Annotated in this window: 48 protein-coding genes and 1 pseudogene (1 of these 49 running past the window's edge); 33 read left to right on the top strand and 16 right to left on the bottom strand. The window is 64.0% G+C overall.

The genetic code is table 11. From position 1 onward, the window contains the following. The 8 genes from FFS45_RS31550 to lpdA all read left to right on the top strand — a co-directional run. Positions 1–2,309, top strand: partial view of an autotransporter domain-containing protein gene (locus FFS45_RS31550; protein ID WP_249363012.1) — the 3' portion only. Its footprint begins 34 nt before the window's first position; the window shows 2,309 of its 2,343 coding nt (coding positions 35–2,343); its start codon lies off the left edge, out of view; it ends in the stop codon at positions 2,307–2,309. A gap of 133 nt (positions 2,310–2,442) precedes the next feature. After that, positions 2,443–4,545: a tetratricopeptide repeat-containing sulfotransferase family protein gene (locus FFS45_RS31545; protein ID WP_249363011.1), complete on the top strand. Its 2,103-nt coding sequence runs from the start codon at positions 2,443–2,445 to the stop codon at positions 4,543–4,545. Then, positions 4,542–5,705 (top strand): glycosyltransferase family 9 protein, encoded by a 1,164-nt coding sequence (locus FFS45_RS31540; RefSeq protein ID WP_137958560.1) that lies wholly within the window; start codon positions 4,542–4,544, stop codon positions 5,703–5,705. Before FFS45_RS31545 ends, FFS45_RS31540 begins: the two co-directional genes overlap by 4 nt. Before the next feature lie 12 nt (positions 5,706–5,717). Further along, the gene (locus FFS45_RS31535; protein WP_137958559.1) at positions 5,718–6,584 is read left to right on the top strand and encodes an alpha/beta hydrolase; all 867 of its coding nucleotides are present in this window, start codon (positions 5,718–5,720) and stop codon (positions 6,582–6,584) included. A gap of 278 nt (positions 6,585–6,862) precedes the next feature. Further along, on the top strand, positions 6,863–8,095 hold the full coding sequence (locus FFS45_RS31530; RefSeq protein ID WP_137958558.1) for a 3-methyl-2-oxobutanoate dehydrogenase (2-methylpropanoyl-transferring) subunit alpha: 1,233 nt from the start codon (positions 6,863–6,865) through the stop codon (positions 8,093–8,095). A gap of 2 nt (positions 8,096–8,097) precedes the next feature. Beyond that, positions 8,098–9,150, top strand: coding sequence for an alpha-ketoacid dehydrogenase subunit beta (locus tag FFS45_RS31525; RefSeq protein ID WP_137958557.1), 1,053 nt, complete (start codon positions 8,098–8,100; stop codon positions 9,148–9,150). A gap of 1 nt (position 9,151) precedes the next feature. Next, positions 9,152–10,618, top strand: coding sequence for a dihydrolipoamide acetyltransferase family protein (locus FFS45_RS31520; protein ID WP_137958556.1), 1,467 nt, complete (start codon positions 9,152–9,154; stop codon positions 10,616–10,618). A gap of 2 nt (positions 10,619–10,620) precedes the next feature. Continuing rightward, entirely contained in the window at positions 10,621–12,036 is a 1,416-nt protein-coding gene (lpdA, locus tag FFS45_RS31515) for a dihydrolipoyl dehydrogenase (protein WP_137958555.1), read from the top strand. Positions 12,037–12,155: 119 nt separating this feature from the next. Here lpdA and FFS45_RS31510 read toward each other — a convergent pair whose 3' ends face one another. Then, on the bottom strand, positions 12,156–13,220 hold the full coding sequence (locus tag FFS45_RS31510) for an HAD family hydrolase (RefSeq protein ID WP_137958554.1): 1,065 nt from the start codon (positions 13,218–13,220) through the stop codon (positions 12,156–12,158). Positions 13,221–13,410: 190 nt separating this feature from the next. Here FFS45_RS31510 and FFS45_RS31505 point away from each other — a divergent pair, with 190 nt between their 5' ends. Beyond that, a complete protein-coding gene (locus FFS45_RS31505) occupies positions 13,411–14,082 on the top strand; it encodes an acetyltransferase (protein WP_137958553.1) in 672 nt (223 codons plus the stop codon). Positions 14,083–14,101: 19 nt separating this feature from the next. Here FFS45_RS31505 and FFS45_RS31500 read toward each other — a convergent pair. Next, a pseudogene (locus FFS45_RS31500) lies at positions 14,102–15,217 on the bottom strand (DegT/DnrJ/EryC1/StrS family aminotransferase). Between the two features lie 224 nt (positions 15,218–15,441). Here FFS45_RS31500 and FFS45_RS31495 point away from each other — a divergent pair. Both FFS45_RS31495 and FFS45_RS31490 read left to right on the top strand, forming a co-directional pair. Beyond that, complete coding sequence (locus FFS45_RS31495) at positions 15,442–17,109, top strand: hypothetical protein (RefSeq protein WP_137958552.1); 1,668 nt, start codon at positions 15,442–15,444, stop codon at positions 17,107–17,109. Positions 17,110–17,174: 65 nt separating this feature from the next. Beyond that, a complete protein-coding gene (locus FFS45_RS31490; RefSeq protein WP_137958551.1) occupies positions 17,175–17,735 on the top strand; it encodes a dTDP-4-dehydrorhamnose 3,5-epimerase family protein in 561 nt (186 codons plus the stop codon). A gap of 139 nt (positions 17,736–17,874) precedes the next feature. On the opposite strand, the gene FFS45_RS31485 is transcribed toward FFS45_RS31490, so the two are convergent. The 9 genes from FFS45_RS31485 to FFS45_RS31445 all read right to left on the bottom strand — a co-directional run bounded on the left by FFS45_RS31485 (position 17,875) and on the right by FFS45_RS31445 (position 29,883). Beyond that, positions 17,875–19,098, bottom strand: a complete 1,224-nt coding sequence (locus tag FFS45_RS31485) for a class I SAM-dependent methyltransferase (RefSeq protein ID WP_171029808.1) — start codon at positions 19,096–19,098, stop codon at positions 17,875–17,877. Between the two features lie 17 nt (positions 19,099–19,115). Beyond that, positions 19,116–20,255 carry a CDP-glucose 4,6-dehydratase gene (gene rfbG / locus FFS45_RS31480; RefSeq protein WP_349292335.1) on the bottom strand — a complete coding sequence of 380 codons (1,140 nt, stop codon included), beginning with the start codon at positions 20,253–20,255 and terminating at the stop codon, positions 19,116–19,118. Beyond that, positions 20,240–21,016, bottom strand: coding sequence for a glucose-1-phosphate cytidylyltransferase (gene rfbF, locus FFS45_RS31475; RefSeq protein ID WP_137958549.1), 777 nt, complete (start codon positions 21,014–21,016; stop codon positions 20,240–20,242). The genes rfbG and rfbF overlap by 16 nt, the downstream gene beginning before the upstream one ends. Positions 21,017–21,114: 98 nt before the next feature. After that, positions 21,115–21,885: a cephalosporin hydroxylase family protein gene (locus FFS45_RS31470; RefSeq protein ID WP_137958548.1), complete on the bottom strand. Its 771-nt coding sequence runs from the start codon at positions 21,883–21,885 to the stop codon at positions 21,115–21,117. Positions 21,886–22,121: 236 nt separating this feature from the next. Then, positions 22,122–22,808, bottom strand: coding sequence for a glycosyltransferase (locus tag FFS45_RS31465; protein ID WP_137958547.1), 687 nt, complete (start codon positions 22,806–22,808; stop codon positions 22,122–22,124). 30 nt (positions 22,809–22,838) lie between these two features. After that, positions 22,839–25,928: a tetratricopeptide repeat protein gene (locus tag FFS45_RS31460; protein WP_171029807.1), complete on the bottom strand. Its 3,090-nt coding sequence runs from the start codon at positions 25,926–25,928 to the stop codon at positions 22,839–22,841. 445 nt (positions 25,929–26,373) lie between these two features. Continuing rightward, positions 26,374–26,694, bottom strand: a complete 321-nt coding sequence (locus FFS45_RS31455) for a flagellar protein FliT (RefSeq protein ID WP_137958545.1) — start codon at positions 26,692–26,694, stop codon at positions 26,374–26,376. Between the two features lie 14 nt (positions 26,695–26,708). Further along, entirely contained in the window at positions 26,709–28,271 is a 1,563-nt protein-coding gene (gene fliD, locus FFS45_RS31450; protein WP_137958544.1) for a flagellar filament capping protein FliD, read from the bottom strand. Between the two features lie 160 nt (positions 28,272–28,431). Further along, the gene (locus tag FFS45_RS31445; protein ID WP_137958543.1) at positions 28,432–29,883 is read right to left on the bottom strand and encodes a flagellin; all 1,452 of its coding nucleotides are present in this window, start codon (positions 29,881–29,883) and stop codon (positions 28,432–28,434) included. A 280-nt stretch (positions 29,884–30,163) separates the two neighbouring features. Between FFS45_RS31445 and FFS45_RS31440 the strand changes: the two genes are divergently transcribed. Together FFS45_RS31440 and rpsU are read left to right on the top strand one after the other, a co-directional pair. Further along, positions 30,164–31,117 (top strand): aldo/keto reductase, encoded by a 954-nt coding sequence (locus tag FFS45_RS31440; protein ID WP_137958542.1) that lies wholly within the window; start codon positions 30,164–30,166, stop codon positions 31,115–31,117. A 312-nt stretch (positions 31,118–31,429) separates the two neighbouring features. Further along, complete coding sequence (gene rpsU, locus FFS45_RS31435; protein WP_074262890.1) at positions 31,430–31,642, top strand: 30S ribosomal protein S21; 213 nt, start codon at positions 31,430–31,432, stop codon at positions 31,640–31,642. Between the two features lie 190 nt (positions 31,643–31,832). Here rpsU and FFS45_RS31430 read toward each other — a convergent pair whose 3' ends face one another. Next, positions 31,833–32,258 (bottom strand): hypothetical protein, encoded by a 426-nt coding sequence (locus FFS45_RS31430; RefSeq protein ID WP_137958541.1) that lies wholly within the window; start codon positions 32,256–32,258, stop codon positions 31,833–31,835. A 368-nt stretch (positions 32,259–32,626) separates the two neighbouring features. After that, positions 32,627–33,223 carry a DNA-3-methyladenine glycosylase I gene (locus FFS45_RS31425; RefSeq protein WP_137958540.1) on the bottom strand — a complete coding sequence of 199 codons (597 nt, stop codon included), beginning with the start codon at positions 33,221–33,223 and terminating at the stop codon, positions 32,627–32,629. A 174-nt stretch (positions 33,224–33,397) separates the two neighbouring features. Between FFS45_RS31425 and FFS45_RS31420 the strand changes: the two genes are divergently transcribed. Both FFS45_RS31420 and FFS45_RS31415 read left to right on the top strand, forming a co-directional pair. Further along, positions 33,398–34,288: a BadF/BadG/BcrA/BcrD ATPase family protein gene (locus FFS45_RS31420; protein ID WP_137958539.1), complete on the top strand. Its 891-nt coding sequence runs from the start codon at positions 33,398–33,400 to the stop codon at positions 34,286–34,288. A 170-nt stretch (positions 34,289–34,458) separates the two neighbouring features. Further along, a complete protein-coding gene (locus FFS45_RS31415) occupies positions 34,459–35,280 on the top strand; it encodes a Cof-type HAD-IIB family hydrolase (RefSeq protein WP_137958538.1) in 822 nt (273 codons plus the stop codon). A gap of 79 nt (positions 35,281–35,359) precedes the next feature. Here FFS45_RS31415 and FFS45_RS31410 read toward each other — a convergent pair whose 3' ends face one another. Both FFS45_RS31410 and aqpZ read right to left on the bottom strand, forming a co-directional pair. Continuing rightward, positions 35,360–36,034: a histidine phosphatase family protein gene (locus tag FFS45_RS31410; protein ID WP_137958537.1), complete on the bottom strand. Its 675-nt coding sequence runs from the start codon at positions 36,032–36,034 to the stop codon at positions 35,360–35,362. Positions 36,035–36,238: 204 nt separating this feature from the next. Then, the gene (aqpZ, locus tag FFS45_RS31405; RefSeq protein ID WP_137958536.1) at positions 36,239–36,982 is read right to left on the bottom strand and encodes an aquaporin Z; all 744 of its coding nucleotides are present in this window, start codon (positions 36,980–36,982) and stop codon (positions 36,239–36,241) included. Between the two features lie 297 nt (positions 36,983–37,279). Between aqpZ and FFS45_RS31400 the strand changes: the two genes are divergently transcribed. Next, positions 37,280–37,582, top strand: a complete 303-nt coding sequence (locus FFS45_RS31400) for an H-NS histone family protein (RefSeq protein WP_137958535.1) — start codon at positions 37,280–37,282, stop codon at positions 37,580–37,582. 228 nt (positions 37,583–37,810) lie between these two features. Here FFS45_RS31400 and FFS45_RS31395 read toward each other — a convergent pair whose 3' ends face one another. After that, a complete protein-coding gene (locus tag FFS45_RS31395) occupies positions 37,811–38,875 on the bottom strand; it encodes a glycosyltransferase family 4 protein (protein ID WP_137958534.1) in 1,065 nt (354 codons plus the stop codon). Positions 38,876–39,527: 652 nt separating this feature from the next. On the opposite strand from FFS45_RS31395, the gene flhD reads away from it, so the two are divergent. The 17 genes from flhD to flhA all read left to right on the top strand — a co-directional run. Next, positions 39,528–39,848, top strand: a complete 321-nt coding sequence (gene flhD / locus FFS45_RS31390) for a flagellar transcriptional regulator FlhD (RefSeq protein WP_090681330.1) — start codon at positions 39,528–39,530, stop codon at positions 39,846–39,848. A gap of 66 nt (positions 39,849–39,914) precedes the next feature. Continuing rightward, on the top strand, positions 39,915–40,478 hold the full coding sequence (gene flhC, locus FFS45_RS31385) for a flagellar transcriptional regulator FlhC (RefSeq protein ID WP_137958533.1): 564 nt from the start codon (positions 39,915–39,917) through the stop codon (positions 40,476–40,478). 181 nt (positions 40,479–40,659) lie between these two features. Next, positions 40,660–41,520, top strand: coding sequence for a flagellar motor stator protein MotA (gene motA, locus FFS45_RS31380; RefSeq protein WP_137958532.1), 861 nt, complete (start codon positions 40,660–40,662; stop codon positions 41,518–41,520). 24 nt (positions 41,521–41,544) lie between these two features. After that, entirely contained in the window at positions 41,545–42,552 is a 1,008-nt protein-coding gene (motB, locus tag FFS45_RS31375; protein ID WP_137958531.1) for a flagellar motor protein MotB, read from the top strand. A gap of 82 nt (positions 42,553–42,634) precedes the next feature. Then, entirely contained in the window at positions 42,635–43,009 is a 375-nt protein-coding gene (locus tag FFS45_RS31370; RefSeq protein WP_137958530.1) for a response regulator, read from the top strand. 83 nt (positions 43,010–43,092) lie between these two features. Continuing rightward, complete coding sequence (gene cheA / locus FFS45_RS31365; RefSeq protein ID WP_137958529.1) at positions 43,093–45,396, top strand: chemotaxis protein CheA; 2,304 nt, start codon at positions 43,093–43,095, stop codon at positions 45,394–45,396. 46 nt (positions 45,397–45,442) lie between these two features. Continuing rightward, positions 45,443–45,976 carry a chemotaxis protein CheW gene (gene cheW / locus FFS45_RS31360; protein WP_137958528.1) on the top strand — a complete coding sequence of 178 codons (534 nt, stop codon included), beginning with the start codon at positions 45,443–45,445 and terminating at the stop codon, positions 45,974–45,976. Between the two features lie 43 nt (positions 45,977–46,019). After that, the gene (locus FFS45_RS31355; protein ID WP_137958527.1) at positions 46,020–47,879 is read left to right on the top strand and encodes a methyl-accepting chemotaxis protein; all 1,860 of its coding nucleotides are present in this window, start codon (positions 46,020–46,022) and stop codon (positions 47,877–47,879) included. 177 nt (positions 47,880–48,056) lie between these two features. Continuing rightward, positions 48,057–49,007, top strand: coding sequence for a CheR family methyltransferase (locus FFS45_RS31350; RefSeq protein ID WP_137958526.1), 951 nt, complete (start codon positions 48,057–48,059; stop codon positions 49,005–49,007). Next, positions 49,004–49,795, top strand: coding sequence for a chemoreceptor glutamine deamidase CheD (gene cheD, locus FFS45_RS31345; protein ID WP_137958525.1), 792 nt, complete (start codon positions 49,004–49,006; stop codon positions 49,793–49,795). The genes FFS45_RS31350 and cheD overlap by 4 nt, the downstream gene beginning before the upstream one ends. 5 nt (positions 49,796–49,800) lie before the next feature. Beyond that, positions 49,801–50,895 carry a chemotaxis response regulator protein-glutamate methylesterase gene (locus tag FFS45_RS31340; RefSeq protein WP_171029809.1) on the top strand — a complete coding sequence of 365 codons (1,095 nt, stop codon included), beginning with the start codon at positions 49,801–49,803 and terminating at the stop codon, positions 50,893–50,895. 130 nt (positions 50,896–51,025) lie between these two features. Continuing rightward, positions 51,026–51,421 carry a chemotaxis response regulator CheY gene (gene cheY / locus FFS45_RS31335; RefSeq protein WP_090681358.1) on the top strand — a complete coding sequence of 132 codons (396 nt, stop codon included), beginning with the start codon at positions 51,026–51,028 and terminating at the stop codon, positions 51,419–51,421. Between the two features lies 1 nt (position 51,422). Then, positions 51,423–52,133: a protein phosphatase CheZ gene (cheZ, locus tag FFS45_RS31330; RefSeq protein WP_137958523.1), complete on the top strand. Its 711-nt coding sequence runs from the start codon at positions 51,423–51,425 to the stop codon at positions 52,131–52,133. Positions 52,134–52,277: 144 nt separating this feature from the next. After that, a complete protein-coding gene (locus FFS45_RS31325; RefSeq protein WP_137958522.1) occupies positions 52,278–52,796 on the top strand; it encodes a DUF2844 domain-containing protein in 519 nt (172 codons plus the stop codon). A gap of 23 nt (positions 52,797–52,819) precedes the next feature. After that, positions 52,820–54,088: a DUF3443 domain-containing protein gene (locus tag FFS45_RS31320; protein WP_137958521.1), complete on the top strand. Its 1,269-nt coding sequence runs from the start codon at positions 52,820–52,822 to the stop codon at positions 54,086–54,088. Positions 54,089–54,387: 299 nt separating this feature from the next. Continuing rightward, positions 54,388–55,593 carry a flagellar biosynthesis protein FlhB gene (flhB, locus tag FFS45_RS31315; protein WP_137958520.1) on the top strand — a complete coding sequence of 402 codons (1,206 nt, stop codon included), beginning with the start codon at positions 54,388–54,390 and terminating at the stop codon, positions 55,591–55,593. Next, on the top strand, positions 55,590–57,671 hold a 2,082-nt coding region (flhA, locus tag FFS45_RS31310), incomplete at its 3' end, for a flagellar biosynthesis protein FlhA (protein ID WP_137958519.1). The genes flhB and flhA, both read left to right, overlap by 4 nt.

The following is a 57,671-nucleotide window of genomic DNA, read 5'->3' as shown; positions in this document are numbered from 1 at the left end:
GCACGCCCTACAACGAGACCTACTCTTGGAATACGGGCAATCTGACCGTCACCTCGACCATTTCTGGGCAGTCCGACGGTATAGTCAGCTCTAGCACTGTCGGTACGCTAACGAACAGCGGCACCATCGTCTCCAGCAACAACAACGGGATCAACAACCTGGGCAGCATCGGCGCCCTGATCAACAACGGGGGGGACATCAGGGGCCCCAGCGCCGGTCTTCTCAACGGCGGATTAATCACCACGCTTTCGAATAATAGTGGCGGCACGATCACAGGCAATCGTGGCATCTGGAATACCGCGAACGGCGGTGAACTCGGCACGATAGGTACGCTCACCAACAGCGGCGTCATCAGCGGCACGCAGACAGGCATTTATAATCCCGCCGGCGGCACGATAGGCACGCTAAACAACAGTGGCATCATCAGCGGCCAGGATTACGCGCTTTATAACGCCTCCTCCGCTTCGCTTGGAACGATCACAAACTCCGGCACCATCGAAGGCAATATCAAGAACCTGTCGAGCCAGGACCTGAACCTCGACGGCGGTACGGGTACGATATTCGGCACCCTGACCGGTTACGGCAATACGATCGGCTCAATCACCAACACGCTCTCGAACGTCGCGTTCGGTACTGGCAACGTGCTGCTCAACGACAATATCAACGTCGGCAGCAACGCGGTGAACAACATGGGCAGCGCGGTGCTGCAGGTCAACCGGCCGATTACGATAAGCGGCAATTACAACCAGGGGGCGAACGCGACGCTGCAGATCGGCGTTTCCAGCGGCGCCGTCACGCAAGGCTCGATCGGGTCGGACAGCGGCTATGGCCGGCTTGTTGTAACGGGCAACTCGACGATTGCATCGGGCTCATCGGTGAGCCTGACGTCGAACGGCTATGGATTCGCTGCGGGACAGCGTTATGTGATCGTCGATACCGCGGGTGCGGCGACCTACAATCCCAACGGCTTACACTATTCGATTGCCGGTTATAACTCAACCGTAACCGGCTCGGTCGTGGCGAACGGCAGCAACAGCGATCTGGTGCTGGACGTGGTGAGCGCAACCATCGTATCGACGCCGACACCCACACCGACGCCGACACCAACACCCACACCCACACCCACACCGACGCCCACGCCAACACCGACGCCAACACCCACACCGGCATTCTCGATTCCGGCGACCGAGCCGAACGCCTATTCGGCATTGCTGGGTTTGTCCCGCTACACGGGGATCAGCAATGCCGGGCTGCTGAATTTATACGATGCGTCGCTGTCTCTCGATGAAGGCGGCAGTGGCCCGGCCAATCGCGGCGGTAATACACTGAACCCGATCTCGGGTGAAATCAGCCAAGCCGCGGTCGCGCCAACCTTCGATGCGCTGAACGTGGTGTCCTCGCACGTCGACTCTCTGCGCCTCGCACAGGCAAGCGGCGAAACCGGTGTGGCAACCGGCGAAGTGGCGCCCCAGTGGAACGTGTGGGGCCAGGCGTACGGCGGCCATGCGAGCCAGGACGAGCGCGATGAGGTGGATGGCTACAGCGCGAACTACGGCGGCCTGCTGCTCGGCGTGGACCGGGCGATCAACGACCGCTGGCGTGCCGGTGGCGTGTTCAGCTACAGCAATACCGCGATCAACAGCACGGGCGATACCGCCGGCGACACGACTCGCGTGAACGCCTATGGCCTGATCGGCTACGCAAGCTACACGGGCAGCCCGTGGTACGTGAACCTCTCGGGCGCGGTGGTGCAGCAGCAGTACGACACGACCCGCGTGGTCAGCATGCAGGGATTCTCGGGTACGGCCGACGGCCACTTCAGCGGCCAGCAGTACGTGGCGCGGGCTGAGGCCGGCTACCCGCTGGCGCTGTATGGCGCGACGCTCACGCCGCTGACGAGCCTCACGTACAGCTACCTGAACCAGGGCAGCTATACGGAGAGCGGCGGCAGCGGTGCGGCGCTGTCGGTCGATTCAAGCCACGCGAGTTCGGTGAAGAGCAGCCTCGGTGCGAGGCTGGAGAAGGGCTTCACGACGGGCTACGGCGAGATCGTGCCGGATCTGCAGGTGCAGTGGATTCACGAGTACGACCACACGAGGCAGGTGACGGGGGCGGGCTTTGCGGGGGCCCCGGGCGAGACTGCATTTACGACCGTGGGGGCCACGCCGGTGGCAGACCTCGCGGATGTCTCGCTGGGCGTGACGCTGCTGCGCGCGAACAACCTCAGCCTGACGGTTCGTTACGAACTGCAGGCCGCACCGGGCTTCCTTTCGCAGACGGGGATACTGCGCCTGCAGCAGAAGTTCTGATTGTCGACGCACCGGGTGAGGCCGGCAATGCCAGCACGAGCCGATTGGCCACCGTAAAAAATCAGCGCCTCATCTCGGCAACCGGTGGTACGGTGTCTGCGCATCGAAATCGACCACTCGTATGGAGTCAAGCATGTCCAGTGTGCCGGGTTCTTCCGACGTCATGAGTATTGCGGAAGCGCTTGGCCGCGCCCATGCCCACTGGAACGCCGGCCAGGCCGATCAGGCCGAACAGCTTTGTCAGCGGGTGCTGGCCGCCTGGCCGGGCCACGCCGACGCGCTGCACCTGCTGGGCCTGATGGCGCATGCGTACGGCAATCTCGATCTCGCCCTTTCCCATCTGCGCCAGGCCTGCATGGCGCCGCGCGCCCCGGCCGTCTATTCCAGCAACCTCGCCGAGATGTGCCGCCAGAAAGGGCTGCTGGCCGAGGGTGAGGAAGCCGCCCGGCGGGCCGTGGCGATGGACCCGGCGCTGGTGTCGGGCTGGAACAACCTGGGCATTGTGCTGCAGGAAGCCGGCAAGTTCGCGGAAAGCCTCGCCTGTCTCGAACGGGTGATCGCGCTCAAGCCGGACTGGGCCGAAGCGCATAACAACCTGGCCAACACCTCGCGGCGTCTTGGCCGCATGGACCGTGCCGAACAGCATTACCGCCAGGCGCTGGCCCTGAATCCGGTTTACGCCGAGGCGCACAGCAACCTGGCGTTCCTGCTCTCCACCCAGGGCTGCTATGACGAGGCCGCCGCAGCGGCGCAGCGGGCCATTGAACTGAGCCCGCGCCTCGTCGACGCGTATCTGAACCTGGCGGAGGTGGAAGTCTCCCGCCATCGCCATGCAGCCGCGCTACATGCGCTCGACATGCTCGCCGCCTTCGCCCCGCAACATCCGGCCGCGCTGGTGGCACGGGCGAAGGCGCTCAAACTGATTGAACGTCTCGACGAGGCACTCGGCTTCGCCCGCCAGGCCGTAGCGATTGCGCCGAAGAGCGCCGAGGCGCACAACACGCTCGCCGTGGTGCTCCAGGTACTCGGGCAAACCGACGAGGCGCTTGCGCAGTTCGAGCAGGCGGCCCAACTGCCTGGCGCGGTCGCCGAGGAAGCAATGGTCGGACGCGCCACCTTGCTGATGGAAGCCGGCCGCAAGGACGAGGCAATGGCCGCGTTCGAGCAGGCGCTGGAAGCCTTTCCGGGTTCGGTGACGGCGCTGGCCGGCCGGGCCGACGCGCATACGTTCAGCGCGGGCGACCCCGATATCGCGGCGCTCGAGGCATGTCTCGCCGAAGGCGAGCGCCGTTCGCTGAGCGACCGGATCACGGCCCATTTCGCGCTCGGCAAGGCGTACCTCGACATCAAGGATGCGCAGCAGGCGTTCCAGCACTTCAATGCGGGCAACCGTCAGAAGCGCGCGAGCCTCGGCTACGATTCCGTCGCGACCGGCCAGTGGATGGAGCGTGTTGCCGAAACGTTCACGCCGGAACTGTATGCCCGGCTGCAGGGGGCGGGCGCGCCGTCGGAGCTGCCGGTGTTCATCGTCGGCATGCCTCGCTCAGGCACCACGCTCATCGAGCAGATCGTGTCGTCGCACCCGCAGGTGACGGGCGCGGGCGAGCTGTCTGCCTTGCGCCTGGTGGTCGAAGGCAGCGGCGTTTTTCCGGAGCGGCTCGAGGCGCTGGCGGAAGGGGAGGCCGCAGACCTGTTGCGGCAGCTCGGCCAGGCCTATCTGGCCCGCGTCGCGCCGCTGGCCCAGGGGCGAGTGCGCCTCGTCGACAAGATGCCGGGCAATTTCCTGTACGCCGGGATGATCCCTCTGATCCTGCCGGGCGCGCGCATCATTCACACCCGGCGCGACGCGGTGGATACCTGCCTGTCCTGCTATACCAAGCTCTTCGGCGGCGAGCAGTCCTTCGCCTACGATCAGGCCGAACTGGGCGCGTTCTACCGCCGCTATGAACGCCTGATGGCGCACTGGCGCGAGATATTGCCGTCAGAGCGTTTCATCGAGGTCGACTATGAATCGGTAGTGGACAATCTCGAGGACGAGGCGCGGCGTCTGACCGGTTTTCTCGGTCTTCCGTGGGACGACGCCTGCCTGAACTTTCACGACAACCGCCGCGTGGTGCGCACGGCCAGCGTCAACCAGGTGCGCCAGCCCATCTATAAGACCTCGAAGGGCCGCTGGCAGGCTTACGCCGACTATCTCGGCCCGCTGCTTGCTGCACTCGGAAGCGGCGCGGCATGACGCCTGGCAGCACACCGGACATCGCGGCGATCGAGCGGACAGTTCGCCCCCTGCTCGCCGCAGGACGTTTCGACGAAGCCGAGGCGCAGCTGCGTCCGTACCTTGCATCGGGTAGCGGGCCTCTCGTGCTGTGGAAGCTGCTCGCGGCGGCGCTTCGTCCGCAGGGGCGTATCGCGGAAACACGGGCCATCCAGGAGATGCTGGTAGCGCATGCGCCGGGCGATTTTCCAACGCGCTTCGATCTCTCGGAAACACTACTGCTGCTGGGCGAGTTTGAGCGCGGCTGGCGTGAATATCACCATCGCTACAGTCTCGCGCATACGGCTGCCATCGAGCGCAAGGTGCAGCGCCCGCGCTGGAGCGGCCAGCCGATTCCCGGCAAGACCCTGCTGATCCATGACGAGCAGGGCTACGGAGATACGTTCCAGTTCATGCGGCTGGTGCCGTGGGCCAAGCAGAGAAGCGGTGCGCGCGTAGTTCTCGAAGTGAACGCGGAAACCCTGTCGCTGGCGCAGCGCAGCGAAGGATTCGACGAGATCGTGGCGCGCGGCACCCTGCCGCCCGCATTCGATCTGCACTGCGAGATGATGAGCCTGCCAATGGCGATGGGCCTGACGCTGGCTGATCTGCCTGGCCAGGTCCCCTATCTGTCGGCTGACGCGCGGCGCCTCGCGAAGTGGCGGCAACGCCTTGCCGGCCTGCCGCGTCCGCTGGTCGCGCTGGTGTGGGCCGGGCGGCCAAGCCATTTCAATGACGCGAACCGCTCGCTGACGCTTGAACAGCTTGCGCCGCTGGCGCGGCCCGACGTGACATTCCTGTCGATCCAGAAGGGGTCGGCCGAAGTTCAGGCGCAGAACCCGCCCGCGGGCATGCCGGTCGTGCCGCTCTCGGATGAGATCGGCGACTTCGAGGATACGGCGGCGATCCTGAGCATCGCCGATCTGCTCATTTCGGTGGATTCGTCACCGGTGCATCTGGCAGGGGCGCTCGGGCGTCCGGTATGGGTGATGCTGCCTTTTGTGCCGGACTGGCGCTGGTTGCTGGAGCGCACCGACACGCCGTGGTATCCGCGCATGCGTCTGTTCCGCCAGCCGTCGCGAGGCGACTGGGGCGCTGTGATGGCCACGCTGGCGTCGGAACTCGCGCAGCTCGTGGCGTGAGGGAAGAGACGCATGCTGAAGCCGGTACCGACATCGCCAGGACGATTGATTGCGGCGCTGCCAGGCCTACTGCTGCTGGTCAGCCTGATCACCGGTTGCGTGACGCTCGACCGGGGTGCTCACGCCGACGCGCTGGCGAAACCGGCTGGCCTGAAGCGCGAACTGATCGATACGGACAGCTTCGTGCTGACCGCCTTTGCGCGGATAACCCGCGCCGATGAACCGCTCGACGTGTACATCGAGGGCGACGGCCTTGCGTGGATTTCACGCAGCGAGCCCTCGCTGGACCCGACGCCGCGGGAAGCTACCGGCCTTGCGCTGGCGGCAGCGGACCGCGCACCGAACGTCGTGTATCTGGCGCGCCCGTGCCAGTTCACGCCGATGGCCGTCAACCCGCGCTGTGGCATTCCTTACTGGACCGGCAAACGCTTTGCGCCCGAGGTCGTGGAATCGGTCAATGAAGCCGTGACGCGGTTCGCTGCGCGCGTGCCGGGGCAGCCCATCAACCTGGTGGGCTATTCAGGTGGTGGCGCACTGGCGGTGCTGATCGCGGCGCGCCGCACGGATATCGCGTCGATTCGCACGGTGGCGGGCAATCTCGATGATGAGTTCGTCAACCGGCTGCATCAGGTGTCACCGATGCCGCAGTCGGAGAATCCGATCGATTTCGCAACGCGTGTCGCGGCAATTCCACAGGTTCACTTCAGCGGAGCCAGCGATACGGTAGTGCCACCCGTGGTGGCGCAGCGTTTTGTCCACGCGACCGGCGACCGCTGCGCGCAGGCGCGCACAGTGCCGGAGGTGACTCACGACGGTGACTGGAGCCGGCTGTGGCCGGCGTTGCTCGAAATCAGACCGGAGTGCTCTCCGAGCCAGTGATGTTCAAGAAAAGACGAGTCGAACCATGCCACGGACGCCACCGCTAGAGGCATAGCCCAACCGCCACGCCGCACCGCACTGCACTGCACTGCACCATCGCCCCATGGCAAACACGCTCACCCCAATTGAGCGCGTTAAACATCGAACCCCATTCGCACATTGCCTAAACTCTTAAGAGACCGGCGCGTGCCACAGCACGCGCCGACATGGCGTTCGTCCGGCTACCCCCGGCGAGCCGCCTATCAGCGTGAGACACAATCAAGCGTGGAGACAAACCAATGAGCTTGCCTGAGCCGTTGCGTCTGCATGTGCCGGAGCCGACCGGGCGCCCTGGCTGCAGAACCGACTTTTCCTACCTGCATCTGTCCCCCGCCGGGGCGGTGCGCAAACCTCCCATCGACGTCAGCCCCATCGATACCAGCGATATCGCGTACAGCCTCGTGCGCGTCCTCGACGATGACGGCCGCGCGGTCGGCCCCTGGGCCCCGGACCTCACAGACGAGCAACTGCTGGCCGGCATGCGCGCCATGCTCAAGACGCGCATCTTCGATGCCCGCATGCTGATCGCGCAGCGCCAGAAAAAGATCTCGTTCTACATGCAAAGCCTCGGTGAAGAGGCAATCGGTGCGGCCCAGGCCATGGCCCTGCGGCGCGACGACATGTGCTTTCCGACTTACCGGCAGCAAAGCATTCTGATGGCGCGCGAAGTGCCGCTGGTGGGCATGATGTGCCAGTTGATGTCGAACGAAGCCGACCCGCTCAAGGGCCGTCAGTTGCCGGTGATGTATTCGGACCGCGAAGCGGGTTTCTTCTCGATCTCCGGCAACCTCGCCACGCAGTTCATCCAGGCGGTGGGCTGGGCGATGGCGTCGGCCATCAAGGGCGACACGAAGATCGCCTCGGCGTGGATCGGCGACGGCGCAACCGCCGAGTCCGATTTCCACACGGCGCTCACCTTCGCGCACGTCTATCGCGCGCCGGTGATCCTCAATGTGGTCAACAACCAGTGGGCTATCTCGACCTTCCAGGCCATCGCCGGTGGGGAAGGCTCGACGTTTGCCGGGCGGGGTGTCGGCTGCGGCATCGCCTCGCTGCGCGTCGACGGCAACGACTATCTCGCGGTCTACGCGGCCTCGTGCTGGGCGGCGCAGCGCGCACGCCGCAATCTCGGGCCGACGCTGATCGAATGGGTCACCTATCGCGCCGGCGCGCACTCGACCTCCGATGATCCCTCGAAATACCGCCCCGGCGACGACTGGAGCGATTTCCCGCTGGGCGACCCGATCGCGCGTTTCAGGAAGCACCTCAACGCAAAGGGCATCTGGTCGGATCAGTCGCACGACGAGCTGGTGGCCTCGCTCGAAGCCGAGGTCATCGCGGCGCAGAAGGAAGCGGAGCAATTCGGCACGCTGAACGACGAGCGCTTTTCGAGTCCCGCCACCATGTTCGAGGATGTCTACAAGGACATGCCGGAACACCTGCGCCGTCAGCGCCAAGAACTGGGAGTATGAGCATGGCGGAATTCGACACGATCAAGGAAACAAGCTCGGCTACCCGGCCGATGACGATGATCCAGGCGCTGCGCTCGGCGATGGATGTGATGCTCGGACGCGACGACAACGTCGTGGTGTTCGGCCAGGACGTGGGCTACTTCGGCGGCGTGTTTCGCTGCACCGAGGGCCTGCAGGCGAAGTACGGCACCTCGCGCGTGTTCGACGCGCCGATCTCCGAGGGCGGCATTGTCGGCGCGGCGGTCGGCATGGGGGCGTATGGCCTGCGGCCGGTGTGCGAGATCCAGTTCGCTGATTACTTCTATCCGGCGTCGGACCAGATCGTCTCCGAGGGGGCGCGCTTGCGTTATCGCTCTGCCGGGCAATTCATTGCGCCGATGACCATCCGCATGCCCTGCGGCGGCGGCATCTACGGCGGCCAGACGCACAGCCAGAGTCCGGAGGCGATGTTCACCCAGGTTTGCGGATTGCGCACGGTGATGCCGTCGAACCCGTACGACGCCAAAGGACTCCTGATCGCCTCCATCGAAAACGACGATCCGGTGATCTTCCTCGAACCCAAGCGGCTCTACAACGGGCCGTTCGACGGCCACCACGAACGGCCGGTCACGTCGTGGGCGAAGCATCCGTCGAATGCGGTGCCGGAAGGCTACTACACGGTGCCGCTCGATTCGGCAGCGGTTGTGCGTCCCGGTAACGCGGTGACGGTGCTGACCTATGGCACCACGGTCCATGTATCGCTTGCGGCCGCGGAAGAAACCGGCATCGACGCGGAAGTGATCGATCTGCGCAGCCTGTGGCCGCTCGATCTCGAGACCATCGTCAAGTCGGTGCGCAAGACCCGGCGTTGCGTGGTGGTCCACGAAGCGACGCGCACCTGTGGTTACGGCGCGGAACTGGTGTCGCTGGTGCAGGAGCACTGCTTTTATCACCTGGAAGCGCCAATCGAACGGGTCACCGGCTGGGACACGCCGTATCCGCATGCGCAGGAATGGGCCTATTTCCCCGGCCCGCGCCGGGTTGGGGAAGCACTACGTCGTGTGATGGAGGCCTGAAATGGGTGTGCATATCATCAAGATGCCGGATATCGGTGAAGGCATTGCGGAAGTGGAACTCGGGGCCTGGCACGTGGAAGTGGGCCAGCTCGTCAAGGAAGACGGACCGATTGCAGATGTGATGACGGACAAGGCGGCGGTCGAGATTCCGTCGCCGGTCGCGGGCAAGGTGATTGCGCTCGGCGGCAAGGTGGGGGAAGTGCTGGCGGTCGGTAGCGAGTTGATTCGCCTGGAGGTGGAAGGTGAGGGCAATCTGAAGGCGGGTAGCGCAGCGTCAGGGGCGGGTGGAGCGAAAGGCGCCAACGGGGCGCATGGAACCCATGGAACCAACGGGACGCAGCACGGCGCGCAACCCGCTGCTGCGGCGGTGAGTAGCGCGGCTGTCCAGCACACCGCTGCGGAGGCGAGCGCGGCGGCGTTGGCATCTGCGCTTTCCAGCGGCGTTTCCCCTCAATCAGCGGCGCGAGCAACAACGGCGTCTCCACGGCTGCATGAATCACACACCGCTTCGACTGCAACCGCACCGGCCACGTCGTCCGCATCCCGTGCGCCAGCCGCAAATCAACCCACGCTCGTACGTCAGCCCGACGAGCGCCCGCTTGCTTCACCGGCGGTCCGCCAGCGCGCATGGGACATGGGCATTGAACTGCGTTTCGTGCACGGCACAGGGGAAGCAGGCCGCATCCTGCATGCGGACTTAGACGCCTACGCCCAGACCCGTGGCACACCGTCCTCCACGATTCAGGCACGCTCGGGCTACGCCGAACGTCTCGACGAGACCGCGGTGCCGGTGATCGGCATGCGTCGCGCCATCGCCCGCAAGATGCAGGAGGCCAAGCGGCGTATTCCGCATTTCAGCTACGTCGAGGAGATCGACGTCACCGAAGTCGAAGACCTGCGTGCGCAACTGAACAAGCGCTGGAGCGAAACGCGCGGCCGCCTCACCATGCTGCCGCTGCTGATTCGCGCCATGGTGATCGCGCTGCGCGATTTTCCGCAGATCAACGCGCGCTTTGACGACGAGGCCGGCGTTGTGACGCGTTATGGCGCGGTGCATATCGGCGTTGCCACGCAGACCGAGGCGGGTCTGACTGTGCCGGTGCTGCGTCACGCCGAGGCGCGCGACGTCTGGTCGATTGCCGCCGAGATCGTGCGGCTCGCCGAAGCCGTACGCAGTGGCAAGGCCAGCCGCGATGAGCTGACGGGTTCGACCATCACGATTTCCAGCCTGGGCGCGCTCGGCGGGATCGTTTCGACACCGGTCATCAACCATCCTGAAGTCGGCATCGTCGGCGTCAATCGCATGGTGGAACGCCCGATGATCCGCAATGGCGCAGTGGTGGCGCGCAAGATGATGAATCTGTCGTCGTCGTTCGATCATCGGGTCGTCGACGGCATGGACGCAGCCGAGTTTATCCAGTCGGTTCGAGCGCTGCTGGAGCAGCCCGCCCTGCTGTTCGTGGAGTAAGCATGAGTCAGATTGAGAACACAACCCTGCTGGTCATTGGCGGCGGGCCGGGTGGCTACGTCGCGGCAATCCGCGCCGGACAACTCGGCATCCCGACCATGCTGGTCGAGCGCGAGCAGCTTGGCGGCACCTGCCTGAACATCGGCTGCATTCCGTCCAAAGCGCTGATTCACGCAGCCGAAGAATTCGACAAGACCTTGCAGTACGCGGAAAGCTCGCCGCTCGGCATTCGTGTCAGCGCGCCGCAGATCGATATCGAGCGCACCGTGGCGTGGAAAGACGGCATCGTGCAGAAACTGACGCGCGGTGTCGGAGCGCTTCTGAAGAAGCATGGCGTCAAGGTCGTGCACGGCGAGGCGCGCGTGATCGATGGCAAGACGGTGGACGTCACCACGAGCGGCCAAGGCGAGGGTGAGGGTGAGCGTGTGCAGATCCACTGCGAGCATCTTCTCCTCGCAGCCGGGTCTGAGCCCACCGCACTGCCGTCGATGCCGTTCGGCGGCAAGGTGGTGTCGTCGACGGAAGCCTTGTCGCCGAAGACGCTGCCAAAGCGCCTCGTGGTGGTCGGCGCGGGCTATATCGGCCTTGAACTGGGCACGGTGTACCGCAAGCTGGGTGTCGAGGTGACCGTGGTCGAGGCGCTGGACCGCATTCTGCCCGCGTACGACGCCGAACTCGTCAAGCCGGTGGCCGATGCGCTCGCACGCAAAGGCGTCTCGGTTCTGCTGGGACACAAGGTATTGGGTCTCACCGCCGACGGCGAGGCAGTGCGTGTACAGGACCGCGAAGGCAGCGAAAGGGCGTTGCCGGCCGATCAGGTACTGGTCGCCGTAGGCCGCCGTCCCCGCACGCAAGGCTGGGGGTTGGAAAGCCTGCAGCTTGATCGCAACGGCGCGGGGCTGCGCATCGACGATCAGTGCCGCACTTCAATGCGTGACGTATGGGCAATCGGCGACCTGGCCGGTGAGCCGATGCTCGCGCATCGTGCGATGGCGCAAGGCGAGATGGTGGCGGAGTTGATTGCCGGCAAGGTGCGCCGCTTCGTACCGGCAGCGATTCCGGCGGTGTGCTTCACCGATCCGGAAATTGTCACCGCCGGCATGTCGCCGGCCGAAGCGCAAGCAGCCGATCTCGACTGCGTGAGCGCGTCGTTTCCATTCGCCGCGAACGGCCGGGCGATGACGCTTGAAGCGACGGACGGTTTCGTGCGTGTCGTGGCCCGTCGCGACAACCATTTGATCGTCGGTTGGCAAGCGGTGGGACGCGGGGTGTCCGAGCTAGCCGCGGCGTTCTCGCAGTCCATGGAGATGGGCGCGCGTCTGGAGGATATTGGCGGGACGATACACGCGCATCCGACGCTGGGCGAAGCGGTCCAGGAAGCCGCGTTGCGTGCGCTGGGGCATGCGTTGCACATCTGATCGCGCGCTTGAGTACGAAGTAGCTGGGCGCCGGTGTAAAGCCGGCGCCTTGCCCCAACGGTTCACTCTGCGACGCAGTGTCTGGACCGCGCTACCAAGCAACTCGTGGCAACCTTGCCTTACTTCGCAGCCGCTGTCCCCGCAGCCTCGCCCTTGAACACCGTCTGCCAGTCGTCCTTCATATCGACGATCAGCCAGCCCTTCACATTCGCCTCTTCAAGCCCCTTGTCCAGCTTGCCGGTTCGCGCCGCCCGGTCATATGCATACTCGCGCTGCGCATCGGTGTGATGCACGAGCGCCGCAAAGCGCGGCCCGTCGCCTGAGGTTGTCCACTCGAGCATCGGCAGATCGGCGTCCGAATTGCCGAACGCCATCAACGGCCGCCGTCCGACCACAGCCTGGATGGTCTGCGGTTTCGTCGCGCCGTCGTTGAGCGTTTCGACCTGTGCGAGCCGCGTCATCGTCGCCGCGCCGTTCGACATGCCGTACTGATAGCGAACCGTGCTGCCGATCACCTCATCGGGCGGCACGCCGTACATGCTCTGCGAGATTGCACGAATGAACTCGACGCTGTCTGCCGAGACGATATACGTCTTGAAGCCATTGGCGCGCAGGAAGGCCAGTACCTCGACCATCGGCTGATAAGCAAGGCCGCTATACGGACGGTTGAAGCGCGGATCGCTGGCGTTATCGAACCAGTCATGCACGATCGACGAAAAACTGTCCGGCGTCATGCCGGCATGGGTAGCCGCGAGCAGTTTCATCGAACCTGCGTCGCCGCTGTTGGCCACGTTCTTCAGATTGCCGCGCAGGATCGACCGGTACGGCTCCTGGCGCTTCCATTCAGGATGCCTTGGCGCGAGCGTCTTCACCCGTTGCAGCGTAAAGACAAGTTGCACGGGGGCCGGCTGTTCGGGCCACAGCGTTCCGTCCAGATCGAACACGGCGATGCGCTCGGCGCGCGGCACGAAGTCCTTCGATTCCGGCGTGGTGACGCGCGTCACGAAGTCGACAATCGAGCGCTCCGCTGGCGTGTCGTTCCACGCGGCGAGCGTGGCAGTGCCGGACATTGCACGGGCCGGCCGCGCGGCCTGGCTGGTGCCCGGCGAATGCGGCGTGGTGGTACAGGCGCACAGAACGACGACGGTCAAACCGATCCAGCATCGGCGCATCGAGCCAGTCATGAAAACCTCTTTGGTATGTGATTCAGTGCAGCGCTTCATGCGCCGCCAGCTATTTCGCGCTTATTAGATATCACATCCAGCGTGTTTGTTTAACGGTTTGCGGCGCATTTTGTCGGCGGCAAGTGGCATGGACGGAGCGCCCGTGCCGCATAATGGCCGCTTGAACAGGCGCTTTACAGGGGTGGTGCGAATGGCCAGGCCAGATATCGTGTTGTGGGGTGGAACCGGGCAAGCCAAGGTGCTGCGCGAATTGATCCATGACGATTTCGCCCTGCAGGCCGTGTTCGATAACAGCCCCACTGTGGCGCCGCCGTTTGCGGATATTCCGCTGATTCGCGGCTGGGACGGCTTCCTCGAATGGCATGCGGCGCGCCAGCAGCGGCCTTGCCATTTCCTTGTGGCAATTGGCGGTGATCGCGGCCAGGTGCGCGTGGAGATTCACGAGCAGCTCGAGCGCGCCGGACTGGTCGCGGCGCTTGCCGTGCATCGGAGTGCCTTCGTTGCCGGCAATGCACGTCTCGCCCCCGGCTGCCAGATTCTCGCGCAGGCGGCCGTATGCGCCGAAGCCGAACTCGGCACGGCGTGTATCGTCAACACCAGCGCCAGTGTCGATCACGAGTGCCGGCTCGGCCACGGCGTGCATGTGGCGCCCGGCGCCCATCTTGCCGGCGAGGTGCAGGTGGGCGATTTCAGCATGATTGGGGCAGGCGCGACGGTCTTGCCGCGCATCAGGATCGGCCGTCACTGTATCGTCGGTGCTGGCGCGGTCGTGACGCGCAATCTGCCCGACGGCGCGGTGGCCTATGGCAATCCAGCCCGCATCGTCCGTTATGCGAGCGACATGCCGGCCGGTCCGGCCTGACGCCGTCAGAACAGAAAACTCAGGCTTCGCAGAACCGTCGCACGATGGCGGCGACCCGCTCGATTTCCGCCGGCCCCATGTCGTGATAGCTGGGCAGGTTCACGGCGCGCCGGTAAATGCCGTGCGCTACCGGCGTTTCCACGGGGCGCTGCAGACCTTCCAGACCTAGCTCGCTGAGCGGCCAGAAAAACACCCGGCCGTCGATCTGGTCCGCCTTGAACGCGGCCAGCAAGGCGTCGCGATCGAATTTCACGTGCTCGTGGAACACGACGGTCGGCATCCAGTAGCCGTTCACCGTGCCCGGATGCTCGACGTTCAGGCTCAGGTGCGAGGCGAGCGGTGCGAGCGCCTCGGCGTACATGCGGAAGATCGCGCGTTTTTGCGCGATCAGGTCGTCGATCCGCTCCAGTTGCGCACAACCGATCGCCGCCTGCAGGTTCGACATCTTGTACTTGAAGCCGATTGCCGAGGGCCAGAACTGGCGCGTTTCGCCCTTGGCGCGGCCGTGATTGCTGAGCGTCAGCACGCGCTCGTAGAGCGCGCGGTCGTGGGTGACGAACATGCCGCCTTCGCCGGTCGTCAGGGTCTTGGTGCCGTGAAACGAGAAGGTGCCGAACGCGCCGAGCGCACCAGCACGCTTGCCGGCATAGGCTGAGCCGATTGCCTCGGCGGCGTCTTCGATCACGGCAATGCCATGCCGGCGGCCGATTTCGAGCAAGGCGTCCATGTCGCAGACGCTGCCGTACAGATGCGTGGCAATGATGGCCTTGGTGCGCGGCGTGATGGCGGCCTCGACCTTGACCGGGTCGAGACACCAGGTGTCGGCCAGGATGTCGACCAGCACGGGTGTGGCGCCCACATGCACGATCGGTGCGGCGGTGGCGATCCAGTTGATGTCGGCGAGAATGACCTAATCGCCGGCGCCGATGCCCAGCGCGGCGAGGCCCAGATGCATCGCACCCGTGCAGCTCGACGTGGAAATCGCGTACGGCAGATCCATGAACGCGGCAAAGCTCTTTTCGAAGCGCTCGATGTATTCGTAGCATCGTTCGCCCCAGCCGTTGGCGGCGGCGTCCGTTGCATAGCGGACTTCGAGCTCGCCAATCGAGGGTTTGGTGTAATGGATACGGGACACGCGGCTTCTCCAGTGTGGTGTGTATTTTTAACACCGCCGTCCGTTGCTTCAAGGGCCAAAATGCGCCCAAATCTGCCGTCAGTTTGGCGGCTTGCGCCGCGCCGGTTTCGGCCATACTCGGTCACTATGCAGATTGGCATGGTGCGGCCCGCGAATTCAGGTCCGCGCCGGCCAGTTGGGATAGAGGGATCACCGGGACATTTGGCCGAACCAGGCGGGCAGCGATGAGCGCGAATATTTTCCAGATTTTCAATGAAGGATCGACCGGCCAGGCGCTCGACGACGGTTTTACCGCCTTGACGCCTGCCGCCGGCGCGAAATCCGGCTGGGGGGGCTACAGCGCGATCCGCGAGTTTTTCCTGACCCGGTCGGTCAACCAGGATGAGCTGTACGGCTTCCTGACGTCCGACTTTCAGGCGCGGACCACGCTCGGCGCAGCCGAAGTTCACGCCTTCATCGCGCACAATCCGGGCCATGAGGTCTACACGTTCTCGCCGTCGATTGAAGACAGTGCATGCTATCTGAACGTGTTCGAGCAAGCCAACCAGCTCTACCCCGGCTTTATCGAAGCGGCCGAGCTGTTTCTGCGCGCTATCGGCCTCGACGCCGGCCGCCTGCGCACGCTGCCGATGGATTTTCGCTCGACCGTCTATGGCAATTACTTCGTCGCGAAGCCCTCGTTCTGGGAGACGTGGTTCGCGCTGACCGAAAAGCTGTTCGATCTGTTCGAAGGTGAGAACCCGGCGTTTCGCCAGCAACTCGCAGCGACGGTGGCGTGCAATCCGCCGATCGGTATGCGCGTGCTGCTGGTCGAACGGATTGCCTCGCTGATTCTCGCGCTGTGCCCGGAGATATCCGTCTGCGCTTATTCCGCCGGCGCGGCGGCGGCGCCGCAGACGAGCGCGTCGAACGACGAAGCACAGTTGGCATTGCTGAACGAACTCAAGGCCGGATACGGCGAATCGGACGACAACGAGTCGCTGCGCAATTTTTATACGCTGCGCGGGGCGGCGCTGCAGGCGCGCCACGGGCAGCGCCTCGAGCGCGCCAAGGACGGCTTTCTTTCGACGCAGCTCCCGGCCTCGCGAGACCTGCTCTATGTCTGCATGACGCATGTGCCGCTGCCGTTCGACTTTCCGTCGTTCGTCTCGCCGCTTTACCTCGGTGAGGCACAAGGTCCGGGCAAGGCCAATCTGCGCGACATCGCGCCGGAATGGGTGCCGTACCATCCGCAACTGGGTGCGGTTGCCGGTAGCTTCGCGCTCAAGAACTACATCGTCCAGAATCAGTTGCAGGTGAAGCAGGTCGGTATCTGCCAGTACCGCAAGTTCCTCTCGACCCGACGCCTGACCGAGACGGTCGCAGCCAACTATCCGGTGATGGACATGGTGACCCCCGAGGCGCTGGGGCGTTTCGACCTGGCCGAGATCATGGCGCCGGCGGGGCGCGATTTCCTGTTCGCCCAACTGTGCCGGTTGCAAGGCGGCTACTTCAATCAGTACCGCGAATCGCACGTCGCGGAAGACTTCCTGCTCTTCACCGCGGTGGCGACCGAACTGGGCGTGCTGGGTCGCCACGAGGTGATGCCGTTTTTCAACGAGCAGATATTCGTGCCTGGCGGCATCGAGCTGGGCGTGTACCCGGCCGATTTCTGGGTGAACGCGATTTCATCGGTTGAGGCCGTGGTGCGGACCTGTTTCGAGCGCCATCCGGTCAAGCGTGAAGGCTATCAGGCGCGGGTCTGGGCTTTTTGTGCGGAACGTCTTGGCAGCTACCTGTTGCTGCGCCATCTGGTGAGCAAATACGCCGGCGTCAACTGGCAGCAACAGTTCGTCGGTCAGTTGAACCTGTACACGGAAGATACGCAGGCGGCTTATGTCGGCGGGCGCTGACGCAGCGCGCCGCCCAGCCCGCGTCTGAGACGTTGCCTGAATCCGAATCCCGCTCGACAGACACCATGAGTCAGAATCTCTTGCACGCGTTGCCGATCGCGGGCGCCTTTGTAGCTCAAAGTACCCCGCGCGGCGACGCTCGCGGCAGCTTCATGCGCCTGTTCTGCGCCGATGATTTCGCCGAGGCGCACGGCGCGCGGCAGATCGTGCAGATCAACTGGTCGCATACGGTATTGCCCGGCACGGTGCGGGGGCTGCATTTCCAGCAAGGCGATGCTGCTGACGCGAAGTGGGTGCGCTGCCTGGAAGGCCGCGTATGGGATGTGATCGTGGACCTGCGGCCCGCGTCGGCTACCTTCATGCAGTGGCAGGCGGTGGAACTGGCGGCGGATAACGGCAAGGCGGTGTTTATTCCGGAGGGCTGCGCGCACGGCTTCCAGTGTCTCGAACCCGACAGCCGTTTGCTGTATCTGCACACCGCTTTCTATAACCCGGCCGCCGAGCGAGGCGTCGCCTACAACGATCCGCAACTGGCGATTGCCTGGCCGCGTGAGGTGAGCTTGTTGTCCGAGAGGGATCGGGCGTTGCCGAGCGTGCAGACATGGCTCGGTGAGCCGGAACGCTGAGCCGGGGCTTCGGCGCTGCGCGGTGTGCGCCAGCGGCAAGACTGGCGAAACCTGCTTAAGTGGCCGCACCGGGTGACTACACCGGTGACGGCCTCGAACGCCGCTTCAGGCGCTCAAACTAACGCGCCACCGTCGTCTGTCACAGATACCGGACCGTCGGCATTGCCACCACAAAGCGCACATCGGGACCGAGCACCGGACGCTGCTGCGCCACCACTTCCTCCGAGATATTCCACGGCAGGATCAGCACGACATCGGGCTTGGCGGTGGCCAGTTGAGCCGGCGAGATGATCGGAATATGGCTGCCCGGCATGAATTTGCCCTGCTTGGACGGCGCGGCGTCGCACACATACGGCAGCAGGTCCGGCTTCACGCCCGCGTAGTTCAGCAGCGTGTTGCCCTTTGCCGCCGCACCGTAGGCGCCGACCTTCACGCCCTTGTCCTTGCAGTCCAGCAGGAAGCGCAGCAGGCCGTTTTTCGCGGCATCGGCGCGTTGCTGGAAATCACGGTACGTATCAAGGGTGGTGATGCCGTGTGCCTGTTCAAGCGCCCGGATGCGCGCCACCGAAGCGTCGTCGCTGCGGGCGTCGCCGGCATGGCAGCCGTACACGCGCAGGCTGCCGCCGTGCGTCTTTAGTTCTTCGACGCGCCACACGCGCAGTCCGGCCGCGCGGAAAATATGTTCGACCGCCTGCAGCGAGAAATACGAAAAATGCTCGTGATAGACCGTATCGAACTGCACTTCGTCGAGGAGCTTGACCAGATGCGGAAACTCCAGCGTGATCGTGCCGCCGGGTTTGAGCGCTGTCTTCAAACCTTGGGTGAAATCATTCACATCCGGCACGTGTGCGAACACGTTGTTGCCGATAATCAGGTCTGCTTGCGAGCCGCTTGCCGTAAGTGAACGAGCCAGCGATTCGCCGAAGAATTCGCGCCGCACCGGAATGCCGAGCGCTTCGGCGCATGCCGCGGTGCTCGCGGTGGGTTCGATACCAAGACACGGAATCTCTGCGGCGACGAAATTGCGCAACAGATAGCCGTCGTTGGAAGCCACCTCGATCACGAACGACTCGCGGGTGAGCGACAGCTCGTCGATGATAGTCGACGCATAGTGCCGCGCGTGCGCGAGCCAGCTTTCCGACGTGGACGAGAAGTATGCGTAGTCCGCGTCGAAGAGCGTTTCGCGGGCCGCGTAGTCTTCGGTCTGCACCAGCCAGCAGGCGTCGCAGACAAACAGCTTGAGCGGGTAATAACGTTCCGGCTGCACCAGATCGCCCTGCGTCAGATACGCATTCGAGGGCGGCGCAAAGCCGAGATCCAGAAACGGAAACGTCAGTGGGTGATTACAGTGTCGGCAGTTCAAGACGTCATTCCTCGCAATCATTCGACAGCCGACGCCGCCGCGCGAGCGGCCGTCCTGCCGAGTCGGGCTTCATAGCGGCCGATCTGTTCGAGCGTGATGTCACGCACGTTGCGGCCGGCCCGGTGCGCCTGATGCCATTCGGCGATCCAGCGCAGCGCTTCCTCCAGTTCCAGCGCCGAGTCCCAGTCGAGTTCGCGGCGCGCCTTGGCTGCATCGAGCAGCAGCAGGCCGGCTTCGTGCGGCGCGCCGGCTTCGGCCTGCACCACAAACGAAGCATGCTCGCCGAGCGCGCTCGTCAGCGCCGCGGCGATTGCATCCACGGGGCGCATGTCGCCGGGACGTGGCCCAAAATTCCAGGCGCCGGAGTACTGCAGTGGTTGTGCGCAAAGACGCTCGGCGAGCGTCAGATAACCGGCAAGCGGTTCCAGTACATGCTGCCAGGGGCGCACCGCATGCGGCCGGCGCACGATGGCAGGCTCGGCCCGGTCGAAGGCGCGCAGCAGGTCGGGCACCAGACGGTCCACTGCCCAGTCGCCGCCGCCGATCACGTTACCGGCCCGCGCGGTAGCGACGCCGGTTGACGCAGCGCCGTTCGTACCCGGCACAAAGAACGACTGGCGGTATGCCTGCGTCACCAGCTCCGAGCAGGCCTTGCTGTTGCTATACGGGTCGCGGCCGCCGAGCGCGTCGCTTTCGCGGTAGGCGCGTTCGGTTTCCAGATTCTCGTAGCACTTGTCGGTCGTCACGTTGACGATGGCACGCACGCTGTCGGTCCGGCGTGCGGCATCGAGTACGTGCACCGTGCCCATTACATTGGTGGCGTAAGTCTCGACTGGCTCGGCATACGAATGCCGCACGAGCGACTGTGCGGCAAGGTGAAACACCACTTCGGGCTGTGCCCGCTGCATGGCGGCGCTCACAGCGTTGGCATCGCGCACGTCGCCAAGGATGTGTTCGAGTCCGCCCGCAACCTCAGCCTCGTCGAATAGCGACGGTTGGGTCGGCGCTTCAAGCGCGTAACCGGTCACCTGAGCGCCGAGACGTTGCAGCCATAGCGCCAGCCAGCTTCCCTTGAAGCCGGTGTGGCCGGTGAGAAACACCCGGCGGCCCCGCCAGAAACCCGTTTGCGTCATCGCCGCGTTCACCAGGTCTTCCACGGCGCGTTGCCGCTTGCCCAGATAGCGTCGAGCTGCTGCTTGTCGCGCAACGTGTCCATCGGCTGCCAGAAGCCGTCGTGACGGAAGGTTTGCAGCTCGCCCGAAGCGGCGAGCTTTTCCATCGGCGCGGCTTCCCATGGGGTTGCGTCGTCGGCAATGAAATCGAGTACGCGCGGCGACACCACAAAATAGCCGCCGTTGATCCACGCGTTGCCGTCCTGCGGCTTTTCCGTGAAGCCGACCACCGCGTCCTGGTCTTCCCCAAACTGCAGGACACCATAGCGTCCGGGCGGCTGCACGCCGGTTACGGTCGCAAGGCGGCCGTGACGCTTGTGAAAGCGCACCAGTTCCGTGATGTTGACGTTGCCCACGCCGTCGCCGTAGGTGAAGCAGAACGCTTCTTCGTCGCGCAGCAGATGTCCCGCGCGCTTCAGACGGCCGCCCGTCATCGAGAACTCACCCGTGTCGATCAGCGTGACGCGCCAGGGTTCGGCGTAGCGCTGATGCACTTCCATGGAATTGTTCGCGAGGTCGAACGTGACATCGGACGAGTGCAGGAAGTAGTTGGCGAAATATTCCTTGATGACATAGCCCTTGTACCCGCAGCAGATGACGAAGTCCGTCATCCCGTGGGACGCGTAGATCTTCATGATGTGCCACAGGATGGGCCGGTCGCCGACGGTCACCATCGGCTTGGGCCGCGACTGGGTCTCTTCGGACAAACGCGAGCCGAGCCCGCCAGCAAGAATGACGACTTTCATTTCGATTTTGCTTCGTGCAGATGAAACTGCGGTGAGCGAAGCCCGGGTAGGCGCCCGGGCGCCGGCGTACCTAAGTACCTGACTGACTGCTTGACTGCTTAACGGACGCGCTTCAGGTAGCCTTCCGGCGCGACCGAAATCAACAGCTTGTGATCGATTGCCCGGTCGATTTCGAACTCGGGGTGCTTCGCGACGTACTCGTGCACCGCCGTCTTCGGGCTATTCCCAATATCCCACGGACGGTCCGGGAAGCTGCCTGCAGGCATGTCTTCGATAACGGTATCGAACGCCACGCAGTAGCTGCCTACGGTGGTGAGCGGGGCGTAGGCTTCGAGTTCGGCGAGCACGTGGTCGTGCGTGTGATTCGAGTCGAGGCACACCAGCACGGTCTTTTTGCCTTCGGCATGGCGGCGCACCTGTTCGACGATCGCGGGGTCGATCGAGGAGCCCTGGATCATGTCGATGCGGTTGGCCATCGGATGCGCCTCAATCGCCACGCGGTTGTGCGCGCGGATATCGATATCCACGCCCACCACGCGGCGCTTCGGCTTGGCCGGGTCGAGCAGTTGCTGGCTTTCCAGCGCGTCGCAGTAGTCGAGCAGCGCCAGCATCGAGGCGCTCAGGATCAGCGAGCCGCCGTGCGCGATGCCGGTTTCGATAATCAGGTCGGGGCGCACGTTCCAGATCAGTTCCTGCATCGCCACCATATCCTGGGGATACTGAATGATCGGGCGCCCGAGCCACGCGAAGTTGTACGAGTAGCGGTATTCCGCGCTGGTGCACAGGAACGATAGGCCGGCGTCGAGCAAACCCTGCTCGCGTCCGTTGGCGGCGATGCGTTCGCGCACTTCCTGCTGAAAGTCACTCATGATGGATATGAACCGGATTGAACTTGATCGTGGAGTCGGTCGGTGCAACAGACCTTTTAAGAGGTGATATCAGGCAGTGTACGGACCGCGGGCGGCGACATTCGGCGGAACAGAGCCCAAAATCCGTCCCAATTCACGCCTGAACGGGGCCGCTACCGGCCGTGCGGCCACAAGCGTGCCCAGGCAGACGACGAGCGCAGGCTTGAAACCGCGCACCGCCCCTAAGCCCAGGCCTTTCATTCGCCGTACTTCTGCAGATAACGCTGGTAACCGTCGCGCCAGCCGGGCGAGTTGAAAGCGCCGCCGCTTTCGTGCACCACGGCAAGCGGCCAGGTGCCCATGCTCAGGCCTTTCAGCTCAGCCTGGCGGCAAAAATCCATGTCGTAGAAATGGAACGTGAACTGTTCGTCGAAGCGCAGGCCGCTTTCGATCAGCTTCGCGCTGTCGGCAATCAGCATCAGGCCGTCGAGCAGCTTGCAGGCCTGGCCGGCCGGGCCGAACGACGACACGATTTCACACGGAAAGCCCTTGCCGTGTCCCACTGTGCCGCTCAGGAACTGCTTGTCGTCCCACTTGAAGTCGGGTGTCGCGAAGGCCCAGGCGGGCTGACGCGGCAAACGGCGCGTGTTGCCGGCGAGCCCTACCACGTCGAAACGCTCGATCGCTTCGTAGATCCGCTCGGTCCAGAAAAAGTCCTGCAGCCAGACGTCGTCGTGCACGAACACGAGAATCGCCGGGTTTTGCTCCGCGTACTGGATCGCGTTGTTGTAGATGGTCGACAGGCCGCGGGCGTTGTTGTCGAACAGATGCAGTTGCGCGTGCTTGAAGTGGTTGTAGAGCTTCAGCGACCGCCCGAGCGCGGTCTCGTTGGAGAACTGCTCGGGGGTGCGCCGCGTGCCGCAGACGAATCGGATAGGTTTCATTGGATCACGGGTGTTCGATCGGAGCGGGTGTCATCCGCGCACCAGGCTCAGATTGAGCGGTTCCGCGGCGGCAGGAGCAGCCGCCGCGACGGCCAGGGCCGGGGCCGGCTGCTGGCTCGATGCGGGGGCGGGGGCGTGCGGCGTTGCGGCCGCTGCGACGTCAACCGCCGGCACCTCGAACGACTCCGCCGGCAGGCCCTCGCACCAGCGCCGCCACATGGTGCGCAGCGCGCTTGTCACGCTCACGGCGATCACTTCCGGGCGGAACACCGGCGACTGCTGGCAACGCTCGCGCATGCCGGCGCGCAGTACAGCGAGCGCCGTCAGATCCTGCGAAAGCTCGACACCCTTGCGCACGAAATCGTCCTTGTCGTGCGCCACGAACGACTCCAGGCCGACGTGCGACATCGCGGTCAGGCCGCTGCGCCCCGGCACCGTCTCGCCCGGCAGTGTCAGGGTGGGTACGCCCATCCACAGCGAATGCAGAGCGGTGGTGAGGCCGGAGAACGGGAAGCTGTCGAGACAGAAGTCCACCCGGTGATGCTGCTGCAGATAAACCGGCACGCTCGAGCGCTGCATGAAGTCGAGCCGCTCGCGGGCGATACCTTCCTCGCTGAACCACTCGACCAGCTTGCCGAGACCGCCGTCGCGCGGCATTGCGCCGATCACCATGCGCGAGTTCGGCACCTCGCGCAGCAGGCGCGACCACAGGGCGATCACGTCGCGGCGCAGTTTGTCCATCCGGTTGAAGCTGCCGAAGGTGATATGGCCGTTGTGCAGCGCAGGCAGCCCGTTGACCGGCGGGCACAGCTTGTCGGCGAGGAACGGGGCGACCGCCGGCAGATAGGCGATCTTCTCGCTGAACTGGTTGCGGAACTGCTCGGACGGCACCCAGAACTGATCGGCGAGGAAGTAGTCGACGGAGTCGAGACCGGTCGTGCCGGGATAGCCGATCCATGTCGCCTGCACCGGCGCCGGTTTGCGCGCGAGCGTGAGCAGCCGGTTGTGAGCGGTGTGGCCGGCCAGATCGATCAGGATGTCGATGCCGTCGGCGCGCACCTTCTCGGCGGCCTGCTCGTCGGAGAGGCCCACGACGCTGGTCCAGTGACCGAACAGCTCGCGCAGGCGCTCGCTCATCGTATCGTCGAGATAGGTGTTCGAATACGCATGCAACGACAGCTTCGGGTCGAGCGACAGATGCATCAGCACCGGTTCGAGGAAGCTCGCTACCGCGTGACGGCAGAAGTCCCCGGAAATGAAGCCGATCCGCAGTTTGCGCTCGGGGTCGCGGCTGTTGGTGTGCTGCGGCCAGTTGGGCTTGAGCGGCGCTTCGAAGCGCTCGGCAAAGCGGCGATGCTCGGCGAACAGCTCGTCGGGTGCGATTTCCTCGTTGTGCGTCATGCAGAACACGAGGTTGTTGTACGCCATCTCGAAGTTCGGATCGAGTTCGAGCGCGTGCCGGAACATCACGTTGGCTTCGCCCAGCCGGCCTTGCTGCATCAGCGTGACGCCGAGCGAGCAGGGCGTAAAGGGGGCCTTGGGGTCGAGCTCGATCGAGCGGCGCGCACTTTGTTCGGCCTCGTCGAGCCGGCCGGTGGCCTGCAGGATGATGCTGAGAATCCGCAGGCCTTCCGGGCGATCGGGAGACAATTCGAGCATGCGCCGGCAGGCGGTTTCCGCCGCCTCGTGGCGTCCCTTGGACTCAAGGATGCTGGCCGCGATCTGCAGGATATCGACGTCGTCCGGCCAGATGCCATGTGCCGTCGGCAGATGCTCGAAGGCCTCGTCATAGCGGGCGAGGCGATGCAGTGCCACGACCAGCACCTTCCAGCCGAAGCCGTGCTCCGGGTAGCGGCGGATCATTTCTCGGGCGCTGGCGACCGCTTCTTCGACACGGCCGGTGTTGAACAGACCGCCGAGCTCGTTGATCTCCTTCTGGTCCGGCGTCTTTTTGGCGGCCGGCGCGGCAGACTTGCCGGATTTGGCGGCCGTGGCCGGCGGGGCGGCATGGGCCGGTTCAGCCGGTTTGTTCTGCTGGGCCGGCGTGCTTGCCGGTGCGGCCACGGGGGCGGCTGCCGGGGCCGCCGTGCCCGTAGAAACCGCCGCCGATGCGTCCGCCGCGGCCAGTTCGGCGCGTGACACCTTGTTGGTCGGCTGGGTGGAGACCACCGTCATGATGCCGATCAGCTTGTCGATGGCCGGGCCGGCGAGGCCGCGTTGCTGCGCCATTTCCAGCGCGATCCACGCCGCCTTCAACTGATTGGCCTGCAACAGCCCGTCGATGTAATTGGCCCAGTACTGCAGCTGGTTCGGATCGCCGCCGATCGCGCGTTCGAGGTACGGAATCGCCGCCTCGGGCTGCAGCAGCCGGATACCGATCACGCCCAGCTTATGGTTGGCAGCCGGATGGTCCGGATACACGTTGAGCACCGCTTGATAGCGCTTGCCGGCCTCCTGGAATTCGCCGCGCTCGTCCAGTTGGAGCCCTTCCTGCATGGCGCGGGCGGCGCCCAGATGGTGGCCCAGTTCCGCATCGCGCGGCGCCAGCGCGGCTGCTTTTTCAAGCGGCGCCAGCGCGCCGGCGAGATCGCCACGCCGCAGGTAGGCGTAGGCGAGCGTCTTCCACGCGTAGCCGTTGTCGGGGAAGGTCGCGAGCATCTGCCGTGCGAGTGCTTCGGCGCTGTCGTGCAGGCCTTTGTCCGAAAGCGTTTCGAGGGTGGCGACGAATTCCCTGGCGAGATTCTCCATTTCGCCGGGGGTGGGCGCTTGTTCCTGCACCGGCGCGGCGTCGCCTGCCACTAGCGGAGGCAAGCTGAGGCCCTGTTGCCCGGCCTGCTCGCGCACCCGCTGCGCTTCGTCCGGCTGGCCGCTCATGACGAGCGCCTCGGCGTACACCGACCAGTATTGCACCCGCTCCGGCGCCGCCGCCACGGCGGTCTTGAGAAACGGCAGGCCGGCGGCCGGTTGCTTCATCTGCAGCGAGAGAATCCCGAGGTTGTGATTGGCGTCGGGGTGATCCGGATCGGCCAGCAGGATGTTGCGGTAAAGCTGCTCCGCTTCCGGAAAACGCTGCGCCTGATGATGGCTGACAGCCTGTTGCAGGTCGGCGTCGGTAGTCATGAATTCCCTTGTGTGCTTGGACGAACAGCGGTAAGGCGAACTGCTCGTCATCAACGACAGCACGTGCGTCGTCGGCGAGGCCGAGTTCCAGGCGCAGTGCGGCGCGGCGGCTGCCACGGGGCGGGTTCAGGCCGTGCCCGGCTGCGCTCGCGGCCAAAACCGGGCCGCGCGCCTGCCGGGCGCACCGGGCCGAGCGAGGCCGAAGCGCGGACGCACTGTGCTTCGAATAGTCTAGCGAGTCGTGCTATGGGCGATTCGGCGAGTAAAGGCCTGATTCCCTTGCTGTTCGGCCCTCGGGAGGGGCGGGCGCGCGGCCCGGACAAGAAAACGCGGGCAAAAAAAAGCCCGCAAAAGCGGGCGGAGTCGAACGAGCACGCCTGTACTTCGGCGTGTTATTTTTGTGTGAAACGGTAAGCGGCTTGCCGGCGCGGCAAGCCGGGGACGTCTAGAGCAGCGCGACGCGGTGGTATTGGCCGGCCGCCCGGGTGCGGTCCATCGCGGCGCGATATTCCGTTTCCAGCTCGGCCTGCGAGCGCTGCGCGTTGGCGAGCGTTTCGCTGTCGACGGACTGAATGTAGCGAATCATCTCGAGCGCGGCGGGTTCCTGCTCCGCCGCAATCGACATCAGAAGCGGCGAGCGCTCCTCGACGAGCTCAGCGGTGCGCTGCCAGTCGGCGAGGCTGGCAGCATGTTCGATCGCCTTCGTCAGCTCGAATACGCGCGTGACGAGTTCAGTCTGATTGATTGCGCCGCGTTCTTCAGTCATGTTCAGCCTTCCCATCAGGATGAGTTCTTGGCCAGCGCGCCCGCGCTATTGGCGCCGCCGAACAGCTGCGTCAGATACTGCGAGTTGCTGTTGGTCGTCGCCATCAGGTTGTTCAGCGCCGTGAACTCTGCGTTGTACTGCGAGGTCAGTTGCTGCGTGTACGTGGTCAGCGCGTTCGACTGGGTTGTCACGCTTTGCAGGTCCGCCGTCAACTGATTGGTGCGGATATCGATGATACCGCCCGTCTGCGTGAACGTCGTGATGTTGTTGTTCAGTTGCGCCGCAATGCCGTTGGTCGAATTGAACAGGGCGGCGACCTGGGTCGGGTTGCTCTGCACCGCGCTGGTGAGCGTGGTCGAATCCACCGACAACTGGCCATTCGATTCCAGCGTAATACCAAGCGAAGAGAGGGCTGCCGTCACGCCGGAGTTGCTGACGCTGCCGCTCACGATGTTGCCGAGCGTGCTCTGGATCTGGTTGAGCATCGAGTCGCCAAGCAGCGGGCCGCCTTGCGAACCGGCTGCGGCGCTCGAGTTGAACGACGACAGGCTGCTCATCGTGCTGACGACAGCGTTGTAATCGGACACGAAGGTCTCGATGTCGCTGACCTGGGTCGCGGTGTTCGGCGCGATCGTCAGCGTTTGCGCTGAGGAGCTGCTGCTCGAACTGGAGACAGCGGCCGCGGTCAGGTTCAGCGTCACACCAGGCAGCACCGACGTCACCGTATTGCTGGCACTGTCTGCGCTCGTACCGTTCAGCGTGAACTGCGCATCCTGGGCTGCCGTGGTCTGGGTCCACGCAATGCTGCCCGACGACGCGATGGTCGAAGCGCCGCTCGAGGTGGTGCCTTGCGTCGAGGTCACGCCGAGGCTCGAGAGCCCGTTGTCGTTCGCGACGTTGCTGACGTTTACCGTGATCGTGTTGGCCGCGCCCGTGGTGGTCGAGCTGAGCACCAAATGCTGCCCGTCGGAGCCGTTGACGACGGTGGCGGAGATGCCGGGGTTGCTGCTCGAACTGTTGATGGCCGAGGCGATATCGCTCAGCGTGTCGTTCGTCGAGGTGACGGCGAGCTGCATCGATTTGCTGCCCACCGAGATCGTCAGGTTGCCGGTGCCGAGCGAGCTTGACTGCGCACTCGTGAAGGCGCCCGAGGAAATGCTCTGCGCCTGTGCGATCTGGCTGACGTTGATCGAATACGAACCGGCCACGGCGCCGCTCGCGGCGCTGGCGGTGATGCCCGTCCCGCTCAGGGTGGCGCTGAAGGTGGACTGCAGCGTGCCGTTGAAAAGCGGCGCGAGTCCGACCTGCAGCGACGACAGCGCAGCCGAGAGCGAGCCGATGGCGGAAATCTGGGTGTTGTCGTTGGTCGCTTCAGTGGTCAGCGCGGCAGTTTGACCCGCGACCTTGGAGTTGACGAGCGCCGTCACGATGGATTGAACATCCAGCGACGAGTTGCCTGTCGAACCCGCGATCAGTGACTGTCCTGCCTCCTGCAACGCAGACTGCGCTGCCGCTTCGGCGGCCGCTGCGGCTGCCGACGACGAGAGGGACGACGTGCTACTGGAAATCGTTGACATGAAAAACTCCACACGGGGTCGCGACCGCGCGACAGGTGTCTTCGTTAGGGGCTGGTCTGCAATGCACTAAGGGAGGACGAGCCTCCCGGTCATTCTTTAAGACGCGGATGAGCTGTTCGCGCTGCCTGGGGCTCATCCGCGCTTACTGCCGAACTCTACCTTATTGCAGCAGCTTCAGAACTTGCTGCGGGTTCGAGTTAGCTTGTGCCAGCACCGAGATACCAGCTTGTTGCAGCACTTGCGCCTTGCTCAGGTTAGCGGTTTCCTGTGCGAAGTCCGCGTCCGTGATTTGCGATTGTGCGCTCGACAGGTCGGTCGACTCAGCTTGCTGCGACGTTGCGATACCCGTCAGACGGTTTTGCGCGGCGCCGAGCGTTGCCTGGATGTTGCTGATGGTTGCGAGTGCGTTGTCGACCGTTTCCATCGCCAGGTTTGCACCAGCCGTCGTGCTCACGTTCACGTTCGCCACCGAAGTCGGAACGTTGTTCGTGTTGACGCTTGCCAGCACCGAACCCGAAGCCTGAGCTGCCGTCGTCGAACCGATCGTCGTTTGTGCGCCGTTGAACGCGGTGATACCAGCCGTCGTGCTCGTGAACAGGTTGGTTGCAGCCGTCGTCGACAGCTGGTTGCCGTTCTGGTCGACGTATTCGAAGCCGCCCGTGCCGTTCGATTCAACCGTGATCGACGTGATCGCGTTCGGCGTACCTGCCGTTGCTGCCGAACCGTTGGTCGAGTTCAGGTCGAGGCCCGAGATAACGCCGAGGACCGTGCCAGCCGATGCAGCCGAACCGCCACCCGTGCTGAACTGCGTGTTGATTGCGGACAGTTCGTTCGGTTCCAGCAGGCCGTTGTTTGCGCCCGTTGCCAGCGAGATCGTCGAGATGCCGCTTGCGGAGCCGGCAACCGAGAACAGGTTGGCAGTAGCCGTCGTCGACAGCGTCTGGTTGTTCTGGTCGGTGAAGATGAAGCCGCCCGTGCCGTTCGACAGGATGTTGATCTGGGTGATCGCGCCCGTGCCGCCCGAGGTGTTTGCCGTGCCGTTCGAGTTCAGGTCGAGACCCGTGATCGAACCGAGCGTGTTGCCTGCCTGCACCGGGCCGCTGCCCAGCGATGCTGCCGACACGCCTTGGCTCAGGTTCAGGCTGATCGTCTGACCGACGTTCGCGCCAACTTGAACCGTGACCAGGCCAGCCGAACCGTTCAGCAGGTTGATACCGTTGTACGTGGTTTGCGAAGCAAGACGGTTCACTTCAGCGACTTGCTGGGCAACTTCCTGTTGCAGCGCTGCCTGGTTGCTTGCGGACAGCGAACCGCCCGCGGCTTCGTTCGCGAGCGAACGGATGGTTTGCAGCGATTGCGTGATTTGCGACAGGCCCGTGCTGGCCGTTTGCACCATCGACACGCCGTCGTTTGCGTTCGACACGCCTTGGTTCAGGCCGTTGATGGCCGTTTGCAGCGTCGTCGAAATTGCCAGGCCGGCTGCGTCGTCAGCTGCGCTGTTGATACGCTTGCCCGAGGACAGACGGGTAATAGCTTGCGAGAGTGCGTTGCCGGAGCTGTTCAGGTTTTCCTGAGCGGTCAGCGACGAGATATTACTGTTGATGCTGAGCATGAAAATCTCCCAAGAGGCTGTTGCCCTAAAGTTACTGCCACGTTGACATGGGCGGTGCACTCGTTCTTTGCTGGCCGCCTCTGAGCAGGATGTCGGCGCAGGAAAAAAAAACTTGAGGGACTTTGTTCAATTCGGACCCAATTGTTTTACTTCGAATTACCGGCCTGGCTATCCGAAAGGTGGCTTAAGGCGCCTGTTGGCCAAGCGCCGGGGGCGAGCGCAGAGCTTGAAAAGTCGGCGTATTCTTTTTGTCTCCAGAGACGAATTTCTTGGAGAAATCATGCAAAGACGCAGAATTGGCAATTCCGAATTGCAGGTCGCGCCGCTTATGTTCGGCGGCAATGTGTTTGGCTGGACCGCCGACGAGGCGACCTCGTTTTCGATCCTCGATGCGTTCGTCGACGCGGGCCTCAACTTCATCGATACGGCGGACGTGTATTCGGTCTGGGTGCCCGGCAACCACGGCGGGGAGTCGGAAACCATTCTCGGCAAGTGGCTTCGGGCGAGCGGCAAGCGCGAGCAGATCGTGCTGGCGACCAAGGTGGCCAAGCACCCGCAGCGCAAGGGACTGTCCGCCGGCAATATCCAGGCGGCGGTGGAGGATTCGCTGCGTCGCTTGCAAACCGACTATATCGACGTGTATTTCTCGCACGAAGATGCACTCGACACGCCGCTCGCCGAAACCTTGGGCGCCTATCAGCGCCTGATCGAGACAGGCAAGGTGCGGGTGATCGGCGCGTCGAACTATAGCGGCGCGCGTATCCGCGAGGCGCTGGCCGTGTCGCGCCAGCATGGCCTGCCCGAGTACCAGATCGTTCAACCCGAATACAATCTTTACGACCGCGAGGACTATGAAACCGATCTCGAGCCGGTGCTGCAGGCCGAGCATTTGAGTGCGGTGGTGTATTACAGTCTTGCAAGCGGCTTTCTGTCAGGCAAGTACCGCTCGGCAGCGGATCTGGCCAAAAGCGCGCGCGGCAGCCGCGTCGAAAAATACCTGAACGAGCGCGGCACGCGGATTCTGGCGGCGCTCGACACGGTCGCCGACCAGCACGGCAGCACGCCTGCCACCGTGGCGCTGGCATGGCTGATTGCGCGGCCGAGCGTGACGGCGCCGATTGCCAGTGCGACCTCGGTGGCGCAACTCGAGAGCCTGGCTGCGTCGGTCCACCTGATGCTGACCGGGGCCGATCTGCGTCTGCTGGGTGACGCAAGTGCCTGGCGGAATGGCTAAAATGGTGGTAGGCACGTTATTTTCCTGATATCATCGGGAGTGAATTGAGATCTTTGCCTGTTTCGTCCGCTCTTGGGCGGGCGAAATGGCAACAGACGCGGCGCTTGCGATGTGCGTCTGGCCGCGTTCAGCGGTGAACTCCCCACCTCTCTTTTCCGGCCTCCGTGGCCGCTTTGCCTTTCGTTTCGTTCATGGTTTCGTTTGCCTGTTATTGTCCATGACGCGAAACGACCGGAGGGCCGGCGCGTGAGTGGCGTATCTGGTTACGCCGCCGCGCAATTACCCGTATCCAGCGATTTAGTTAGGAATTACATGACGACGATTCTTCTGAAGGAAAACGAGCCGTTCGAAGTGGCGATCCGCCGCTTTCGTCGCGCAATCGAAAAGAACGGCCTGATCGCAGAACTGCGTGAACGCCAATCGTACGAAAAGCCGACGACGGCTCGCAAGCGTAAGAAGGCTGCTGCTGTGAAGCGCCTGCACAAGCGCCTGCGCAGCCAGCAACTGCCGAAAAAGCTGCACTAAGCACGCTTTTCAAGCACAGCCGAACGGCGGTGTGAGCTTCGTAAGAAGCCACACCGCCGTTTTGCATTCTGTGGGAAAAATTGGGGCGCTTTCAGGTGACGCTTTAGTGGGCGTTTTAATGGGCGCTTCAGTCGGCGTTTTTAGACGCCGCTGCCTGATGCCGCTGCCTGATTCCGATGAAAGGGCGCGATCACGCCGCGTTCTTGACCTGCGCCGTGGATAGCCCAAACTGACGGGCGATCGACACCAGCCGCTCTTGCCATTCCCACGTGCCGAATACGTCGTGCACGTTTTGCAGGCAGCTAAGCAGATCGACCGTGACAGGGTCGTAAATATTGATGCGGGCGCGTAGCAGGGCTTTTTTCAGGGCGGCAATGCCAACGTCCATATAGGCCGGCACTTCGATCGGCGCCTTGCCTATGTAACGCACCGGAACGCCTTCCATCGCCGTCATGTAGTCGCGCGGCTTGATGAAGCTGCCGACCGGGCAGCCGCCGCAGTAACCCCGGTAGGCGCCGCCGCCGCGTGGCAGCAGGACAGTGCGCCCCTGGCTGTCGAGGTGGCTGACGGCCCGATTGAATATCTCCTGATGCGTCAGGAAGTTTTGATTTTTCATGGTGTTTCTCCCCTGCGCCGTGCGTGCAGCGGTTCCTTCATGGGTTATTCGAGTGCATCGGCTGTCCCTTCAATTGTTATAACGACTGAAGGCGGTAAAAACGTAGCAGTGCTTTTCCGTAGCACGCAATTTTGACACCTCAAGGCGCTCCCTGGAACCGGCAGGCCTTCCGCAAAGCCATGCTGGGCAAGGCTCTCACGTGCCCGTGCCGGCTCGCTCGGGACTTTCCCGCAGACGTTGAATTTCGCTCGAGAAGTGTGGGGAAAACCACACGGGCAGAGGCGGTGTTCTGCCGTATGGTTTCTCCGTTCGATCTTGCCGCCTGATTTCCGCTTGCCAGCTCACCTGCCCGCCCGTCCCTCCGTCCGTCAGCTCACTTTCCGGTTGCGGCCTTTTTTGCCAAGGGCGGCGCAGCGTGCGCGGCAGTCACAGTCGGCCTGGTGGTCGTTGACCATGCCTACCGCTTGCATGAACGCATAGCAGATGGTGGTGCCGACAAACTTGCAGCCGTAGCGCTTAAGCCCTTTGCTGAGCGCGTCTGAGATTTCGGTTGAGGCGGGCGCGTGCTGATAGGACGCCCAGTCGTTCTGGATCGGTGTCTGATCCACGAACGACCAGATGAAATTGGCGAGCGACCCGTGTTCCGCCTGGATCTGCTGCACGGCGCGCGCATTGGTGATGGCCGCTTCAATCTTGCCGCGGTGACGCACGATGGACTCGTCGAGCACGAGTGTGTCCACATGCTTCGGCGTGAAACGGGCGACCTTGTCGATCTCGAACCCAGCGAACGCCCGGCGGTAGCCCGCGCGTTTGTTCAGGATGGTGGACCACGACAAGCCCGCCTGGGCGCCTTCCAGCACGAGCATTTCGAAGAGGTGCTGGTCGTCGCGCGAGGGCACGCCCCACTCGGTGTCGTGATAGTGTGCGAGCGCTTCGCCCGATGCCCAACTGCATCTCTGTGTCACGTTCCGGCTCCTGCATGGTCATGTGTGTGGAGGGCCCGGTCGGTCCGGGCTTTGCCAGCATATCGGAACGCCGATACGCCGCAACTAGGCCGTTCGGCCAGTTGCCGGATTGAAACGGACCTGCCACGCTATGCGGCAATCCCTGTGCGGCAACTCTCTACTTGCTCTTCCCTGATGAATACAGACCTTTTTCTGATCGGTATAGACGGCGGCGGCAGCGGCACCCGTGTCGTGCTTGGCGACGCGCATGGCCGCGAACTCGCTCAGGCATCTGGCGGTCCGTCCGGGCTGGGCCTCGGTATCGAGCGCGCCTGGCAGGCCATTCAGGCGGGCTGCAGCGAAGCGTTCAAGCTGGCCGGCCTGGGCAACGCTGCGCCGCAATGGGAACGTTGCGTACTCGGCTGCGGACTGGCCGGGGTCAATAATCGCGACTGGCTCGCTGCGTTCCGGGCGCAGGCGCCGCGGCTGGCGGGGCTGGCTGTGGAAAGCGACGCTTACACGACGCTGCTCGGCGCGCATGGCGGCGCCCACGGGGTGATCGTAGCGCTCGGCACGGGCAGCATCGCGGCGGCGGCAGACGGTGACGGGGAGTGCCGGATCGCCGGGGGTTTTGGCTTCCCGTCAGGTGACGAGGCGAGCGGCGCCTGGCTCGGCTTGCGCGCGATCGTGCATGCGCAGCAAGCGCTCGACGGCCGTGCAACGCTCGATGCGTTCGCCAAAGCCTTGCTTGAGCGGGTGGGCGCGCAGGACCGCGACAGCCTGATCGTGTGGCTGTGCTCGGCCAATCAGACGGCCTACGCGAGCCTCGCGCCCATCGTCCTCGCGCACGCCAGTCATCCGTTCGCCGCGCACCTGCTCACCAAAGCAGGTGTGGAAATCGGCAAGATCATCGAAGCTCTCGACCCCTCGGCGCAGTTGCCGGTCGCCCTGTGCGGGGGGCTCGGCGGGCCATTGCGCGACTATGTGCCGCAACGCTTCCAGGCGCGGTTACGCGCACCGCTGGCCGATTCCGCGCATGGGGCGCTGCAACTCGCGCAGCAGGAAGCGGCGCGGCTTGGGGCGTAGGCAATGTGAGGCCAGCGCCGGACCGGAGTGAAATCTTGCGTGGATCCGACGCGCGGGAACCCGCGGCGCGTTGACGGTACCGAAATGGAAGCACTGCAGCAAAAGCGCTGAAGCGAAAGCTTCCGGCAAGGCTAAAATACGGCCTTTGACGTTGCCGGGCTGCTCCCACCATGTACAAAGTCATCGCCACCGATCTCGACGGCACCTTGCTCAACGGCGACCATCAGGTCGATCCGTTCACCGTTGCTACGGTGCGCCGGCTGGAAGCAGCAGGGCTGCAGTTTGTCATTGCGACCGGTCGGCACTATCGTGACGTGGCGGGCATTCGCGACCTGCTGGGCGTGCGCGCCTATCTGATCACGTCGAACGGCGCGCGCGTGCACGCGCCCGACGACACCATGATCTACGCCGACGATCTGCCACCCGCGGCCGTGCATCGCCTCGTGCGGCCGGAAATTGCCGGCGCGCATGGCCGGGTGATCGTCAACCTGTTTGCCGATCAGGAATGGCTGATTGACCGCGACGCGCCGGAACTGCTGCGCCTGCATCAGGATTCGGGCTTTAGCTATGAGGTGACGGACTTGCAGCAGCACGACGGTGCGGGCATCGCAAAGGCTTTATATATTGGCGAACCTGCGGACCTCGCACCGGTCGCGGCGAACCTGCAACGCGAGTTCGGCGACGCGCTGTACGTCACCTACTCGCTGCCGGACTGCCTGGAGGTCATGACCTCGAACGTCTCGAAGGGTCGCGCACTGAAGTTCGTGCTCGACCGGCTGGGCGTGGAAACCGCCCGTTGCGTCGCGTTTGGCGACAACATGAACGATATCGACCTGCTCGAAACCGCCGGCCATCCGTTCATGATGAACAACGCCAATCCCGATCTGATCAAGCGTTTGCCGAATGTGCCGCGCATCGGCAACAACTTCGAAGCGGGCGTTGCGCATCATCTGCGCAAGCTGTTCGCGCTGGGTGACGAACTCGCGTCGTGATGGGCCGCTGGCGCCAATAGCGCTCAAGTCCGGGTAGCGCGCGCAGCGCTCTTGGCGTCCTTGGCGGTATGAGCACCGCCTACTGCGCCGCGCCCGAAGCCGCAGCCGGCGGCAGTGCCGCGCATGGGCAGTCCGTCGAGCGGCCGTTCAGGCCTTCCTCACTGTGCTCGAAGGTCGCGCGTGGCGCTCCGCTGCGCCAGTCGAGCTTGACGATATAAATGCTGTCGAAATCGTCGCTATGCCATTTGGGTACCTCACCGGCGTTGCCGCCGTGGCTGCTCACGATCTGCCGCACGAGCTTTTCGATCAGCTTGTGCTCCCATGCCACCACGACCAGCTTGTCGCGATACGCCGGATCGAGCAGGGCACTGCCGAGCTTGTCGATCTGCGCATAGCCGTATGGCGTTTGCACAGGCATCTGGAACTGGATGGCAGTCGGCTCGATGGTCGCCAGTGGCCGCACGTAGTAATAGGGACGGCCGCCGTCGTTCTTCTGCTGGCCGGGATCGGGCGCGAAGATCGCATCAGGCTTGCCGAACTTGGCGGCGATTACCGCGGGTAGCGCCAGCGAGCGGTTGAGCCCCTGGCAATCGAGTTGGCCGAAACCCTGAGCCGGCTTCTCGCCATGACGGACGAACACCAGCGTCTCGACCGGGTTGCCGGCCGCTTGCGCCGGGGCGGACAGCATGGCGCCGCCGCATGAAGCGGCGAGCCAGAGCGCAACGCCGTGCAGGAACTGGCGGGAACGGATCATCGGGAGCCTCTTTGCGAGCCGTGTGAAAGTCGGACGATTCTAGCAGTGGCCTCACGTCCCGCGGCTGACCGGCCGCACCGCGTGCCAAGGGGAATGCAGAATCAAACGTGGAATCAGGCGCAGGACAAACCCACAGCCATTGACGCAGCCAAACGCAAAGCGGGCGCCGAAGCGCCCGCTTTGTCATGCTGTCTGCGCAGCCGGTCAGTCAGCCAGTGCAGCGCGCGCGTCGAGCGGCTCGCGGCTTGCCGCGATAGCGGGATAGACGAGTCCGGCGATGACGGCGCCGAGGATAGGCGCAACCCAGAACAGCCAGAGCTGGTCGACTGCCGCACCGCCCACGAACAGCGCCGGACCGGTGGAGCGTGCCGGATTGACCGAGGTGTTCGTCACCGGGATCGAGATCAGGTGGATCAGCGTCAGGCACAGGCCGATGGCGATCGGTGCGAAGCCGGCCGGCGCGCGCTTGTCGGTCGAGCCGAGAATGACGAACAGGAAGAATGCCGTCATCACCACTTCGCAGATGAACGCGGCCATCAGCGAGTAGTGGCCGGGCGAGCGGTCGCCGTAGCCGTTGCTGGCGAAGCCGCTCGACACCAGGTCGAAGCCCGGCTTGCCGCTTGCGATCAGTGACAGCACGAAGGCGCCGAGCACGGCGCCAATCACCTGGGCGACGATGTACGGCGCCAGGTCGCGCGCCGGAAAGCGGCCCGCCACGGTCAGCCCTACGCTCACGGCCGGATTCAGGTGGCAGCCCGAGATATGGCCGATGGCATACGCCATGGTCAGCACGGTGAGGCCGAACGCGAACGCAACACCCACGAAGCCGATGCCCAGCCCATGCACCGGACCGGCGAAGTTGGCGGCGAGGACGGCGCTGCCGCAACCCCCGAGGACAAGCCAGAAGGTGCCGAACAGCTCGGCCACGAGGCGCTTGGACAACTGCATGATGTGGAATCCTAAAAAGTTTTATCTGCTGGAGGCGGCGCTAGGGGAATTCAAGAACCTGCCTTCGAGCGCAAAATTCTAAGGAAATATTGACAGCCTGGGTGTCAAGAATTGTCAATCATGCACTTTGCGGATTGGATTATTTCGCGATAAAGGACGGATACATTTAACAATTCATCAATCGATAATAAATTTATCAGACGATATCTTGAATTGTGAGTATTACTGTCCATTGCGAAATCTGCTAATTACGGCTAGTCTCCGTGACAATGCGTTCTACAAAAAGGGAGAACTGAAATGTCGCAATATGCTGAACTTAAGGCGCAGATCGCCAAATTGCAGGCTCAGGCGGACGAAGCGCGACGTACCGAACTCGACAATGTCATCGAGGAGATCCGCGGCAAGATCTCGGAGTATGGCTTGACGGCCCAGGATCTGGGTTTTGCAGTGGCCGCCCGGCGCGGACGCCCGCCCAAGAAGGCGCCGCTGCCGCCGAAGTATCAGGATCCGAAGTCGGGCAATACGTGGAGCGGCCGCGGCAAGCCGCCCAAATGGATTGCCGGCAAGAACCGCGAGCGCTTTTTGATCGAGCAGGTTTAGCCGCAGCGGACGTTTTTCGTCATGAAAGCTTTCTGAAGGTCAGTGCGATTCAGGCGGCTTAATCGTGCCGAATACGTATCGAAATTGTGGCGGAATTTGTCGGTAAAAAAGCCACCCTTGAGGGGTGGCTTTTTAGAAGGTGGCCGCTTTATCTGCGCGGTTGCGCACGCGCAAACGATTCACATGGCGTTTTTAGGCGCAATTAGCCAAAGGCAGTGCGGAAGAATGCTAGCCCACCGCTACGCGGCGCAACAGCGGGCGGCGCTCTGCTTCAATCAGGGCGGTATAGCCGTCCAGATAGTTCTGCGCCATGGTTTTCGCGCTAAAGCGGCGCTCGAACTGGGCGCGGATTTCCGTGCGCGACAGTTCGTCCAGCCGTTGCAGCGCGGCGACGGCCCCTTGCACGTCTTCGACCACGAAGCCGGTCACGCCGTGGTCGATCACCTCCGGCACTGAGCCGCGGTTGAACGCAATCACCGGCGTGCCGCAGGCCATCGATTCGATCATTACCAGCCCAAACGGCTCCGACCAGTCGATCGGGAACAGTAGCGCCTTGGCTCGCGAGAGGAATTCCGGCTTCTGCGCTTCGTTGATTTCGCCGACGAACTCGACGTGCGCCTGCGACAGCAGCGGCTCGATCTCGGTCTTGAAGTATTCCTGGTCGACCTTGTCCACCTTGGCGGCGATCTTCAGCGGCAGACCGCTTTGTGCAGCGATCTTGATAGCTGTATCGACGCGCTTCTCCGGACAGATACGGCCGAGGAACGCCAGATATTCGGGTTTCTTGTGCGGCTGCGGCGTGAGCAACTGCTCGGGCAGGCCGTGGTAGATCGTGTTGAGCCAGTTGGCCTGCTGGAGCGGCAGGCGCTGCGAATCGGAAATCGACACCACCGGCACTTGCGTGAACGTATCGAACACCGGCTGCAGCTCGGGCAGGTCGAGACGCCCGTGCAGGGTGGTCACGAACGGCGTGCCGAGCGTGGAGAACAGCGGGAACGGCAGGTAGTCGAGGTGAAAGTGCAGCACGTCGAACTCGTGAGCGACGCTGCGCACCTTTTCCAGCAGCAGGATGTGCGGCGCCATCGCGTCGCGCACCGTCGGGTCGAGACGCAGCGCGCGCGGCCAGGACGCCTCGAGTCTGGCTGAGGTGACGGAGTCGCCGCTGGCGAACAGCGTCACGTCATGGCCGAGCTCGACCAGCGCCTCCGTCAGGTAGGACACCACCCGCTCGGTGCCGCCGTAAAATTTCGGCGGTACGGCTTCGTATAAAGGCGCAATTTGTGCGATTCGCATGCGTACTCTCCTTGTTCATAGGGGCCTCGCACAACGGCGCTCGGGTCGAGCGGGGGCGAATGCCTTGCGGACGGTCGGGCGCGGTAGGCCGCCGCCCAGCGGTAACCCGACACTGCATCGGGTTATCCCTTAAGGCCATTATCTGGATCGGCCGGCGCAATTCGAGTTATTTTTCAAACGCTTAATGTTGTTACAGCGCGATACACCATGCGTAACAGGTCGCGCCGGACCACACCGCAGCCGGCAGAGGACCCCTCAGCAAACACCGTGCCGCGGCCCAAGGGTTCAGGCGATAGAGAATTCGATGCGTCGCGCATAGCCAGGGTTTGTTGCAGTGGCGTGAAAAACATCTATAATCGGCCGCACCGCTCAAAGGTGCGTAAAATAGTTCAGGATCGCGCACCGATCGATCCCCCAAAAAGCCCCTCCTGCCTTTCATTCCCATTCCAGTGCGAGTTTTGTAGGAAAAATTCCTACAGAATATATGGAGCATTCCGTCAGCCAAGCGGGGTGTCTGTCCGATTTCCGTCCGGTTTCCCTTTCGACACAATGCTGGCAAGACCATAAACGGGCCGTTCGTGCGTGTGTAGCGCGCGCGTTCGAGCAAACGTTTCCGTAACGGCCTGACCAGCCAGATCGACTCGGGGGAATCATGAGCACCACTAGTGAAATGCTCAACGAGATAAGAGAAGTGAACCTTTCTTATCTTCTGCTCGCTCAGCGTCTGCTGCGTGAAGATAAGCCTATGGGCATGTTCCGCATGGGCATTTCGGATCAGCTGGCCGATGTCATTGCCAATCTGTCGCTGGCGCAGACCGTCAAGCTGGCCGCGTCCAGCCAGGTGCTATGCCGCTTCCGCTTCGACGACCATGCTGTCCTTTCGGCGCTTGCCGACAAGGGCAAGACCAGCGCCATTGCTCAGGCGCATTCCGCGATCCTGATGGCTAGCCAGCCCGTCGAGCAGGTCGGCTGATGCCGGCACTCGAACTCCACGGCAGCAAAACCGACCAGTAACACCAGGACGCGGGAAGCCGAGCGGATGGCCACTAAAAGTGTAGTACTCGAAGTCAGGGAAATTACCCTGGCGATCGAACTGATCGAACTCGGCGCGCGTTTGCAGCTGCTCGAGGCCGAGACCAGCCTGTCACGCGACCGGCTCATCAAGCTGTACAAGGAATTGAAAGGGGTGTCGCCGCCCAAGGGCATGCTGCCGTTCTCGACAGACTGGTTCATGACCTGGCAGCCGAACTTTCATTCGTCGCTGTTCTATAACATTTACCGCTTCATGGCGGACCACGGCGGCTGCGAGACGATCCAGTCGATCGTCAAGAGCTACCGGCTGTACCAGGAACACGTCCAGATGCACGACGACGAACCGGTGCTCAGCCTGACCCGCGCGTGGACGCTGGTGCGTTTTTTCGACTCCGGCATGTTGCAGATGACGGCATGCACCCGCTGCGGCGGCCATTTCGTCGCCCATGCGCATGATCCGCAGCACGGATTTGTCTGTGGATTGTGCCAGCCGCCGTCCCGTGCAGGTAAGACAAAGAAAGTTGCCGAAGCCAAGGTGCGTGCGAGCCAGCTCGCCGAACTGGAAGTTTGAGCGTTCACGCGGGCAGCCCCGCCCCGCTTGCATCGCAGCCCGGGCACCCCGCCCGGGTCCCGCCCACCCCGCCTGTGGTTTACACCGCCTCTCCAACTCGCTTTTGCACCAAAGTTTTCCGCCCGCTTGCCGTAAACCAGATTAACGACGGACTCCGTCGCTTCCTTGTGAGGGCTCGGCTGTGCTGATTTTCGTGGGAACACTCGTGACGCTGTTGTCCGTTTTCGGCGGTTATGCGCTGGAAGGCGGTCATTTGGGCGCGCTGCTTCAGCCAGTCGAACTGCTGATGATCGGGGGCGCAGGCGTCGGCGCATTCGTCCTCGGCAACGGGATGAAAACGATCAAGGCGACAGTTGGCGTGATTCCGACCCTTTTTAAGGGGTCCAAGTACAACAAGGACGTGTACATGGAGCTGATGGCGCTCCTCTACGTCCTGCTGGCCAAGGCGCGCAAAGAAGGCACGCTGACGCTCGAAGCCGATATCGACGATCCGTCGAAGAGCCCGATCTTCACGCAATACCCGAAGATCCTCGCCGACAAGCACATCATCGAGTTCCTGACCGACTACCTGCGTCTGATGGTGGGCGGCAACATGAACGCGTTTGAAATCGAAAGCCTGATGGACGAGGAAATCGAAACCCATCACACCGAAGGCGAAGCGCCGGCGCATGCGCTGGCCAAGGTCGGCGACGCCATGCCGGCATTCGGGATTGTCGCGGCGGTGATGGGCGTGGTGCACACCATGGCCTCGGCCGACAAGCCGCCCGCTGTGCTCGGCGAGATGATCGCCCAGGCGCTGGTCGGCACCTTCCTCGGCATTCTGCTTTCGTACGGTCTGATCGGGCCGCTCTCGAGCGTCGCGGAACAGCGCGTCGCCGAGTCGACCAAGATGTTCCAGTGCATCAAGGTGACGATCCTCGCGAGCCTGAATGGCTATGCGCCGGCGATCGCCGTCGAATTCGGCCGCAAGGTGCTCTTCTCGACTGAACGCCCGTCGTTCAGCGAGCTGGAAGAGCACGTGCGCCGCGTGAAAGCCAAGTAACCGCGCGGGCCAGGAACTGATTCGATGAGCAAGGACAAAGACCGCGCAATCGTCGTCAAGCGCTCCGCACCGAAGAAGGCGGGCCATCACGGCGGCGCCTGGAAGCTCGCGTATGCGGACTTCATGACGGCGATGATGGCGTTCTTCCTGCTGATGTGGCTGCTCAGTTCAGCCTCGACCGTGCAGCTGAAGGGCATTGCCGATTACTTCAACCAGCCGCTCAAGATCACGCTGTGGGGCGGTGACCGGAGCGCGGAAGACTCGAGCATCCTGAAGGGCGGCGGCCGCGATATTTCGACTGACCAGCAAGGCATCACGCGTCAGAGCGACGGTTCGATGAGCCGCTCCGACCACACGGTGGCGCATAACGACGACGAGTCGATGGATCAGTCGAAGGGGCAGCTCGAACGGCAGGAGCAGGTGCGTCTGCACGATCTGCAGGTCAAGCTGATGGCCGCGATCGAGGCCAACCCGGTGTTGCGCCAGTTCAAGCAGCAGATCCGTATTGATTCGACGCTCACAGGGTTGCGCATCGAAATTGTGGACTCGCAGAAGCGGCCGATGTTCGACACCGCCCGCGACGAGGTCGAGCCGTATATGCGCGACATTCTGCGTGCCATCGGCAACACGCTGAACGACGTGCCGAACCGCATCATCGTGCAGGGGCACACCGACGCCGTGCAGTACGCCGGCGGCGAGAAGGGATACAGCAACTGGGAACTGTCGGCGGACCGCGCGAACGCATCGCGCCGCGAGCTGATTGCGGGCGGGATGGACGAATCGAAGGTGATGCGTGTGATCGGCATGGCGTCGACGCAGAACCTGAACAAGGCCGATCCGCTCGATCCCGAAAACCGCCGTATCAGCATCCTGGTGCTGAACAAGAAGTCGGAAGAGGCGATGATGCACGACGACTCGACCACGACCACCTTGTCCGACGATGCGGCCGGTTCGGGGCAGGCGCCCTTGCTGCAACAGATTGCGCAACCGCCGACGGTTGCACCAAAGGCGCCCGGCGTGGCGTCGCATTGAAGGACACGATGGCCTGAGCCGGCGTTGCCGCCCATGCGGCGCGCGAGCCCAGGCGATCCATAGTGAGCGCAGCGAGGTTTTAATGATCAGGCACATTCTGGCAATCGACGACTCGGCAGCGATGCGGCAGATTCTTGCCGCCACACTGACGACGGCCGGCTATGAGGTGACGCTCGCGGCCGACGGCAATGAGGGCCTGGAGAATGCGCTCGCCATGTCGTTCGACCTCGTGCTGACCGACCAGCACATGCCGGGCAAGACCGGCCTCGATCTGATCGCCGCGTTGCGCGGCAACCCGGCCTACCAGGTAACGCCGATCCTCGTCCTCACGACGGAATCCGGCGAGCCTTTCAAGGAAGCGGCGCGGGCGGTGGGGGCGACTGGCTGGATCGAAAAGCCGCTCGACCCCGACATGCTGACCGAACTGGTCGCGGCGCTATCCGAGTCGGGCAACTGAGCTCACGAACGTTTACATAAGCGCCTTTACACAAGCGGCACGGCTGCCAAAGCCCAGACAGGAACTCTCGCGGTGACCCAGGCATGACACTCGACATCACTCAGTTCTATCAGACGTTCTTCGACGAAGCGGACGAACTGCTCGCGCAGATGGAGCAGTTGCTGCTCAATCTGGACATCGGCCATCCCGATCCGGAAGACCTCGCGGCAATTTTCCGCGCAGCTCACTCGATCAAGGGCGGCGCGGCGACGTTCGGCTTCACCGCCCTCACCGAAACGACTCACATCCTCGAATCGCTGCTCGACCGCGCGCGCAATAACGAACTCGTGCTGCGCAAGGACATGATCGACACGTTCCTCGAAACCAAGGACGTGTTGTCCGGCCAGCTCGCGGACTACCGCGCGAGCGCCGAGCCGGACGCAGCCGTGGCTCGCGCGATTCAGGCCAAGCTCGAACAGCTCTACGCGGAAAGCCGCTTCGGCGAGACGCAGGCGGCAGCAGCGCCCGCACCGGCGGCGGCACCCGCTGCGCCGGCGCCCACGCCGGTGCCGGCAGCGGGCGGCGACGGCCATCCGCCCGAGCACGTGGTCGAACAGGCGGTTCAGGCAGCAGGCGAATTATCGGGTAACGCACCGGCGCAGACCGGCGCGGCAGCTACAACAGACACAGGCGGGGCGGCAGGCGAAGACGGCGGCCCCCATCTGAAAATCACGCTACGGGGTGTAGGTGAGAAGGACCAGGAACTGCTGGCCGAAGAGCTCGGCAACCTGGGGCATATCGTCGGGCAGGTCAAGGCGGGCGGCGATCTGACGCTGTGGCTGCAGACCGATGTCACGTCCGACGACATTATCGCCGTGTGCTGCTTCGTGATCGACGACAGTCAGATCTCGATTGGCCGCGGCACGGCGCCGGTAGACGAAGCGCAGCAAGGCGAACCTGGAACGCCTGCCGCTGCGCAACCCGCACCGGCGCCTGCGGCTGCGCCCGCACCGCAGGCCAGCGCGGCCGCGCCGACGCATGGGCTGTTCCAGGCGCCGGCGCAGCCCGCGGCAGCGGCTGCGGCGCCTACGCCGGCGGCTCCGCCTGCACCGGCTGCGGTCGCGCCCGCGCCTGCAGCGGCGCCGGCCGCACCGGCTGCGGCAGCACCGGCCGGAGGAGAAACCGACCGCAAGGCGCGTCCGGCAGCCGCCGCCGCAGCCGAAGGCAGTTCGATCCGGGTGGGCGTCGAGAAGGTCGACCAGTTGATCAACCTGGTCGGCGAGCTGGTGATCACGCAGGCAATGCTGGCCGAGACCACCAGCACCTTCGATCCGGCGCTGCACGACCGCCTCTTCAACGGCATGGCGCAACTGGAGCGCAATGCCCGCGATCTGCAGGAAGCGGTGATGTCGATCCGCATGATGCCGATGGATTACGTCTTCAGCCGCTTCCCGCGTCTGGTGCGCGATCTGGCGGCGAAGCTCGGCAAGGAGGTCGAACTCGTCACCTTCGGTCAGGCGACCGAGCTCGACAAGAGCCTGATCGAGCGGATCATCGACCCGTTGACCCACCTCGTGCGCAACAGTCTCGATCACGGTATCGAAACGGTGGAAGCGCGCCGTGCGGCGGGTAAGGATTCGACCGGCCAACTGGTGCTGTCGGCCGCGCACCACGGCGGCAACATCGTCATCGAAGTGAGCGACGACGGCGCCGGCCTGCGCCGCGACAAGATTCTCGCCAAGGCTGCCAAGCAGGGTATGCAGGTCAGCGAAAGCATGACCGACGACGAAGTCTGGAACCTGATCTTCCTGCCGGGCTTCTCGACCGCGGAGCAGGTGACCGACGTGTCGGGCCGTGGCGTCGGCATGGATGTGGTGAAGCGCAACATCCAGTCGATGGGCGGTCATGTCGAAATCAGTTCGCAGGCAGGCAAGGGCAGCACCACGCGCATTGTCTTGCCGCTCACGCTGGCCATTCTCGACGGCATGTCGGTGAAGGTCGGCAACGAGATCTTCATTCTGCCGCTGAACTTCGTCATGGAGTCGCTGCAGCCGCAGGCCGAGGACATCTACACGGTGGCCAACGGCGAGCGGGTGGTGCGGGTGCGCGGCGAATACCTGCCGCTCGTCGCGTTGCATGAAGTGTTCTCGGTGGCCGATGCGAAGTCGGAGCCGACCCAGGGCATCGTCACGATCATGCAGACCGAAGGACGGCGCTTCGCCATGCTGATCGACGAACTGGTCGGCCAGCAGCAGGTGGTCGTGAAGAATCTGGAAACGAATTACCGCAAGGTGCACGGCATTTCCGCCGCGACCATTCTCGGCGACGGCAGTGTCGCGCTGATCGTGGACGTGGCGGCACTGAACCGCGAGACGCGCAACGCGCATGGCGCAATGAGCCTCGCGTAACTTTTATTACTTAACTTGTTTCATCCCAACCGTTTTGGGGGCTAACGTGGCAGAAGTCCAATCCATCAATTCGAGCGTCGCCAATGGCGGTACGAATGGCCGCCGCGACGCGCTGCAGGCCGATGCCGGCGGTCAGGAGTTTCTGGTCTTTACGCTCGGCGCCGAAGAGTACGGCATCGACATTCTCAAGGTGCAGGAAATCCGCGGCTACGACAGCGTGACGCGCATCGCGAACGCGCCCGATTTCATCAAGGGTGTGATCAATCTGCGCGGCATCATCGTGCCGATCGTCGACATGCGCATCAAGTTCCATCTGGGCCGCGTCGAGTACGACCACCAGACCGTCGTGATCATCCTGAACGTCGCGCACCGCGTGGTCGGGATGGTGGTGGACGGCGTGTCGGACGTGCTGACGCTGCAGATGGACCAGATCATGCCGGCGCCGGAATTCGGCGCGACGCTCACGACCGAGTACCTGACGGGTCTCGGCACCGTCGACGGCCGCATGCTGATCCTGATGGACATCGAAAAGCTGATGACCAGCCGCGAAATGGCATTGATCGAGTCGCTCGGCGGCTAAGTGCAGCAGGCAGGCACATGACTGGACAACAGGGAGCATCAACATGCTGAGCAGGTGGTCGATTCGTACGTCGTTGACCGTGGTTGGGATCGTTCTGGCTGCGCTGACGATCGTGGTCGGCGCACTCGGCCTGACTGCGCTGAACCGCGCCAGCCAGTCGCTCGACAGCATTGCGCGGGGCGATCTGGTGGCCATTCATGCGCTCGACGACGCATCGGCCTATCTGTTGCGCTCACGTATCGCAGTCGACCGCTACAACACGCTGACCGCGGCCGGCAAGGCCGACGAGGCGAAGACGGTGCTCGACCGCGCGCAGGAGCTGCTCGCCAAGGGCAACGAGAGCTGGCAGACGTTTGTGGATGCGCCCAAGACCGGCGTCGACCAGGCGCAGCTTGACGACCTGTTAGCGCGCCACGCGACCGTGATGCACGACGGCGTGGAGCCGGAGTTCGCGGCACTGCGCGCCGGTGACCAGGCAGGTTATCACGCGATTGCGGATACGAAGATCAGCCCGCTTTTTATCGCCTACGACAATGCCGCCTCGGCGGTCGTGAAGGCCTTGCAGAAGCTGGCGGCCGATCAGCAGGCGGCGGCCCAGTCGAACGTCACGCTGATGACCACGTTGATCATCGCAGTCGGCCTGTTCGCCCTGGTGCTGGTGGTGTTGATCCGCTTCGCGCTGCGCGGCCTGATCGTGCAGCCGCTCAATGACGCAACGGCCTGCTTCGAGCGGATCGCTTCCGGCGACCTGACGCAACCGGTGGACGTGTTCAGCACCAACGAGATCGGACGCCTGTTCGGCGGCATCAAGCAGATGCAGGACAGCCTCACGAAGATGGTCAAGTCGGTGCACACCAGTACCGAATCGATCGACACCGGCGCGCGCGAGATCGCCATGGGCAACACCGATCTGTCGCAACGCACCGAACAGCAGGCCGCCTCGCTGCAGCAGACCGCATCGAGCATGGAGCAACTGACCGGCACCGTGCGGCAGAACGCGGAGAATGCCCGCCAGGCGAGCCAGCTCGCGGTCAACGCCTCGGACATCGCCACCCGCGGTGGCGACGTGGTGAGCCAGGTGGTGCACACGATGCAGGACATTGCCACCAGCTCGAACAAGGTGGTGGACATCATCGGCGTGATCGAGGGCATTGCCTTCCAGACCAACATCCTCGCGCTCAACGCGGCGGTCGAAGCCGCCCGCGCGGGTGAGCAGGGCCGCGGCTTCGCGGTGGTGGCCGGTGAAGTGCGCAGCCTCGCGCAGCGTAGCGCGAGCGCCGCCAAGGAAATCAAGGAACTGATCGGCGACTCGGTCGACAAGGTGCAAAGCGGCTCGGAACTGGTGGGCCGGGCAGGCACGACGATGGAAGAGATCGTTCAGGCCGTGCGCCGCGTGACCGACATCATGGGCGAGATCAGCGCGGCGTCGGAGGAACAGTCCACCGGCATCGAGCAGGTCAACCGCGCCGTGGTGCAGATGGACGAAGTCACGCAGCAGAATGCCGCGCTCGTCGAAGAGGCGGCCGCTGCGGCGGCGTCGCTCGAAGAGCAGACGCGCCAGTTGCAGACGGTGGTCGGCGGCTGGCGGGTGGAGGGCGGCCAGCGTGCGGCGCCTGCTACGCGCAGCAGTGCACCGGCAGCTCGCAGCAAGACTGTGCCGCGCGCCCAGTCTGCCGCGTCCGTGCCTAAAGCAGCGGTTGCCGCTCCGGCGCATGTGCAGGCCCACGCACCGGCTGCCGCTGCGCCCGCAACGAAACACGAAGCACCGCGCGCTGCTGCTCCGGCACGGGCCGAACCGGCGCTCAGGCCGAAGTCTGCGGCAGGCGCCGCCGAACCCGCGGCACGGCCGGCCACAACGGGCGCCGCCTCGGCAGGGTCGGACGCGGACTGGGAAACGTTTTAAGGAATGGCATTCGGTTATGCAGGCTTTCGGCTCCGCGCCGCAGTATGGGCGACTCATTGAAGCACGCTCACAAGGCGTGTTTCGGGCCGCCGGCAGGTTGGAAACACTCGCGGGCGGGCGCGACCCCGCGGTGCAAGTCCCGAGAGGGGACGCTTCGTATCGCAGGCAGGAAACATCATGATGGCAACGCGCGCACAGAATCGTCCCGACAAGGCGGAACCTGCGAAAGCGGGTGACCAGGGGCGTGATTTCGAATTCACCTCGGCGGATTTCGCTCGCATTCGCGAACTGATCCACCGCGGCGCCGGCATCTCGTTGTCGGACCATAAGCGCGACATGGCATATAGCCGCCTTGCGCGGCGTTTGCGCGCACGTGGCCTCGACAGCTTCCGCGAATACCTCGACCTGCTCGAATCCGAGAACGATCCGGCCGAGTGGGAGGCGTTCACCAATGCGCTGACCACCAACCTGACCGCGTTCTTCCGCGAGGCGCATCATTTTCCGATTCTGGCGGAGTTCGTCCCCAAGCGTCAGCAGCCGGTATCGGTATGGTGCTCGGCGGCTTCGACGGGCGAAGAGCCGTATTCGATCGCGATGACGCTGATCGAAGCGCTCGGCGACAGCGCCGCGCGCCAGGCCACGGTGCTTGCTACGGACATCGACACCCAGGTGCTCGCCAAGGGCGAAGCGGGCATGTACCAGTTCGACCAGGTCAAGCACCTCTCGCCCGAACGGCTCAAGCGCTTTTTCCTGAAGGGCACCGGCGCGCATGCCGGCCTGGTGAAAGTGCGGCCCGAGGTGCGCGCGATGATCCGCTTCCAGCAACTGAACCTGACGGACCGCGATTACGGCCTGCGCTCGCAGTTCGACGCGATCTTCTGCCGCAACGTGATGATCTACTTCGACAAGCCGACCCAGGCGCAGGTGCTCTCGCGCTTCGATCCGCTGATGAAGCCGGGCGGCCTGCTGTTCGCCGGCCACTCGGAGAACTTCACCTACGTCACACAGTCGTTCCGCCTGCGCGGCCAGACCGTCTACGAACTGACCCGCGACGCTGGCGCCGCGCGCCCTGCGAACCGCAGCCCGGCCCCGGCGGGTCAGACCTCGACTAGCGGGGTGAGCGTATGAGTAGCGCCCTGCCCATTGCCACCAATCTGTATTTCGACAACCACTTCCAGCGCCCCGGCGTGAAGCTGTTGCCGAACGAGTTCTATACGACGCACGAAGACATGGTGCTGGTCACCGTGCTCGGTTCGTGCGTGGCGGCCTGCATTCAGGATCGCACCGCCGGCATCGGCGGCATGAACCACTTCATGCTGCCCGACGACGGCGCCGATGTCGGCCAGGCCGCTTCGGACTCGATGCGCTACGGCGCCTACGCCATGGAAGTGCTCATCAACGAGCTGATCAAGGCCGGTGGCCGGCGCGAGCGTTTCGAGGCCAAGGTGTTCGGCGGCGCCGCCGTGCTGGCCGGCATGACGACGATGAATATCGGCGACCGCAATTCCGAGTTCGTGCGCCGCTATCTGGCGCTCGAAAAAATCCGCATCACCGCCGAGGACCTGCAAGGCGGCCACCCGCGCAAGGTGGCCTTCATGCCGCGTACCGGCCAGGTGATGGTGAAAAAGCTTCGCCTGCAGCAGGAAGCGGGGGTGGCCGAACGCGAGCAGGCGCTCGCCCGGCAGACCTCCGAGCAGCGCGCCGAGCGGCTCGCGAAGGCCCGCGAGCGGGTCGAGCTGTTCGCCGCGCCGGCCGGCCAGAACGCGCGGCCACGGGTCGAACTGTTTGGCGCAGGTTCGGCCGCGGGTGCGGGATCAGGGTCGAGCCCCGCGGCTGGCAAGCCGCGCATCGAGCTATTTGGCGCAACCCCGCGCCCGATTAATTCAAACAACGCCAGAACTGCCGAGGAGGCGTGAGAGCTGTGCAAAAGATCAAGGTATTGTGCGTCGACGATTCGGCGCTGATCCGCAGCCTGATGACGGAAATCATCAATGGCCAGCCGGACATGACCGTCGTAGCCACCGCGCCCGACCCGCTGGTCGCGCGTGAACTCATCAAGCAGCACAACCCGGACGTGCTGACGCTCGACGTCGAAATGCCGCGCATGGACGGTCTCGACTTCCTCGAGAAGCTGATGCGCCTGCGCCCGATGCCGGTGGTGATGGTGTCGTCGCTGACCGAGCGCGGTAACGAAATCACGCTGCGCGCGCTGGAACTGGGTGCGGTCGATTTCGTCACCAAGCCGAAGGTCGGGATTCGCGACGGCATGCTCGACTACGCGGAAAAGCTAGCCGACAAGGTGCGCGCCGCTGCCCGTGCGCGCGTGCGCCAGGCTGCCCCGGTGCAGCACGCCGGCACGCCGGCTGCCGCGGGCGCCCAGGCGGCTGCTCCGGCGCCGAACTTCAACAATCCGCTGCTCAGTACGGAAAAGCTGATCATCGTGGGCGCCTCGACGGGCGGCACCGAAGCGATCCGCGAGGTGCTGGTGCCGCTGCCGCCGGATGCGCCCGCGGTGCTGATCGCGCAGCACATGCCGCCGGGTTTCACAAAATCTTTCGCGCAACGCCTTAATGGCTTGTGCAGAATTACCGTTAAAGAGGCAGAGCACGGCGAACGCGTGTTGCCGGGACATGCTTATATTGCCCCTGGCCACGCCCACCTGTTGCTAGCACGTAGCGGCGCGAACTATATTGCACACCTGTCCGACGACCCGCCGGTCAACCGGCACCGTCCGTCTGTCGACGTGTTGTTCCGTTCCGCCGCGCAGCACGCCGGCAAGAACGCCGTCGGCGTGATCCTCACGGGGATGGGCCGCGACGGTGCGGCCGGACTGCTGGAAATGAAGAAAGCAGGCGCGTATACGCTTGCGCAGGACGAAGCGAGCTGTATCGTGTTCGGCATGCCGCGCGAAGCCATTGCGCTAGGCGCCGCCGACGAGATTGCCTCGTTGCCCGAGATGAGCCGGCGCGTCATGGTGCGCCTCTCGTCGATGGGCGACCGCGTACAGCGGGTATGATGCGGCCGGACGGCAAGCATCTGGCATGGGACCGGGGTAACGTGCTCGCGCACGAACCCGGGTCGACACGGGCCTGATCGAACTGGCGCTCACCCGCCGCACCATCTGGGATAAGGGAAAGGGAATTGAAATGGATAAGGGAATGAAGATTCTGGTCGTAGATGACTTTCCGACGATGCGCCGGATCGTGCGCAATCTGTTGAAAGAACTGGGCTATTCGAACGTCGACGAGGCGGAAGACGGCGCAGCGGGCCTGGCCCGTCTGCGCAGCGGCGCTTATGACTTCGTGATTTCCGACTGGAACATGCCGAATCTCGACGGTCTGGCGATGCTCAAGGAAATCCGCGCCGACGCGAGCCTCACGCACCTGCCGGTGCTGATGGTGACGGCCGAGTCGAAGAAGGAAAACATCATCGCGGCGGCCCAGGCCGGCGCGAGCGGCTACGTGGTCAAACCGTTCACGGCGGCGACCCTCGACGAGAAGCTCAACAAGATTCTCGAGAAGATGGCGAAAGCCGGGAGCTGACGTGAACCAGCCGACCAACACGGCAGCCGTCGAGACGCACGACGGCGGCGGGGATATTACAAGCGACCGCATTCTTGCCCGCATCGGGCAGCTGACGCGCACCTTGCGCGACTCGATGCGCGAACTCGGGATCGACAAGCACGTCGAGCGGGCGGCGGAAGCCGTGCCCGACGCGCGCGACCGTCTCAAGTACATCGCCAACATGACCGAGCAGGCCGCCGAGAAGGTGCTGAGCTCGATCGAAGTGGCGAAGCCGATGCAGGAGCAGTTGCAGCAGGACGCAGCCGTGCTGGATGCGCGCTGGGAACAATGGTATGCAGCGCCGATCGAACGCGAGGAAGTGCGCGCGTTGATGAACGACACGCGCACCTTCCTGCGCGGCGTGCCCGAAGTGACCACGGCGACCAACGCCCAGTTGCTCGAAATCATGCTGGCACAGGACTTTCAGGATCTGACCGGTCAGGTGATCAAGAAGATTACCGAGGTCGTGTACCTGATCGAGCAGCAACTGCTCGGCGTGCTGATCGAGAACATCGCGCTCGAACGGCGCGAGCAGTTCGCGGCCACCGCTGCGACGCTGGCGGCCCAGCCGTCGCCGACCGGCAGCCCGGAAGGCTTGCTGAACGGGCCGCAGATCAACCCGGAAGGCAAGGCCGACGTGATGCAGGATCAATCGCAGGTCGACGACCTGCTGGCGAGCCTCGGCTTCTAGGCCGGCGGGCGGGCACGGCGGGGTACGTCCCCCGGGAAGAATCCTTCCTGCGATTGAGCGCTGCCGTGCCGTATCATCTTGGATAAATGCGGGCGCCCATGCGATGCTTGGGCCGTTGCGCAGTCGACCGGGAGGAGCTTCGCCATGCCGAGCCGTGTACGCCGCGCCGTCTTCACGACGGCGCTTGGATTGTCGTGTGTAATTCCCGCCGTTCAGTCTGCCCATGCGGCGCTGGGCGGCAGCCCAATGACGCCGCCTGCCGGCGCCTCAGTCACCACCCAGACCGTTTCTCCTACTGCCGTTCTGCACGCCGCCTCCGGCGCAGCGTCCGCGGCCAGCACCAGCTCTTCCTACACCGTGCGGGCGACGACGCTTGGCAATGGCACCGTCGTGCACGAGTATCTGGCAGCGGACGGCAGCGTGTTCGGCCTCGCCTGGCGCGGGCCGCAAATGCCCAACCTGAACGATCTGCTCGGCACCTATTTCCCGCAGTACCTCGCCGGCGTCGAAGCCGTGCGGGCGGCGCGCGGTGGACACGGGCCGGTGGCGGTCGACCAGAGCAGCCTCGTGGTCCACTCCGGTGGCCATATGGGCGCATTCGTGGGGCAAGCGTGGCTGCCGCAGGCGTTGCCTGCCGGCGTCAGCGGTTCCGACATCCAGTGACAGACACGTGCGGGAGACGAGCCATGCAAGGTGCAGCAAAGCTCAAGGGATGGTTGCAGATCACGGCCACGGTCGCGCTGGTGTCGCTGCTGGCGGCATGCGGCGGCGGAGGCGGCAGCAGTAACAACAGCAGCAGTAGCAGCTCCTCGAGTTCCTCGAGCGAGACCGCCGGCTTGCCGGCGAGCCCGACGGCGCAGCCGATTGCCGCAACCGCCTCGAATACGGTGGCCGTGACGGTTGGCCAGGGTGTGGCGAGCGTTATCAATATTCCGACCGTGACGGTGACGGTTTGCGCGCCGAACTCGAGCAATTGCCAGACCATCAGCAATGTTCAGGTGGATACCGGCTCTTACGGGCTGCGGATCGCCAGTGGCGTGTTGAGCGTTGCGCTGCCGAACGCCGCCGTCCCCAATGGGTCCGGCACGCTGGTGGAATGTACGAATTTCGCGGACGGTTACTCGTGGGGCTCGGTGCGCACGGCAACGGTACAGATTTCCGGCGAGACCGCCACGAGCATTCCGGTTCAGGTACTCGGCGACGTGAACTTTTCTGTACCAACCAGCTGCGCCAGCGGCACCGAAGAGAACTCCCCCAGCGCGCTTGGCGCCAACGGGATTCTCGGTATCGGCGTGGCGCCGGTTGACTGCGGCTCCACCTGCGCGAGCGCGTCCACGGCTGCCCAGTACAGCAATTACTACGCGTGCAGCGGCTCGAGTTGCTCGCAGACGCAGGTGCCGGACTCCGACCAGGTGACGAACCCGGTTTCGAAGTTCGCCACCGACAATAACGGCGTCATCGTGCAGATGCCGCCGATTTCGAGCACCGGCGCCGGGTCGGCCACCGGTACCTTGGTGTTCGGTATCGGCACGCAGTCGAACAACACGCTCGCGGCGGCGAAGACCTTTACGACCGATGACTACGGCGATCTGAACAACAGTACGTTCAATGGCACCACGCTGGCGGCGTTCTTCGATTCAGGCTCGAACTCGTATTTCTTCACCGATAGTGCGCTGGCCTTGTGCGGCAGCACGTACAGCGGGTTCTACTGCCCGAGCACCGGGCAGACCCTGTCGGTCAATCTGGTGGGGCTGAACGGCGCGTCCGCCACGGCCAGTATCGGTGTCCTGAGCGCGGCGACCCTGTTCAGCAACAGCAGCAACTACGCATTCAACGACCTGGCGGGCCAGATCGGCGGATCTGACAGCTTCGATATCGGTTTGCCGTTCTTCTACGGCCGTTACATGTACTTCGGCATCAGCAGTAGCAGCCAGTCGCCGTACGTCGGTTACTGAGCCACGGCTGTGCGCTGACGCGGGCTTGGGGGACTGAAACCAGCACCGAAGCCCGCGCGTACGACCCAACCACCCGTTCCGCATATCACCGCGCCGCAACGGGTGGATCCGCCTTCCCGCCCAGGCGCCGCCGGAGCCCGCTGCGGCAGCGCGCCGCCCGGCTGCCGCGCTTCTTGCGTCCCCATCTCTCGAAATACCGCCGTTTCCCCGCCCTTATCAGCCGATCATGGCTTGAGTTCAGCAGGAATAATCGCTCTCACTGGAAAAAGGCATGGTGCCGTTACCGTTTGGAGAGCTGCGTGGCAGGGGATAGCGACCTCGAAAAAACCGAATCAGCCACTCCCAGGCGCCTCGAAAAGGCGCGGGAAGAGGGGCAGATCGTACGTTCGCGGGAGCTGGTCTCGTTTGCGCTGCTGTCGGCCGGCTTTTACGGCGCGTGGGCGTTCTCCGGGATGATCGGCGATCGCCTGGAGTCGATGCTGCGCGGCGCCTTCACGTTCAATCACGAGAGCGTCTTCGAGACCCGGCGCATGCTGATCGGCGCGGGCGCCGCCAGCATCGAGGCGCTGCATGCGCTGGTGCCGATCCTCGCCATGACCGGCCTTGCCGCCTTGCTGTCGCCGCTCGCGCTGGGCGGCTGGCATGTGTCGTCCAAGTCGCTCGAACCCAAATTCAGCCGGCTCGACCCGATCGCCGGGCTTGGCCGGATGTTTTCGATCAACGGGCCGATCCAGCTCGGCATGTCGCTCGCCAAGACCCTGGTGGTGGGCGGGATCGGCGGACTGTCGATCTGGAACCGCCACGACGAAATTCTCGCGCTGGCCACCCAGCCGCTTACCGTGGCGTTTGCCAACGCGGGACACCTGATTGCGGTCTGCTGCGGCATGACGGTGGCGGGCATGTTCCTCGTGGCGGCGCTCGATGTCCCGTATCAGATCTGGAATTACCACAAGAAGCTCCGCATGACGAAGGAAGAAGTGAAGCAGGAGCACAAGGAAAGCGAAGGCGATCCGAAGCTGAAGGGGCGCATCCGAGCCCAGCAGCGCGCCATTGCGCGGCGCCGGATGATGAGCAAGGTGCCGAAAGCCGATGTGGTGGTGACCAACCCGACGCACTTCGCCGTGGCGCTGAGCTACAGCGACGGCGAGATGCGCGCGCCGAAGGTGGTCGCCAAGGGCGTGAACCTGGTGGCCGCGCGGATTCGCGAGCTGGCTGTGGAGAACAACGTGCCGCTGCTGGAAGCGCCGCCGCTCGCGCGAGCGCTGTATCACAACGTCGAGCTCGACCGCGAAATTCCCGGCGCACTGTACGGCGCGGTCGCGGAAGTGCTGGCGTGGGTCTATCAACTGCGCCGCTTCAAGAGCGAAGGCGGCGTGGCGCCGGTCGCGCCGACCGAGTTCGATGTGCCTGCCGAACTCGACAAGGGGCCGGTATCCGACGAAGAGGCGAACGACGAAGCCGCCGAAGCCCTTAACGATGACAAGGCACCTGGAGCCTCCGCATGAACGCACGCGCCGGTTTCCTGGCCCGACGGCCCGACGCACTGAACAGCACCAACCTGCGCGCACTCGCAGGTCCGGTGCTGATCGTGATGATCCTCGGCATGATGATTCTGCCGTTGCCGCCGTTTCTGCTCGATCTGCTGTTCACCTTCAATATCGCGCTGTCCGTGATGGTGCTGCTCGTCAGCATGTACACGATGAAGCCGCTCGACTTCGCGGCCTTCCCGAGCGTGCTGCTGTTCTCGACGCTGCTGCGCCTCTCGCTGAACGTCGCGTCGACCCGGGTGGTGCTGCTCGAAGGCCACACCGGCCCCGATGCGGCCGGTCAGGTGATCGAATCGTTCGGCCACTTCCTCGTGGGCGGCAACTTCGCAGTCGGCATTGTGGTGTTCATCATCCTGATGGTGATCAACTTCATGGTGATCACCAAGGGTGCGGGCCGGATTGCCGAAGTGTCCGCGCGCTTCACGCTCGATGCGATGCCCGGCAAGCAGATGGCGATCGACGCCGACCTGAACGCCGGCATCATCAACGAAGACCAGGCCCGCAAGCGCCGTCTGGAAGTGGGCCAGGAAGCCGAGTTCTACGGCTCGATGGACGGTGCGAGCAAGTTCGTGCGCGGCGATGCGATTGCCGGCCTGCTGATCATGGTGATCAACATCATCGGCGGCCTGATTGTCGGCGTGGTCCAGCACAACATGGACTTCGCGTCGGCCGCCAAGAACTACACGCTGCTCACCATCGGTGACGGCCTCGTCGCGCAGATTCCCTCGCTGGTGATCTCGACGGCCGCCGGTGTGATCGTCTCGCGCGTGGCGACCAACGAAGACATCGGCACGCAGTTGACCGGGCAGTTGTTCACCAACCCGCGAGTGCTGGTCATCACGGGCTGCATTCTGGTGCTGATGGGCCTGATCCCCGGCATGCCGCACTTCGCCTTCCTGCTGCTGGGCGGCGGCCTGATCCAGCTTGGCCGGATGATGACGAAGCGCGCCGCCGAGCGCAAGAATACGGCCGCCCTCGTCGAGGTGGCGCCGACCGCGCTCGCGCCGACCGAGAACACCGAGGCAAGCTGGGAAGACGTGACGATGATCGACACGTTGGGCCTCGAAGTCGGCTACCGGCTGATCCCGCTCGTCGACAAGAACTCCGACGGCGAACTGCTCAAGCGGATCAAGAGCATCCGCAAGAAGTTCGCTCAGGAAATCGGCTTCCTGCCGCCGGTGATCCACATCCGCGACAACCTCGAACTGCGGCCCAATGGCTACCGGATCGCGCTGAAGGGCGTCGAAGTGGGTGTCGGCGAAGCCTATCCGGGCCAGTGGCTGGCCATCAACCCGGGTCAGGTGAGCGCGGCGCTGCCGGGCACGCCGACCCAGGATCCGGCCTTCGGCCTGCCGGCCATCTGGATCGACACCAACCTGCGCGAGCAGGCTCAGGTGTACGGCTACACGGTGGTCGATTCGAGTACGGTGGTCGCTACTCACCTGAACCACCTGGTGGTTACGCACGCCTCCGAACTGCTCGGCCGCCGCGAAATCCAGGCGCTGATCGAACGGATGCAGAAGGACACCCCGTCGCTCGTCGACGATCTGATTCCGAAGTCGCTCTCGCTCACCACGCTGCAGAAGGTGTTGCAGAACCTGCTGGAAGAAGGCGTGCCGATCCGCGACATGCGCACGATTCTGGAAGCGCTGGCCGAGCACACGCCGAAGGTCAGCGACCCGCACGAACTGACCGCCGCCGTGCGTCTCGCACTGGGCCGCGCGATTACCCAGCAGTGGTTCCCCGGCACCGGCGACATGCAGGTGATGGGCCTCGATTCGAATCTCGAACGCGTGCTGTCGCAGGCGCTGTCGACCGGTCCGAATCCGGGCCTGGAACCAGGCCTTGCTCATACGCTGCTGACCGAGACGCAGAAGGCGATGACGCGTCAGCAGAACCTCGGACTCGCGCCGGTGCTGCTGGTGCAGCACTCGTTGCGGCCGATGCTCGCGCGCTTTCTGCGCCGCAGCCTGCCGCAGTTGAAGGTGCTGTCGTATGCGGAAGTGCCCGACACCCGCAACGTGAAGGTGGTGAAT

Source organism: Burkholderia sp. 4M9327F10, assembly GCF_005503145.1.
Lineage (GTDB): Bacteria > Pseudomonadota > Gammaproteobacteria > Burkholderiales > Burkholderiaceae > Paraburkholderia.
The sequence above is the reverse complement of the archived record's forward strand: the minus strand, read 5'-3'. Positions and strand labels throughout refer to the sequence as shown.

What these genes read in the sequence shown, in the direction of transcription:
- FFS45_RS31520 (WP_137958556.1), top strand. Translation starts at nt 9,152, where the DNA reads ATGGGTGTGCATATCATCAAGATGCCGGATATCGGTGAAGGCATTGCG.
- cheA (WP_137958529.1), top strand. Translation starts at nt 43,093, where the DNA reads ATGACACTCGACATCACTCAGTTCTATCAGACGTTCTTCGACGAAGCG.
- FFS45_RS31370 (WP_137958530.1), top strand. Translation starts at nt 42,635, where the DNA reads ATGATCAGGCACATTCTGGCAATCGACGACTCGGCAGCGATGCGGCAG.
- FFS45_RS31495 (WP_137958552.1), top strand. Translation starts at nt 15,442, where the DNA reads ATGAGCGCGAATATTTTCCAGATTTTCAATGAAGGATCGACCGGCCAG.
- FFS45_RS31470 (WP_137958548.1), bottom strand. Translation starts at nt 21,885, where the DNA reads ATGAGTGACTTTCAGCAGGAAGTGCGCGAACGCATCGCCGCCAACGGA.
- FFS45_RS31445 (WP_137958543.1), bottom strand. Translation starts at nt 29,883, where the DNA reads ATGCTCAGCATCAACAGTAATATCTCGTCGCTGACCGCTCAGGAAAAC.
- FFS45_RS31530 (WP_137958558.1), top strand. Translation starts at nt 6,863, where the DNA reads ATGAGCTTGCCTGAGCCGTTGCGTCTGCATGTGCCGGAGCCGACCGGG.
- FFS45_RS31325 (WP_137958522.1), top strand. Translation starts at nt 52,278, where the DNA reads ATGCCGAGCCGTGTACGCCGCGCCGTCTTCACGACGGCGCTTGGATTG.
- FFS45_RS31535 (WP_137958559.1), top strand. Translation starts at nt 5,718, where the DNA reads ATGCTGAAGCCGGTACCGACATCGCCAGGACGATTGATTGCGGCGCTG.
- cheD (WP_137958525.1), top strand. Translation starts at nt 49,004, where the DNA reads ATGAGTAGCGCCCTGCCCATTGCCACCAATCTGTATTTCGACAACCAC.
- FFS45_RS31320 (WP_137958521.1), top strand. Translation starts at nt 52,820, where the DNA reads ATGCAAGGTGCAGCAAAGCTCAAGGGATGGTTGCAGATCACGGCCACG.
- FFS45_RS31430 (WP_137958541.1), bottom strand. Translation starts at nt 32,258, where the DNA reads ATGAAAAATCAAAACTTCCTGACGCATCAGGAGATATTCAATCGGGCC.
- FFS45_RS31525 (WP_137958557.1), top strand. Translation starts at nt 8,098, where the DNA reads ATGGCGGAATTCGACACGATCAAGGAAACAAGCTCGGCTACCCGGCCG.
- FFS45_RS31465 (WP_137958547.1), bottom strand. Translation starts at nt 22,808, where the DNA reads ATGAAACCTATCCGATTCGTCTGCGGCACGCGGCGCACCCCCGAGCAG.
- aqpZ (WP_137958536.1), bottom strand. Translation starts at nt 36,982, where the DNA reads ATGCAGTTGTCCAAGCGCCTCGTGGCCGAGCTGTTCGGCACCTTCTGG.
- FFS45_RS31400 (WP_137958535.1), top strand. Translation starts at nt 37,280, where the DNA reads ATGTCGCAATATGCTGAACTTAAGGCGCAGATCGCCAAATTGCAGGCT.
- FFS45_RS31490 (WP_137958551.1), top strand. Translation starts at nt 17,175, where the DNA reads ATGAGTCAGAATCTCTTGCACGCGTTGCCGATCGCGGGCGCCTTTGTA.
- motB (WP_137958531.1), top strand. Translation starts at nt 41,545, where the DNA reads ATGAGCAAGGACAAAGACCGCGCAATCGTCGTCAAGCGCTCCGCACCG.
- flhD (WP_090681330.1), top strand. Translation starts at nt 39,528, where the DNA reads ATGAGCACCACTAGTGAAATGCTCAACGAGATAAGAGAAGTGAACCTT.
- FFS45_RS31545 (WP_249363011.1), top strand. Translation starts at nt 2,443, where the DNA reads ATGTCCAGTGTGCCGGGTTCTTCCGACGTCATGAGTATTGCGGAAGCG.
- FFS45_RS31350 (WP_137958526.1), top strand. Translation starts at nt 48,057, where the DNA reads ATGATGGCAACGCGCGCACAGAATCGTCCCGACAAGGCGGAACCTGCG.
- FFS45_RS31510 (WP_137958554.1), bottom strand. Translation starts at nt 13,220, where the DNA reads ATGACTGGCTCGATGCGCCGATGCTGGATCGGTTTGACCGTCGTCGTT.
- flhC (WP_137958533.1), top strand. Translation starts at nt 39,915, where the DNA reads ATGGCCACTAAAAGTGTAGTACTCGAAGTCAGGGAAATTACCCTGGCG.
- FFS45_RS31395 (WP_137958534.1), bottom strand. Translation starts at nt 38,875, where the DNA reads ATGCGAATCGCACAAATTGCGCCTTTATACGAAGCCGTACCGCCGAAA.
- FFS45_RS31540 (WP_137958560.1), top strand. Translation starts at nt 4,542, where the DNA reads ATGACGCCTGGCAGCACACCGGACATCGCGGCGATCGAGCGGACAGTT.
- FFS45_RS31415 (WP_137958538.1), top strand. Translation starts at nt 34,459, where the DNA reads ATGTACAAAGTCATCGCCACCGATCTCGACGGCACCTTGCTCAACGGC.
- cheY (WP_090681358.1), top strand. Translation starts at nt 51,026, where the DNA reads ATGGATAAGGGAATGAAGATTCTGGTCGTAGATGACTTTCCGACGATG.
- FFS45_RS31420 (WP_137958539.1), top strand. Translation starts at nt 33,398, where the DNA reads ATGAATACAGACCTTTTTCTGATCGGTATAGACGGCGGCGGCAGCGGC.
- rfbF (WP_137958549.1), bottom strand. Translation starts at nt 21,016, where the DNA reads ATGAAAGTCGTCATTCTTGCTGGCGGGCTCGGCTCGCGTTTGTCCGAA.
- FFS45_RS31355 (WP_137958527.1), top strand. Translation starts at nt 46,020, where the DNA reads ATGCTGAGCAGGTGGTCGATTCGTACGTCGTTGACCGTGGTTGGGATC.
- FFS45_RS31455 (WP_137958545.1), bottom strand. Translation starts at nt 26,694, where the DNA reads ATGACTGAAGAACGCGGCGCAATCAATCAGACTGAACTCGTCACGCGC.
- rpsU (WP_074262890.1), top strand. Translation starts at nt 31,430, where the DNA reads ATGACGACGATTCTTCTGAAGGAAAACGAGCCGTTCGAAGTGGCGATC.
- FFS45_RS31505 (WP_137958553.1), top strand. Translation starts at nt 13,411, where the DNA reads ATGGCCAGGCCAGATATCGTGTTGTGGGGTGGAACCGGGCAAGCCAAG.
- FFS45_RS31440 (WP_137958542.1), top strand. Translation starts at nt 30,164, where the DNA reads ATGCAAAGACGCAGAATTGGCAATTCCGAATTGCAGGTCGCGCCGCTT.
- fliD (WP_137958544.1), bottom strand. Translation starts at nt 28,271, where the DNA reads ATGTCAACGATTTCCAGTAGCACGTCGTCCCTCTCGTCGTCGGCAGCC.
- FFS45_RS31410 (WP_137958537.1), bottom strand. Translation starts at nt 36,034, where the DNA reads ATGATCCGTTCCCGCCAGTTCCTGCACGGCGTTGCGCTCTGGCTCGCC.
- FFS45_RS31460 (WP_171029807.1), bottom strand. Translation starts at nt 25,928, where the DNA reads ATGACTACCGACGCCGACCTGCAACAGGCTGTCAGCCATCATCAGGCG.
- lpdA (WP_137958555.1), top strand. Translation starts at nt 10,621, where the DNA reads ATGAGTCAGATTGAGAACACAACCCTGCTGGTCATTGGCGGCGGGCCG.